Source organism: Rhodospirillales bacterium, assembly GCA_023898805.1.
GTDB lineage: Bacteria > Pseudomonadota > Alphaproteobacteria > Micavibrionales > UBA1664 > UBA6145.
The window spans coordinates 1,537,672-1,595,342 of sequence record CP060260.1 but is presented as its reverse complement, the minus strand read 5'-3'; the positions used below and the strand labels follow the sequence as shown (position 1 = coordinate 1,595,342).

Sequence of the window (57,671 nt, the reverse complement as noted above, 5' to 3'; positions counted from 1 at the left end):
TTTCCCCGTGCGCCCCGGACAGGCATGGGCAGTCCGGCCACCATTTTCGCGCCCGACGATTTCGACGATGCGCAACCCGCCCTGCCCGACCATCTGCGTACGGATTTTCTTTTGCGCATCGCCGCCGAGCACGATGCGCTGATGTTCCACGGGTTCGGCCCCGCCTTTTACGACAAGCCTGACGTGCCCGGATTCGCGTCGCTGGAAGCCGTGCGAATCCTGATGGGCCGTCCAATCGGCCAGTTCCTGCGCGCAGTCTGGACAGACGATCTGGCCGAGGTCATGCGTCTTTCGCGCGGCGACCTGGCCGCGCAGATACGCCTTGCGATGCGCGAGCCGCAGTTCTTTTTCATGCACGGATCGTCGGATGTGTGTTTCGTCGGCCCCGCGCATCTGACGCGCAGCCTGACGATGGCGATGCTGCTTGGCCGCATGGGCGCGCGGTTCGACATGCCGGATTCGGAAGGCCGCCTGCCCCAGCATTACTGGGCGCGCCACGCCCGCGACGCGGCCTTGTTCGCATACGGCGAAATCCATCTGGGCATGGATATGCGACGCGGCGCCATGCACGCACGGATACCGCACGACACGCCGATATGGACGGCGCTGGAGGCGCACAATCCGCATGCCGCCAAGGGCCTTGCCCTGTGCCGGCACGCCGGGGTCAACGAGCCGCGCATGGATGACCCATGCCGCACGCCGCCCCTGATGGTGCTGGCCGCCGGTTTGTCGGAAAGGCTGATCCATGCGGGCCGGGTTCGACGCGGGATTCTGCGCGGGTTGTGGACCGTCTGCGCCTTCGCGCGCGGACCGGAGATCGACTGGGATCAGCGGGATAGCATGCGGCACGCCCTTGCCGATCTTGCGCTTGCGCCAGAAGTCGCGCAATTGCTGGTACACGCGCGGGCGCGACCGTATGCCGGCGAAACCCCCCTTGGTTTCAGGCCGAAACTGGCTTAAAACCGGGCGATGCTTCTTTTCCCCTTATCGAGGTTGTGATCGCCATGTCCCCGGCCAGCGCCAAGAAATCCACCGAAACCCCGTCCATCCGCAACGAAACCGATTCCTTCGGACCGATCGAGGTGCCGGGCGACAGGTACTGGGGCGCACAGACGCAGCGGTCGTTGCAAAATTTCAAGATCGGCGGTGAAACCATGCCCAAGCCGCTGATCCGCGCCTTCGGCATCCTTAAACGCTGCGCCGCGCTGGCCAATGCCGAGCTTGGCGCGCTGGACCCCAAAATCGCGCAGGCCATCGCGCAGGCGGCGGAAGAAGTCATTGACGGCACGCTGGATGGGAATTTCCCGCTGGTCGTCTGGCAGACCGGGTCTGGCACCCAAACCAACATGAACGTCAACGAGGTGATATCAAACCGCGCGATCGAAATGATGGGCGGCGAGATGGGGTCGAAAAAACCCGTCCATCCCAACGACCACGTCAATATGGGCCAGTCGTCGAACGATTCCTTTCCCACCGCCATGCATATCGCGGCGGCGGAACAGGCGCACCACGAACTGGTCCCGGCGCTGGAACACCTGCACGCCGCGCTGGACGCCAAGGCGCGCGATTTCGCGGGCATCGTCAAGATCGGGCGCACGCATCTGCAGGACGCAACGCCTGTAACCTTGGGGCAGGAATTTTCCGGCTATGCCGCGCAGACGGCGTATGCGATCGAGGGGGTCAAGCGCGCCCTGCCCCGCGTGCTGGCGTTGGCGCAGGGCGGCACGGCGGTCGGCACCGGCATCAACTGCAAAAAAGGCTTTGCCGAGCTGTTCGCGAAAAAGGTCGCGGAATCGACCGGCCTGCCCTTCGTCACCGCGCCCAATAAGTTCGAGGCGCTGGCCACGCATGACGCGCTGGTGGAGCTGCATGGCGCGCTTAACGCCATCGCGGCATCGTTGATGAAAATCGCCAACGACATCCGTTTGCTCGGCTCCGGGCCACGTTGCGGCATCGGGGAAATCTCGCTGCCCGAAAACGAACCGGGTTCGTCGATCATGCCGGGCAAGGTCAACCCCACTCAGTCCGAGGCGATGACGCAGGTCTGCGCGCAGGTCATGGGCAACCACGTCACCGTGTCGGTCGGCGGATCGAACGGGCATTTCGAGCTGAACGTGTTCAAGCCGGTCATCATCTACAACGTACTGCAATCGATCCGGCTGATCGCGGATGCCTGTAATTCCTTCACCGACAACTGCGTCGTCGGCATCGCCGCAAACACCCAGCGCATTGACCGACTGTTGCATGAAAGCCTGATGCTGGTGACCGCGCTCAACCCGCATATCGGGTACGACAACGCCGCAAAAATAGCCAAAAAGGCGCATCACGACGGCACCTCGCTGCTGGATGCGGGCAAGGCGCTTGGCCTTCTGGACGAAGAAAAATTCAAGGCGTGGATCAACCCCGCCGAGATGGTCCACCCCAAAGATTGATGAAAAAACGTTCGGTCACCCTGAAAGGCCACCGGACCTCGGTGAGCCTGGAACCCGAATTCTGGGCCGTGCTGGAGGAGCTTGCCGCGCGGCGCGGCCAAAGCCTTCAAAAGCTGGTCGAGGGCGTCGATCAGGTCCGCGGAATCCGGTCCCTCGCCGCCGCTTTGCGCGTGCTGGCATTGGCGGAAAAATAAATCTGCCACGACAATTTCACAACTTCGTCCCGAAAAACGACTGGAAATTTTATGACCCTGATTCATGTCAACGGCGCATGAGAACGCGCGAATATCAAAACATCAAGGTGTGTCATGAATTTCCCAATTACTTCCTCTGAATCCAGCCCAAGCCCTTCCTCCATTGCCAGTGTCTTCACGCTGGTCACACTGGCTGGCTATAAGGCGGCCAAGGCCGATTTTGCCGAGCCGGGCAAACTGCGCCCGTATCTCGCGACGCTAGGCGAGGCCGACACGGATACGCAGCTCGCCGCCATCGACGGCATCTCGACCTTCTGGGACGATACCATTCCTGAATGCATGCCATGTCTGGCCCGCCAGATCGCCGCCGTCGCCTCTCAGCCATGGCTGAGAGAGCGGCAGGCCGCCAAGTTAATGGACGTATCCAAAAAATTCGGGCATTTCGCCCGCGCGCACGAGGATTACACCTCTTTGCGCATAGTGCGCGAGGCGTTCAAGATGCACGGGCAAGACGTACTTGAGTATACGTTCGATCAGGGCATCCAGTCAGCCATCGCGCGCGCGGACGCCCGAGCGCCCAAGCCGGAAAAACTCGTACTCGCCGCGGCCTGATCGCGAAGGCCGTTTAGCGGCCCAGCGAGTTCAATACACCCTCCAGCAATTGCTGCTGGGGGGTTTTCTGTTGTTGCTGCGGCTGTTGTACCGGAGCCGTATCAGGAGACGCGGAATCGGACGGCGGGGTATTGGAAGGTTGGGTATTGGATGACTGGCCACCGCCAAGGAACTGGTTGACGATGCCGCCCACCGGCGAATCCTTGAGCTTGCCGCCCAGCTTGTCGTCGATCAGGTTCTGGACCTTGTTGCCGAGTTTCTTGCGCACAAGGCTGTCGAGCGCGTCGGAGGACACGGATTTCGACGGGCTGTCCAGCGGGCCGGACAGGCGCAGACCGATCACCGGCACATCATTGGGCTGGGTGACCTGCACGTTGCTTTGCAGGTCCATGGTCCAGCGCGCAAAGCTGACCGTGCCGTTGGTGGTCAGAATCGCGTTGGTATTCGTGGTTTCCAGCTTGAAGCCGTTGACGGCCATGTCGCCGTTCGTAATCGGGAATTTGTCGCTGAAATCCTTGAATTTGGTCTGGCCGCCCGAAAAGCCCTGGGTGGCGAAACCCGCCAGCACGCCTTTCCAGCCGCCGTCGAAGGCCTCGACGATATTCGCGGCCAGCTTGTCGATATCCATGCCATAGATGACCAGATTGCTGGCGGCGACATCGACCCCGCCGTTGAGCGAGGAAACCAGAGCCGCCGCGGACACGCCCGCGCCCTTGATCGCGATCGAGGCCGAACCGGTGCCGTCGGCGCGTTTCTGGGTGGACGAGGTCAGCGCCTGCAGGAACGAGCCGATCGCAACGTTTTTAACGTCGGTATCAAGCGCGACGTTGAGCGGCTGGCCGCTGCCCGAACTGGACGCATCGAGCGTGCCGTCCAGCGTACCGCCGAACAGCTTGCCCGAAAGCGGCGACACCTTCATCACACCGTCCTTGAGTGCGAGCGCGGCCTTTGCGTCCGTCAAGGTCCAGTTGCCGTAGATCAGCGTACCGGCGGAAAGTTTAATGTCGGCATTCACCGCTTTCATGAAGCCGGTGTCCAGCGCTTCGCGCGACCACTGGCCGGTGCCGGAATTGGCGGCGGTGGTCGTGGATGCGCCCTGACCCGTGTTCGACGCGGCGGCCTTGCGCGCCGAATCCTTGCCCGAAACACCAACCAGCGCCCCGACGTCGAGGGTCTTGCTGGCCAGATCGGCGGTGATCGACGGGACGCCGCCGCCCAGATCGGCCTTGAGCTTGCCCGACAGGTCGCTGGACCCCAGCGTCGCCTTGAGGTCGGAGAGCGTATAAACCTTGCCGGAAATGCCCAGCGTGGCCGCGATATCGACCGGTTTCGCACCGCCCGCGCCGGAATTACCGAAGCCCGGCGAGAAAACGCGGATCGCCTGAACCATATCCGGATTGCGCAGGCGGATGTTCAACGTGCCGGGCAGTTCGGGCGAGAACGGATCGTCGAGCGTGCCGGAGGCGTTGAGCGTAAAGCCGAGCGCCTGCGCCATCGCGTTGACGGCCATGGATTTGCGGTCGCCCTTGGCCTTGATCGTGCCGTCGAAGGCGCCGATTTTGGTTTTCACATCCAGCGGCTTGCCGGTCACCGCGCCGACAAAGCCTTGAAGATCGCCGGTGCGCAGGCCCGCCTGCATATCGACGCCGGACATCGCCTTGAGGTCGGCAATGGCGCCGGAGGCCGAAAGCGTGCCGCCGTTCATCCCCGCCTCGGCGGTGGTCAGATTCAGACCCTTGCCGTCATAGGCACCGACCGCGCGGACATTGGTCAGCGTCAGGTCGCCACGCACGAGCCGGTCGAGCGCGAGATCGAATTTGAGGCCGAAGGGCAGTTGCGGCGGGTTGAAATCGATATCGATTTTCGCGGGCGTGCCGGACGAGGACGATGCGGCGGTATCCGCCTTGGCATCTTTGGCGTCGGCCGTCTGCGCGGAGGCAGCGGCGGCAGGCGCGGGCAGCGTCCAGACATTGCCCGCCAGCCTGACGTTCAAAAGCGGACGCGCGCCCACGGTATAAGCGATTCCGCCGGTCAGTTTCGGTTCACCCAGCGCGAGGTTGCTGAATGTCACCTGCGCGGTGCGGCCCTCGATACGGATGTCCGCATCCATATCGACACGTTTCGGCATTCCCGGCTGGTCGAAAGTCTTGGCGTCAACAAGGGCGAGCCAACCCGAAAGCACGTCGGGCAGCGAGGCGATCGTGCCGAGCGCCGTGCCGGTGACCACACCCTTACCCGCCGTCGCGGCGGAAAGCGCGAAATTCCCGCCGCCCGGCAGATCGGCCAGCGTGACATGCACATCGCCCTTGCCGTCGCTGGCGGTGGCGTGCGCGTCGAACGCGCCCGTCGCCTTGTCGTGATAGGACAGGCCGCGCGCGCGGATCTGCACGTCGCCCTTAAGCCCCGTGGGCAGCGCGAAATCAGCGGGCAGCAACGTCGCGGCGGATTGCGCCGGGCTTGCTGTTTTCGCCGCCGGTTTTGCATCCTTCGCCTTTTCGTCCTGTGCCTTTCCGGCAGCCTTGTCCTGTTGCGCCTTGACCTTGCCGGCCACGTCCATCCATGCGCCGATATCCAGAAGATCGTTGGTTTCAAGGTTTGCGGATACGGTGGGGGTTTCGGATTTCAACCCTTCGACATCCAGTTTGGCGGCGAATTTGGTCCCGGCAAGGTCCAGCGCGCCATTGGTCAGCACCACGCGGTTTTCCCCTGCGGTCAGCATGCCGGAAAGCGTCGTGCGCCCGCCCAACGAGGGCACAGCGGCGGATACGCCGACATCGTGCAGCAAGCCCGCCAGATCGCCAAAGCTCAACCCCAGTTCGCCCTGCGCCTCTTTCTTGCCGGTGTCGACGACGCCCGACCATTTGACGTCGGCGCGCCCGTCCTTGTCGGAGGCGGTCAACTGCACCGGCAGGGTTTCGCCCGCGCGGTAGCCGCCGGTGCTGACGTTCACGTCGAAGGCGGCGTCATCGTAACCAATCGCGCCGGAAACATCGAACGGGCCGGACAATGTGTCGGCCTTGACGCGCAAATCCTTAATACCCACGGTATGCATCGTGCCCGTCGCGTCGTCGCGTACCGTCACCTGGCCGTCTTCGATGCGCACGGCGTTGACGCTGACATTCTGGCCGCCGGATGCGGAGGAAGTCGACGAGGACGCGGAAGCGTCCGCGCTTTCCTGCGCGGATGCTTGCGATACGGGCGTGTAATTATTGGTGCCGTCCTTATAGGTCACCAGCGTGACCACGGGTTTTTCCAGCGTCACCGATGATACCTCGACCTTGCCGGAAAGCAGCGGGATCAGCGCGATATGTACATCGGCCTGTTCAAGTGCGAGGAACGGGTCGCTATGGCCTGCGACGGGTTTGGTCACCACGACGTCGCCGATGGTGGCGTGCGGCGTGGGCAGAAAACCGATGCGGAACGCGCCATTGATCGCAAGGTCGTAGCCCGTCGCCTCCTTCACCTTCTGACGGGCGATGGACTGGTATTTGCTCCAGTCGACGAAACCCGGAATAACCAGCAGGGCGATGATAACGGCCGCGAACAGGCTGCCGCCGATGACGAGCGCACGTTGTTTTTTCATATTCATTTCTCCGCTTTTCGCCGCGATTATGGCGGCGCAGGCGAGCGGAATCAAGGGCGGGGGTGGATTTGACCGTTCAGGCCATATATTGCCCGCCATTGGCGGAAAGGGTCGCACCAGTGATATAGGCCGCGTGGTCCGAGGCCAAAAACGCCACCAGATCCGCGATTTCCTCGGGCCGTCCCATACGTGCCATCGGAATCGCGCGGATGATGCCATCGAGCACCTCTTTTTTCATCGCGCCGGTCATTTCGGTTTCAATATAGCCGGGGCAGACCGCGTTGACGGTGATGCCCTTGGCCGCGCCTTCCAGCGCCAGCGCCTTGGTAAAGCCGATCATCCCCGCCTTGGCGGCGGCGTAATTGGTCTGGCCCAGTTGCCCTTTCTGACCGTTGATCGAGGAAATGTTGACGATGCGCCCGAAATTACGTTCGCGCATCCCGCCCACCACCGCGTGGCACATGTTGAAGCAGGATGTCAGGTTGGTTTCGATTACGGCGTGCCAGGCATCCTCCTCCATCTTGTGCAGCATGGCATCGCGGGTGATGCCGGCGTTGTTGACCAGAATGCCAACCGGACCGACTTCCTTTTCGATCTGCGCCACGCCCGCGCGGCATTCGCCGAAATGCGAAACGTCGATCTTGTAGACATGCGCGCCGGTTTCGGCGCGGAAGGCGTTGGCCGCATCGACATTGCCGTGATAGATCGCCGCGACGTCGTGTCCCGCCGCGATCAGGGCGCGCGAAATGGCGGCGCCGATGCCGCGGGTGCCGCCGGTGACGATGGCTGTTTGTTTCGTGCTCATTCCACTGTCTTCCATTCCATGGTGTCGTCGCGGGCGACGCACATTGCGACCCCCATGCCACCGCCGATGCACAGCGTGGCCAATCCCTTTTGCGCGTCGCGCCGCGCCATTTCATGCAGCAAGGTCACCAGTATCCGCGCGCCTGACGCGCCGATCGGGTGACCGATGGCGATCGCGCCGCCGTTGACGTTGGTCTTTTCTGGGTCGAGTTTCAGCCCATCCATAACGCAGCACGCCTGCGCGGCGAACGCCTCGTTGCTTTCGACCAGATCAAGGTCCGCGACTGTCCACCCGGCCTTGTCCAACGCCTTTTTGCTGGCCGGGATCGGGCCGGTGCCCATCACCGCGGGATCGACGCCCGCGCTTGCCCAACTGACAATTCTGGCAAAGGGTTTAAGGCCGCGTTTTTCCGCCTCGGACGCGCGCATCAGCACCACCACCGCCGCCCCGTCATTGAGGCCGGAGGCATTGCCCGCGGTCACGCTGCCGCCATCCGGCTTGAAGGCGGGCTTCAGGGTGGAGAGCGCCTGCGCGGTGACGCCGGGGCGGATGAATTCGTCGGAATCGAAGGTGATTTCCTCCTTGCGGCGCTTGAACGTCACCGGGGCGATCTCGGCCTTGAACCTGCCTGACGCGCGCGCGGCCTCGGCCCGTTGCTGCGAGGTGGCGGCCAGCGCGTCCTGACGCGCGCGATCGACCCCGGCCTGCGCCGCCACGTTTTCGGCGGTGATGCCCATGTGATAGTCGTTGAAGGCGTCCCACAACCCGTCCTTGATCATGGTGTCGGTCAGTTTCGCGTCGCCGAATTTGATGCCCGCGCGCATGTGCACGGCGTGGGGGCTTTGGCTCATGCTTTCCTGACCGCCGCAAACCATGATCGCGGCATCGCCCAGCGCAATCGCCTGATAACCGAGCGCGACCGCGCGCAGGCCGGAGCCGCAAATCTGGTTGATCGTATAGGCTGTGCGTTCGGCGGGAATGCCCGCCGCCATCGCCGCCTGCCGCGCCGGTCCCTGCCCGGCGGCAGCGGTAAGAACCTGACCGAGCACGACTTCGTCCACCTCGTCCGGTTTTACACCCGCGTCGGACAGCGCGGCCTTGATAACCGTTGCGCCCAGTTGATGCGCGGGCATATCGGCCAGCGCGCCGTTGAAATTGGCGACGGCGGTGCGTTTCGCGGCGACGATGACGATGGAGTCGCCGGTAACCGGTTTCGGGGCGGGCATGACGGAATGTTCCTGTTTCAATGTTGCGGCCAGCGGGACGGTACAGGCGTCGCGTAGCCCCATCAAGGGGCGAATATTGTGCAGCGCATGGTATTAATGCGCAGCCAGAAACGCAACAACCCGGTCCCAGACCGCAGCAGGCGCGCGGGCGGATGCCATCATGCCGATATGCCCGATTTCAGGCGTATGTTTTTCGGCTGCGACGATTTGCGCATGCAAGGCCAGCGCGGATTGCTGCGGCACCAGCCGGTCCCCACCTGCCGCAACGACCAGTGCAGGGGTGCGGATGGTGGACGGGTCGGCCAGCGCTCTACCGATGGTCCAGACGCCGTTCGCGGGTTGGTTTTCGACATACCATTCCTCCAGCGCCTGCCGCGCCGCAGGAGCGGCCAGATCGACGCCGTCGTTCAGCCAATCTTCGACCGTCACGAAGCGGCGCGCGGCCTCGCTGTCCTTGTCCATTTCGGCATAGGCGCGGAACTTATTGAAGGCGAACAAGGGATCGATCGAAGCGAACAGCGCCTGAATCCAGTCAACCGGCAGGACGCCGGTGGCCGCCATCACGCCTTGCGCCGAAAGCGAAAAGGCCTGCATGCGCAGGGCGCGGAACGGGTCGCCCGCGTGAAAATCCCACGGCGCCGCCAGCGCGGTCAGGCTGCGGACGTTAGCGCGGTCCGCAAGCGCCGCCAGCGCCCCCGCCGCCATGGTGCCGCCCATGCAATAGCCAATCACATGCGGGCGGTTCAGGCGCGCCATGGCGGGATGAAGCCTGCGCAGGATGTAATCGTCGATGGTGAATTGTTTTTCCGCCGCGCCCGGCATGTCCCAATCAAGAATATAGGGCGCATAACCCCGATCGCGCAGGTAGAGTACAAAGGATTGCCGCGCATCAAGATCAAGGATATGAAACCGGTTGATCAGCGAGGGGACCAGCAGCACCGGCGCCGCGCCTTCTTGCGCACCGTTCACGCGCAGCAATCTGCTCGTGCCATCCTGCCAAACCGTTTCGTGCCTTGGCGGCTTTACCGACCGCCCCGCATGACGGTAGGCATCGATGCCCCGTATCATCGCGCCTGCCATATCCGACACCGCCCGCAAAACATTTTCGCGCTTTTCCGGGTCGGCGGCCAACGGCCAAGCAGCGGCGGTCAACATAGCGGCGGTGGTCAATGCGTGCAAGCCAAACGGGTGCGACGGCTGCTCCGATGGTGAACGCTTTGCTGCGTTTGCCGTAATGCGTGCGCGTTTTTTTGCTGCGCGTCCGGGGGCTGGTGTGCGGGACTTTTCTTTCATCGGCTTTTGTGCCTATATAATGGTGTATCCAGAACTTATCAAAGGAGTTTCCCCGCGATGGTCCGTCCGCGCAAAAAGAAGGACGACGTTATCGTCGTCAAGAAATACGCCAATCGCAGGCTTTACGATACCGGGCGTTCGTCCTATGTCACGCTTGACGATTTGTGCGAAATGATCAAGGAAGGCCAGGAATTCGTCGTTCAAGACGCCAAATCGGGCGAAGATCTGACGCAACAGGTCTTGACCCAGATCATCGTCGAGCAGGAGTCGCGCGGACAATCGATGCTGCCGCCCAATTTTCTGCGTACGCTGATCAAATTCTACGGCGACGGAATGCAGGGGCTGGTACCGAATTACCTGGAACAGGCGCTGCAAAATTTCGTGCAGCATCAGGAAACCTTGCGTCAGTCCGTTTCCAAATCGTTCACCGGCATGATGCCCGGCATGTCGATGATGCCCGGATCGCAAGCATTCGAGGAACTGAACCGCAAGAACATCGAAATGTTCTCGCAGACCATGAACATGTTTTCACCCTTCCGCGCCTTCGGGCCACAGGGCGCCCAGCCCGCCGCACCCGGCAAGCCGGCAGGCGCACAGACCGGACCAGCCAAGGCGCCAAGCCGTGAGGATCGCGTGCGTCAGCTCAAGGCCGATATCACCAAAATGCAGGAAGAGTTACGCGGACTTATTCAATAGCATGAACGGCCCCGAACGGGGCCGTTTTCATACCGCCTGCTGGATTCGGCGTTCGTGATTCTTGGGCAGCCATGTCCGTTCGATGGACGGGTAGCCATAGGCGTAACCCTGCAGGTAATCGAGCCCGTTCCGGCGCAACAATTCGCCTTCGGCTTCGGTTTCCACGCCTTCGGCCACGGTTTTCAAATTCATGCCGTCGGCAAGTTCGACCAGCGATTTCACAAACAGGCGATTTTCAACCTGATCGATCTTGCGGATGTATTCCTTGTCGATCTTGACCACGTCTATGGCCAGCATCTTAAGCTGGCGGAACGAGGTTTGCCCCGCGCCAAAATCATCGAGCGCGATACGGCATCCCAGTTCCTTAAGCGTATTTATGATGCGAGCCGCCGATTCAATATCGTCCATCGCCGAGCTTTCGGTGATTTCCACGATCAGGCGTTTGCCGACCTGCGGCTTGCCCGCCAGCAAGCCCACCGCGGCACGCAGCCATGCGGTATCCATCAAGGAAAGATTGGAAACGTTGACCGACAGGTTGATCTGGGGGAAGTGCTCCAGTTCGCGCACCGCCGTATGCAGGCTGTAAATATCCAGCAGGCGCATCATGCCCAGTTCTTCCAGCGAAGGAATGAAACTGTCGGCCGGGACCAGTTTGCCGCTTTCGTCCACCATGCGGATCAGGCATTCATAGAAGCCTATTTTATCGCCCTGCTCCAGATCGATCACGGGCTGGAAGGCCATACGCATGCGCCCTTCCTCCAGCGCGCGGTAGACCGCCTGTCCGCCGGCCAGCAGCTTGCGCGCACGTTCGCGTTTTTCAGCCAGAGGCGAGGATACGACGAAGCAGCCGCGCCCTTTCGCCTTGGCCGTGCCAAGCGCGGCCTCGGCGCGGGCCACAATGTCGGACCCTTTTTCTTCGGTGCTGACCAGCGCGGCGCCGCCGATCGACAGGCCGATCATGACCGGTCCATGCATCGTCAAAACCGGCGTTGAAGTAAAAAGTTGAAGCAAGGCCGCCGCCAGCGCATCGGCCTGGGAATGCGGCATGTCTTCGAACAGCAGGCCGTAAATATCGCCCGCGATGCGGGAAACCTGCGCCCGCCCTTCCAGAAAAACAGAAAGGCGATGTTCGACCTCGACCAGCACCGTGTCGACAAAAGAAGCGCCGTAAGAGGCATTGAGCAGCCCCACGCGATCAAGCCCAAGCGCCATGAAATAGCCGCGGTTGCGTATCGCCGTGCTGCGCCCCAGAAGCAGACGTTCCATCACCTCTGCAATTGCCGCGCGCGACGGCGCGGCAGACGTGAGAGCCGCCGTGGCAAGCATATCCTCGCGTATGATGCCGGACAGGACCGGACTGGTATCGTGTTCGTTCAGCGCAATACGACCTTCAAGGCGCATCGTGCGCTGGGTCCCGTCGCGCAAGCGCAGGCGGAATGGTTCGGAGATACGGCGCGTGCCCGCACCTTCCAGACGCGCGACATGATCCTGCAGCGCGGTCATCAGATTCGGCAGATCTTGTGGATTGATCAGCGCCTTAAATGCATTGGCGGTGTTCGGCACGTCATCCGGCAGCAGACCCAGAACAGGCGCTGGCGAACCGCGCCATGCCAGCGTGCCATTTGAAAAATGCCACGAAAAGCCAACCTGGCCCAAATCGGCCAGCGTGGAATCGAATAATGTGTCTTCGGATGCAAGCACGGTCGTAATCCAGTTTCTTCCATTCCATTGTAGGAAGAGAAGTTTAGGAAAACGTTACCGAAAATTTTAATTAAATTTCCGGGCATTTCGCTCAAAACCCGCGCAATTCTTTATTTTTCCCGTTAATGCGCCGGTTAACAAAACGTCAATTTTACTCTGGAAAGCGTTAAAGCAGCGATTTCATGAACCGCGCGAGGCTGTCACGCGTGGCCATGGCCTGATCGAACTGGGTGATGTCCCCTTCATGCGCGATGGCGTTGAACATGCCGTCCTTATAGAAGAACAGCATCGCCGCACCCGCGCCCGTGCCGTCCGGCATGACGCAGGCTACGTCGGCGACCGCGAAATCCTTTTGCTTTCCGACCTGGGCGGCATCGAAAGACTGGTCGAACGTGCCGGAGCAACGCTGGCGCGTCTTGGACAGATAGGCCGCGACGGCCTGATCGAAGCTCTGTCCGCGCGGCAGTTTCTGCTGCTCAGCCGTGCCAAACACCGTGCCGGTATCCCAGCGGAAAGCACCGAATTGCGGGGTCGAAACCTTGCGCACTTTTTCAAACCCGCCAACCATCGGAATGCCCGCGCGTTGCAGGTAACCCTGAATGTCCACGCCGCTTGGCCCCATGTCCCGCGCCGCATCCGGCGCGACGGATACGGGTTGATACATCGCAGAGGGCGCAGGCGGCGCCGAAACCACAGGTGTCGAAATTTGCGCCGTCTGCGCGTAAACCACAGGCACAGATTTATCACCGGGTTTGGCCACGAATTGCGGTGTGGCCTGATCGGCGGAAACAATAGGCGCCATTTTCGGGGTGGCAATTTTCGCGGGCACCGTCGGCATTGATGCTGTCTGCGCAACCACGGGCTGGGCAATTACGGGCTGGGCAACGGCAGAAGACGGTTGCGGTTGTACCTGCTCCTGCACGCGCATCTGTGCCACCTGTTGCGCACGGGCGCGGCTTTGGGCCAGTTCCTTGGCCAGGCGGACATTTTCAGCTTCTGCCTCGGCAAAACGGGTATTTGCTTTCTGCAAGTCTGCGGACACTTTCTGCTCCGCCAGCGCGTTCGCTTCGCGCGTTTTAAACTCTGCAGCTGCCATCGCATTGTCCACCGCAGCGCGGGTCGGCGCGGCGGTCAGTCGTTTGTTGATTTCCTGCGAAAGCACGCCATTTTGCGCACGCAACGCCGCGATTTCGGATTGCAGGGCGCCCATATCGGCATTGTCCCGGCCGGACGACGCCAGCTGGGATTGCAGGCGTTGGTTTTCCGCAAGAAGGGTCTGAACATCACGGTTGGGCGTCGTATTCGCCGTCGCATTCGTGCGGGCGGCAATGACGTCGTTTTGTGCCGCCGCCAGTTGTTTTTCAAGGCTGGCGATCTTCGCCGCAGCCTGCGGATCGGTTCGGGTATTTCCGTGTCTGTCGACGCCTGACTGTGCCGCCGCGCGACGCGCATCGGCCAACTGCGCCCTGAGCGACTCCAATTCGGCCGTGGCGGCGCCATCAGCCGAACCAGAATTCATATTCGTGCGCGCGGCAATGACGTCGCTTTGCGCGGCGGAAAGTTGTTTTTTCAGGGAATCGCGCTCGGCCTCAATGGAGGCAATGCGTTTTTCAAGATCAGCAGCATTGTCACCGGATGGCGGCGGCGCCTCATGCCCGCTTGCAATCTGTTCATTACGCGCGCGCTCATATTCCAGCTTGCGCACCAGATCGGCGCGTTCGTTTTCAAGTTGCTGGATACGTGCGTTGGCGCCAGCATCAACAGGTTCGCCCTTCGCCTTTTTTCCCTGCTTTTCGTCTTGACGCTCGCGCTGCAACAGGTCGCGGTATTCGTTGCGTTCGGCCAGCGCCGAGGCCAGGTTGGATTTGGTTTCAGCCAGCGCCTCGGCCATCTGGTCGTTGCCGGAGTAAACCACTTGCGCAGCCTCATCACCCGCTGCGGGTGCGGTTTTTTGCATGTCAGCGGCGCTGGCCAGTTTTTGCGCCAGCATTTCGTTATCGGCCTTGAGCGCGGCGAGCTGTTTTTTCAGCGTGTCCGCCATGCCAGTATCGGCGGCAGGTGCGGAGGCAAGGCGTTTTTCCAGTTCAACGTTGTGCTTTTGCAGATCCTGCATCTGGCGCGACATTTCAGCCATACGGTCATCATCGCTGCCGCCCTTGGCCATGATCGCCTCAAGCTTTTCGCGACGGGCGCGTTCGGCATCCAGAACAGTTTGCAGTTCACGGCGATCGGCCTCGGCCTTGCGTCCGATCTCGACGATTTTCTGATTGGTGTCCGCATCGTTCGCGGTTGTGGTCACCGAGGCTTTTTCCGCCGCCTCGCGCTGGGCATTCGCGGTCTGTAGCTGCGTCATCAGGTCACTGTTGCGCGTTTCGAGAACCGAAAGCTGATCCGACATGGTTTTGAGCTTCGCGGAATCGTCCTGCGCCACACGCATTTTTGCGGCATCGGCGCGCGCCGTATCGAGTTTCGTCAACATGTCCGCCTTTTCCGACGAAAGTTGCGAAAGCTGGGTTTCCTTTTGCGCCAGTTCCATACGCGCCTGCCCCAATTCGCGCTCTGCCGCCTCGCGCCGGGCCTGTTCGGCCACGGCCTTTTGCTGCATATCCTGCGCCGCTTGCTGCTGGTCGCGCAGTTTCGCCATGTCGGCGTTCAGGCGCGCGATTTCGTCGGCGTGCTGCTTGGTCAGTGCCGCTTCCTTGGCCTGTTCCGCGTCCGCCATCTTGGCGCGTTCGGATTCCAGCTGCTTTTGCATGTCGGCCATTTTGACTGCCGCATCGGCACTGGAAAGCTGCATTTCCTGCAATGCCTTCTCCGCCGCCTCGCGCCGCGCCTGTTCCATCGAAGCGCGGGCACCCGTATCCTCAAGTTGGGACTTCATGTCCGCGACCTGACCCGCGGTCTGTTGCAGCGATTTATTCTGCTTCTCCAATTCGGAAACGCGCGTGCGCAGACGCTCTTGATCCTCAAGTGACGCTGCCGCTTTTGTCTTTTGATCCTGTAGCAATTTTTCGACTTCAAGCCGTTTCTGCCGTTCGGATTCCAGCGTTTCACGCAGGGTCTTGAGTTCGCTGTTGCTGGCCTCGAGCGCGGTGATGCGTGCGCGCAGTTCGCCGCGCTTTTCAGCATCAGCGGTTTTCTGGCCCAAGCTTGCCTCGAGCGCCGCGCGTTGCTGGCGTTCCGATTCCAGCATGGATTTAAGTGATTTCTGATCTTCCAGCGCCTGTTTGAGGGTCTGTTCGTCCTGCGCTTCCTGTTGCTGGCGGGCGCGCTCGTTTTGAAGATTTTCGACCAGCGCGTTTTTCTCGCTTTCAAGCTTGGCCAGTTTGTCCGTCAGTTCCCTGTTTTCAGCGGTGGCGGGCAGCGCCCCGGTCGCGGCGGCGGAGGTCGTTCCCTGTTGCTTTAGGGCCGCGACGATACCCGCGTTTTCCTGTTTGAGGGCATTCAACTGTGTGCGCAGATCGTTCAGCGCGCCATCATCCGCCGATGCGGTGTTGGCCGGTTGCGGCGCGGTGACCTGCGGCGCGGCGCCGATGCAATTGACCAACTGGCTAGTGCCGTTGCCAAAATCGGGGACCGAAAACGCGTAGCGCGTGTCATCGAGGATGACGCCAAGCTCGCTGGCATTGCTTAGCGCGTTGAAGAATTGTGGGTCCTGGCCGGTGCGCAGAACAAGGGCGTTGGGCGTGGCGGGACGCGTCAGGAATTCGCGCTTGAGGCCGTTGCCCGCCTGCAGACCTATGCGATAAGTCTGGTTGGGATCGAATAAAGGTTGCTGAAAGTCGACCGCGACCGTCCCCTCGCCCGATGTGTTACGCGCGAAGGTGATGACGGTGTTGCCGTCGAAGCGTCGGGCCAGCGTGCAATAGGGCGCACCGCCCGCCGTTGGATCGACGCGGCTGATGGACCATGATGTCACGGGGGTGAAAGTCTGCCCCGTCGCGGCGGCGGCGGCATGAATATGGGCGGCAAGACCAAAGGCGGACACACCGATACCCAGAAGGGCAAGCAGACTGCGGCGGCGAAGCATTTCAAGCACCTCTCGAACGGGAGGGGATGGATCCCGGAAACGCGGCCTTACGAATCGCCGCAAGTGACAGGATACCTGCTTCGCTGGGGGGCTCCTAGCATTTAGTTAACAGAATCTTAACGCCCGATCATTTGCCTTTAACGATGCATTTTGTTATGTAATTTGTATTCTTTATACGACCATGGTCCAGCACATGACTTTTGAAAACCAACTTACGTTGGGTAAACTTTTCCCGGACGGCCCGCAACCGAACGGCTCTGCAGATATTTTTCCGCGTTCGCCTTTTACGTTCGGGCATATTTTCAACGAGAACCCGGGCGGCACGATCATCCCCGTTTCGCAAAACACGGGCGGGCAACCCGTTGCATCGGCAGGCGAAGCCGAAATCCGTTCCCAATTCGAGCGCGCCGTATTGGATGCAAGCGCCATACTGCATATGATTCACGATCAGGAAGCTCGAAACACTCCGCCGGGAAACGCTCCCGAGAATTTGTGGATGTTGAATTTCGGCCAAGACCACATCACCGTTTCGCTGCGGCACAGGCTGGGCGAGGGTAAAAATCCTGATACAAGGCGGTCCATTCTGAGCATGGAATTTCACAAGGCCGGGATCGCGGTTCGTGAAACCAATCATCTGGTTCTAGCAGATGGCAGGAAATTCGCGCTTGGCTACACGGCACGGAATATCGCTGTAACGGAAGGCGCCATGCATATCGAAGACTGGCTTACGGGCATGGCACAGGTGCCAATCGGCGCCCGCCGTCCGCGCTGGGCCTGAATTTGCGTTATTTCCCGGTGCGGATGATCAATGCGGTTTCGCCGGTCGCCGGGTCGCGGTTGAGCTGCGCCGCCGGATAGACGCCCTGCCCCTTGTAACGGGCCAAGGTTTTGGCGACAGCATCTTCGAACGTGCCCTTTTCCTTGACCGCCTGCGGCAGGGGGAACGGTTCCTCGCTTAGATAGACGATTTTAACACCCGCATCGCGCCCCCAGTGTTCAAGCGCGTCACGCAGGCTGGTGCCTTCCAGCGCCTTCCATGTGCCGGTTTTGGGTTTGGCCGCCTTTTTGGTTTTCGGCGCGGGCGCGGTGTCGGGCACCGGCGCCATCTGGCTGAGGGGCGACCAACTCATCGCGCGGGGTTTGTCCTTCATGATTTCGGCAATCGGGCGCGGCTTGAAGACGCGCTTGGGCGGAAATTGCGTCGCGGTTTCACCGGCATCCATGCCCATATCGACTTTCCGCTGCGCGGGCATGGGCGTCATCGCCGGGTCGCCCGCAAGGATCGGAGATTGCTGCACGGTCTTTTTGGGTTGCGCGGGCGCCGAAGGGGCAGGCTGCGGCGTCATCTCCTCGCCCTGATAACGGGCAGTGGGCGCGTTTTTGCCCGTATACAGCGACAGAAGGCTGCGCACCGCATCGTCAAAACGGCCTTCGTATTTCACGTCCCCCGGCAGGCGCAGATCGCCGGCCAGATCGACCTTGACGTTGACGCCCGCCATCAGGCCCCACGTATCGAGCACGTCGGAGAGGCTTTCGCCCTTGGCCCCGGCCCAGACACCAACGGGTGAATCGGGCGATTGCATGCGGTCGACCACGGGCGCGTCGGAGGGCGTTTGCGCGGCAGCCTGATCGGCGGCCTGCACGCCTTCGACATCCGGTTCGTCCGGGCCGGTGCGTTTGCTGATGCGGATGGTTTCGCCCTTGATCGACATTTTCAGGCTGTGCGGCGCCAACGCCTGACGCATCACCGCGACCCAATCGTCGCCCTGCTGCCAGTCGATCGGGGTCATCGGATCGACATTATCAAGCACGAAGCGGTAATCAGACGGCACGAGGTTCGGCATCGCCAGCGCCAAGGGCGTGTCATGCCCGGAGGAGGTGACGCGCATCGCCTCGATCCCCGTGTCCTGCGTGACCCGGCCACGGCTGACGCCCGGGCCGGTGACGACCAGCGGTACCGCCATGTTTCCGCCCATGCAGGCCTGAAGCCGCGCCAACCCGTCGGTGAATCCCGTGGTCGCGAAATAATACGGTTTGTTGTCGATCAGCAGGCGGAAATTGCCCAGTTCGGTCAAACGTTCGACGAAGCGGCGGCCGCCGCCGATATCGGCAAGGTTGATCGCCAGTGTGGAATCGTCGGTCGCGACCGCCTGCACCGCATAGGAATCGGTGCCGACATTGACACCCAGAGTCGATTCCTGCCCCGGCACCAGAGCCTGTTGCTTGATATCGACGGTCATGCCGACGATGCCCTTTTCCCGCGCATGAATGCCCAGAATCATGCCGTTGTCGTATTCGGTGACCATCAGGCACCCAACTTCGTCCGGGTGTTCCTTGGCATCGAAGGCGGAGGGCAGCGACGGGCCGACCAGCCATGCCGAAAGCGGCTTGGAAACCGGATTTTTGCCGACTTGCGTGCTTCCGGTCTGTGTCTGCGTGTGTGCCTGTGTTTGCTGTGCGGCCAAAACGGGACCCGCCAGCAACGAGGCGGCGAGCAACGAAAGCGCGAATCGGGAATCCCTGAACATCGGGCGTCAGTCTAAACACTTGATCTTATGTCGCCAAGAGGCTTTGCACGGCATGCATAGTGCAAAGAGGCTTTGCACGGACATGCACAATGCAAAAAATCGTAAAAAAAGAGGTTATGCGTTCGCGTCCTTGCCGCCGCCAACCCGCGCGGCGAGCGAGGCTTCGAGGAACATGTCGAGATCGCCGTTGAGAACAGCATCGGACTGGTTGGTTTCGACCTCGGTGCGCAGGTCCTTGACCAGTTGATAGGGCGCCAGCACGTAGGAGCGGATCTGGTGGCCCCAGCCGATATCGGTCTTTTCGCCGTGGGCGGCGGCCTTGGCGTCTTCGCGCGCCTGCAATTCGCGTTCGTAAATGCGCGCGCGCAGCATGCCCATCGCCGTCGCGCGGTTCTTGTGCTGGGAACGGTCGGCCTGACAGGCGACGATGATGCCGGTCGGAATGTGGGTGATGCGGATCGCGGAATCCGTCCGGTTGACGTGCTGGCCGCCCGCGCCGGAGGCACGGTAGGTATCGACCTTGAGGTCCTTGTCGAGAATCTCGACATTGATCGTATCGTCGATCACCGGCGACACGCCGATGCTGGCGAAGGACGTATGGCGGCGGGCATTGGAATCGAAGGGCGAAATACGCACCAGACGATGGACGCCGTTTTCGGATTTGAGCCAGCCATAGGCGTTGGGCCCGGTGATTTCGATGGTGGCGGATTTGATCCCCGCCTCCTCGCCGTCGCTTTGATCGAGCAGCGCGACCTTGTATCCATGCTGTTCGGCCCAGCGCGTGTACATGCGCAAAAGCATCGAGGCCCAGTCCTGCGCCTCGGTTCCGCCGGCGCCGGCGTTGACCTCGAGATAGGCGTCGTTGGCGTCGGCCTCGCCGGAAAGCAGGCTTTCGAGTTCGCGTTTGGCGGCTTCTTCCTTCAACGCCTCGATCGCGCGTTCGGATTCGGCGACGATGCCGGAATCGCCCTCGGCCTCGCCCATTTCGATCAAACCCACCGCGTCGTTCAGGCGGTTTTCAATGCCGCGCACACCATCGACGCAGGTTTGCAGGGTCGTGCGCTCGCGCATAATGCCCTGCGCCTTTCCGGCGTCGTTCCAGAGATTGGGGTCCTCGGCGAGGGCGTTCAGTTCCGAGAGGCGTGAAAGCGCGACATCCCAGTCAAAGATGCCTCCTCAGCAGGTCGAGCGACGCCTTGATCGCGTCCACGGCTGCTATGGTTTCCGCTTTCATCCCGCTCCGTCCTTGCTAAATCAGGCCGCCTGGGCCATTGCGGCGGGGGCATTCGCCGCGATATGGGCGATCATCTGATCCGCAGCGGCCATCAACGCATCCGCGTCTTCGTAGGACAGGATCAGCGCGTTGTCGCCCGAAAGCTCGTTCGTCTTCAATATCTCCGCCCCTTCGGCGAACACCGCAAGCGGCTTACCCGTGGTGAAGAAAGCCGAAACGAAGCGACGGGTATGCGGGTTTTTCAGAAGTTTTTGCACGTGGCGCTCGCCACCCGGCAGGATCAGCATGTCATAGTCCGAACCAAGCGAGGTTTCGAGTTTCGCATCGGCAGGGTAGCAATGCCCCCAGGTACCATCCCCCCAGGAATGGATCAGACCGTTTTCCGGGCTGACGACATGGGCGCGCAGTTTGGCGGCGGCCAGGGCGCGCTGGATCGCGGTCATTTCGTGTTCGCTGACGCCGGATGCCGCCAGCAGGGCAATTTGGGGGGTGGGGTTCATGACACCTTCTACGTTGAATTGGTTGGATAAACTTGCGGGCGATACAAAGCGGACTCGTGGCCATCCTGTCAAGGAAAATACGTTAAAAAACCACACGCCGACACCTTATTTTCCGGCACGACCCGACCTTGCACGGCAGCAAGCCGCCATAAAACGCGCTTTTTGCGTCATGGTGATGCGCAGAGCCTTGAAGCCGCTTATATTTTTCGTTGCATGAGGGGCTGGATGCCTCTATAGATACCCATAACTTTTTTCGTCAAACCCAAGGAGTCGAACCCATGTCCTCTATCCGCCGCATTGGCCTTCTGGCCGCGGTTCTCACCCTCAGCGCCTGCTCGATGGCCCAGGGCTACAGTGAAAACAAGGCGCTGAACAAGGCGCAGGCTTCCGGTTCGCCCTTTACCCAGCAGCTGACCGCTGAATACCGCGCGTTCTCGAATTACCTGCTTGGGACGATGAAAGACTATGCCGATGCGCTGCACTTCTCGCGCAAGGGCCTGGCTTCGGCCTCGGGCGAAAACGTGATGCCGGAGCCGGTCAATGACTGGAACCTGCAGGCATCGCAAATTCCGGCCCTTTCCGATGCCCGTGCGCGTCTGGTTTCGGCCTATGACCGCGGTGCCCGCGATATCATTCCGGGCAAGACCGCGATCGCGCAGGCTCGTTACGACTGCTGGATCGAACAGGACGAGGCTTCGGTCAACGACACCGGCAAACACGGCAACCTGAACTGCAAGGATGAGTTCATGGCCGCGATGCAGGAAGTCGAAGCCGCGCTTCCCGCCGCCGCACCGGCCCCCGCCGATACCGGCGTTCCGGCCCCGGTCGGCATGATGGATGGCACCGGCGAGCCGATGGCCCTTAAAGACGCCATGTACCTCGTGTTCTTCGACTGGGACAGCTCGGCCATCGGTCAGGGCGGCGCCTCGGTCCTCGATGCGGTCGTCAAGGAAATCAACAACCGCGGCGTCCAGCAAGTCCACGTCGTCGGCAACACCGACACGTCGGGCTCCAACGCCTATAACGACGCGCTGGCCATGCGCCGCGCCAACGCGGTCAAGAAATACCTGATCGCCCACGGCGTTTCGGCCAACATGATCTCGGTTGCCAGCCGCGGCGAACACGACCTGCTGGTCCAGACGGCCGATGGCGTGCGCGAACCGGCGAACCGCCGCGCGGTCATCACCTTCCAGTAAGGGATCGCTTATGCAATACGAAGGCCGCCCCAACCGGGCGGCCTTTTTTATTCCTTCCGTTTTAATGGACCCCAAGCCTGCCGCGGTGGTCCAAAATTTCCTGATACCGCCTTCTTGAAATCAGTTCATCGTCCCGGTGATGGTCACCGGTTTGGCCTTGGCTGGCGCCATAACGGCGGGCGACGGAAGGGTCACAGCGCCCCCGCTTTCCAGCGGCGCGGGGGTGCCGAAAGTGATGGCGCCAGGGCGAACGACGATTTTCATGTCCTTGTCGAGGGTGCGCTCAATCGCCTTGTCCATATCCCTGGCCATAGATTCGCTCAAGCGGTTGAGGTCGGCATCCCGTTGATCCAACGACACGCTGGCGGGAAGCGTCTTTTTACGCTCCAAGGTGAAGGCGGCCTTCATATCCGGCCGCGTCGGACGCCCGGTCAGGTCGAGGGCGACGCGCATCGTCATCGTGTATTCGGTGGGCGCGCCGAAGCCGAACCCATCGGTCCAACCCGCACTTGTCGGGCTTTGCATGGAGGTCAGCGATGCCTGATTGATCGTGAAGTTCAGCGTCCCCTCGCCGCCCACGGCGTCAAGGCGGCGGCGGGCGTAACGATCCAGCGCGGCGCCGGGATTGACGTTATGAAGTTCCGTCGGACCCGCCTTGCTGGTCACCTGTACCGCGCCGACATTAAGTTCAAGCGGCTTCATGTCGGTAAAGTTCAGATTGATCGGCGAGCCTTTTTCGGCGGGGGCCGCGCAGGCCGCGACCAGCACGCTGGTCGCCAACATCAGGATGGTTTTACGGGACATGATGGCCTCTGGACGAAGTGGCGTTGATTTGAGGCCATTTCAATGCGTTTTCGGCCCCTCGTCAACTGCCACACATGTCAGATCGTCGGCGCGGAAGCGGTAGGTGCGGCAACAAAACTCGCAAGTCATCTCGATCACGCCGTTGGCCGCCGCGTGATCGCGGTCATCAGGCGGCAGGGTCGCCAGCACGTTGCGCACCCGGTCTTCCGAGCAGCGGCATTGCGGCTGGACCGTCTGGGGCGTGAATATGCGCACGCCTTCCTCGTGAAACAGGCGCAGCAGCACGTCGTGCGAATGTAGATCGGGAGTCAGCAATTCGTCCGGCGTCACCGATTGCATCAGCGTGACCGCGCGGTTCCAGTCCTCGTCCCTGTCTTGCGCTTCCTCGGGGCGAAAAGGCAGCACGGATTCATCGGGATTGAACCGGTCGCGGTGGCCGAGCGAGGGATCGGGCATGCGCTGGATCATGATCGCGCCCGCGCGCCAGCCGAAGCCGGGATCGAACCCGGCCACAACCTTAAGCGATGTGCCGATCTGTTCCGACTGGTCGAAATAATGGCGCACGGCGTCGCTGATGCTTTGGCCGCTTAACGAAACGATGCCCTGATAACGTTCGGTGAACGCGCCCTGATCGACGGTGAAGGCCAGATAACCCTTGCCCGTCATGTGGTGCAGGTCGAATCCTTCATAGGGGCCGTTTTCCGGTTTTTGCGCCGCCGCCTCCATCGCGCCAATCAGGTCGGCGGAATAAGAGGCATAACCGCGCATCGCACCCGCGGTGGTGACGTCGGCGACCATCGTGCGTACCGGCCCTTCGGCCGATGTTTGCAGGGTGAACACGCCTTCGTATTTCAACATGCTGGACAAAAGCAGCGAGGTCGCCACGGTTTCAGCCAGAAGATGCGCGACAGAGCGCGGATATTCGTGTGCCGCGAGAATACGGTTGAGCGCGGGACCAAGACGCACGACACGTCCGCGCAGTCCAGAAACCTCAAGCTGAAACGGCTGGACCACGTCGTCATCCGGCGTACGCGGGACGGCATTGTCGGCGTTGTCGTTGGCGATGCGGGTCATGCGCGGATCTTATAGCCCGATTTCAGCAAAAGATAGGCCACAAGCCACAACGCCACGCACAGGGCGGAAAGCATCACCATCCCGATGCCCAGCGGCATATCGGCATGGCCGATGAAACCGGCGCGGAAACCGTCGATCATGTAAAAAAACGGATTGGCATGGGCAAGCGCCATCCAGCCATGCGCAAGACGCGTGGCCGAATAAAATGTCCCCGAAAGCATGGTCAGCGGCATGATGACGAAATTGGTCACCGCGGCCATGTGGTCGAATTTCTCGGCCCAGATGCCGGCCAGTACGCCCAAAAGCGCCATGAACACGGACCCCAGCAGGCCATAGACCACGATCAGAATCGGATTCGCCAGCGGCAAATGCGCGAAAGGCACCATCACCAGCACGCTTGCCAGACCCACGCATATCCCGCGCAATACCCCGCCCGCGACATAGCCCGTCAGCAGCTCACCCGCCGATAACGGCGGCATCAGCACGTCGACGATCGACCCCTGAACCTTGGCGATCATCAACGAGGACGATGTATTGGCGAACGCGTTCTGCGCCATGCCCATCATCAGCAGGCCGGGCAAAAGGAAGGTCAAATATGGTTCGCCTTCCACCACTCCCCTGTTCTGCGTCCCGAAGGCAACGGAAAATACCACGTAATACAGGGCGGTGTTGATGACAGGAGCGATCACGGTCTGCCAGTAGACCTTGGCGAAACGGCGCACCTCCTTCATCGTCATCGTGTACAGGCCGATCCAGTTGACGCCACGAACGATCATAGGGTCCAGTGGCGTGGCAGGAGCGGGAGCGGCGGCAGGCGTGGGTGGCATATGCGCGTTTCCAAGGCTAAAATCGTTTTTCGATGGACCAAGATAAGCCAAAAACCGATCGGGTCAAACGCCGCAAAACCCCGCGCAAGCTTTCCGAAACCTATCTGCGGAACGCGGCGTTGTATTACCTGCAACGACATCCGGCATCGGTCACCCATTTCCTGACCGTGATGGGCCGCAAGATCGACCGGTCGGCGCGCGCCCATCACGGTCAGGACGTGGAGGCGATGCGCGCCTTTTTGCGCGGCACACTGGTCGCGGAGATGGAACGCGCGGGATTTTTAAACGATGCGCAATACGCCGCGGCGCTGGCCGCCAGCTATCGCCGCCGCGGATTGCCCGAACGCAGCGTCGTCATGAAGCTGCGACAAAAGGGCGTGGAGGCGCCGCCCCCGCCCGAAGGACACGACGAAATTGCGGCCGCACATCTTTACGCGCGGCGCAAGCGCCTTGGCCCCTATGCAACGCGGGCGCGCGACCCGCAAAAAGATCTGGCCGCCATGGCGCGGGCCGGGTTTTCCTATGACGTCTGCAAAAACGTGCTGGCAGGCGGACTTGAAGATACGCCGGATGATTTCTGATTATTTGTCCTGCGCCGCAGCGGCGGCAGCGGGGCTTTGCGCGACCGTCGCCTGCGCGACACGGCGGGCGGGGATGACCAATGTCGCCGTGGTGCCGACGCCCTTGCGGCTGAGAAGCTCGAACTTCCCTTCGTGCATCTCGATCAGCGCGTTGACCAGCGTCAGGCCCAGACCGGTGCCGGAATTGCTGCGCGAGAAGGCGCTTTCCACCTGACCGAACGGCGAAAGGGCGGTTTCGATTTCCTTTTCGTCCATGCCGATTCCGGTATCGGTGATCGACACGCGCAGATCGCCCTGCGGCCCCGCCCAGTCCCAATCCAGCGTCACACGGCCTTCGGGCGGCGTGAACTTGATCGCGTTGGAAAGCAGGTTCATGAACATCTGCTTGAAGGCCAGTTCCTCGCCGATCACTTTCGGCATGTCGTCCTTCAGATTGTTTATGATCGTGACGCGCGCGGCCTCGGCCTTGGCGCCCAGCAGACTGATGCAGGTCGCGGCCGTCGCCTCGACGCGGAACAGGGTTTCGTTCAGGTTGCGCTCGCCCGCCTCGATGCGCGAAATGTCCAGAATGTCGTTGATGATGGATAGCAGACGGCGGCCGGAATCGTTGATATCGCCTGCGTAATCGACGTAGGCCGGATTCTGGATCTCGCCCATCGCCTGATTGTGAATGATCTCAGAAAAACCGATGATCGCATTGAGCGGCGTGCGCAGTTCGTGGCTCATGTTGGCAAGGAATTCGGACTTCGCACGGTTGGCAAGGTCGGATTGCAGCTTGGCCTGATGCAAGCCTTTTTCGGCGGTCTTTCGCTGGGTGATGTCTTCGATAGCTCCCTCGTAATACAGGGTCTTGCCCTCGTCGTCGCGCACGATGCGCGCGTTTTCCGAGATCCAGATCACCTCGCCGTCGGCGCGACGGATCGTGGATTCGCAATTGCGGATGACGCCGTAATTCTCAAGATCCTGTTCATAGCGCAGGCGCGCGCGCGGATCAGCGTAAAGTCCCCCGAAATCATCGACCGCACGGATCATATCTGTCGGCGAAGCATAGCCTAGAATGCGTGCCAGCGCCGGGTTGGCCGACAGGATGCGCCCATCCGCCGCGATCTGATAAATGCCGCCCGCCGCGTTTTCGACGATGGTGCGGTATTTCTTTTCCGTTTCGGCCAGGGCGCGTTCGGCGCGGCGACGTTCCTCGACATCCGTGATGGTGCCGACGACGCGGGTCATACGCATATTGTCGGTGCGGACCATTGAAAACGCCAGTTCGACCGCGCGGTATTTTCCATCCGCCGTCTGAAGGCGGGTGATGCCGCGCGCCTCGGCCCCCTGCTTGCGCACGAGGTTGAGGAAGCCGCGGCGCTGGCCTTCCTGATCCGCGGGGTGGATCAAGTCGAATAAATCGCGACCCAACGAATGCGCGATCGCGAATCCAGTGACCTTTTCCCAGGTCGCGTTGACGAACAGCAGATTGCCCGCACCGTCGGTTTCAAAAATAATGTCGGATACGGCGTCGATCACCGCGCGGTATTCACGCTCGGACCTTTGCAGGGTTTCGTATAGGCGGCTTGATTCATCGATCTGGTTCTTGAGTTCCAGGTTCTTGGTGGTCAAGGCGTGGTTCATCGCGCCCAGACGCAGCGACTGGCGATGGTTGTTACGCACATACAACGTGCCGATCATGGTCAACGTCAGACCGAAGAGCAGCAACAGGAACGGCACATGGCTGATAAAGGCCATGCGGGTGTTTTCGCGCAATTCGATCGCAACGTCGAAATTGGTGGCGCCCAGTTTTTCGGTCCAACTTTCGACGCTGACGTGCAGCGGAATGAAGGTTTTTTCCTGTTCCGGGTCGGTTTGATTGCGTCGATCGAGTTGAAGAAGGCGCACACCGGTATTGCCGTCACGGACGATCAGGCGACGGATCGATTCGTCGGAAAGCATCGCCGTGCGCTCAAGCGCAGCACCCAACTGGGTGACACCGGCGACGACGCGCACGGATTTGTCGGCATTGATCACGGCGCGCAATACGATCAACGGGCGGCTACCCAGCCCGTCGATTTTGACGGACGGGTCAAGCGTGCGTTCGCTTTCATCGCCATAGGCCTGCAGCGGCATTTTCGGACCGGCGCGCTCCAGCATCGTCTGGGACGGCGGCACATCCATGTCACCATACACCCGGTGCATGGTCCAACCGCCGCTCTTGTCACGGGCATAGATCGCGATCGCGGAAAATAAGTCGCTGTTCGGGATCAGGGGTTCAAGATCTGCCCTCGCGGTATTGCCCGCCAGATCGTTTGCCTGGATCGCGGCATCAAGCGCGGCTTGCATCGCGGTAAAACCGGATTCCACCGTCTGGCGGATCTGGCCGGTCGTGGCGCGGACATCGTCCGCGCGCATCTGCGCGATAAAGACCGTCAGCGTGATAAAGGCGGTGATGGTCAGGATCAGTCCGTTGAGGAAGATCAGAAGCTGGGTCAGACTGCTGCGGCCGCGCCGAGGCAGTGGCAGCGCGCGCGCAGGCGCCCCTTTGGCGCGGGCACTGGCCGGGCTGGCGCCGGCTTTGCCTTTCATGCGTTTTCTGATCCCAAGCATCGATCCGACTCTGAAAGGCCGGCGTAAACCGGCCTTTTTTAAATCTTTTTATGTGCCCACTGTGCCAGAAGTCGGTTAAGGAAAACCTAAGAAAACCACGCTTGTCCGGCATACATGTTAACTATTTCCTTGCTGGCGTTAACCTTTTGTGATTGGCTTTGGCCATTCTTTGTGTCGTGCAGCAATTTTTACCCGGAGGCCTTTCATGGTCCGTTCCTTTTTCGATCCGTCGATGATCAAACAAATGATGCCCAAACAGGGTTTGAGCGCCGCGCCTGCGTTCGACCTCAAGCAACTCATGGAAACGCAACGCAAAAACGTGCAGGCGATGACCGACGCCATCCAGCTTGGCATGGAGGGGGTGCAACACGCGCTTTCGCGTCAGGCCGAAATGATGGGCCGGATGGTGCAGGACAATTCCACCCTCGCAAGCGCCCTGATGGCCGAAGGCACGCCGGAACAAAAGGTCCAACGCCATGCCGACATGATGCGTAAATCCTATGAGAACACCATCCGCAACGCGCGCGAAGTTTCGGATATCATCGCCAAATCGGGCGAGGAAGCGGCCGAGATCATTAACCGCCGCGTTTCCGCGACGCTGGCCGAATTCAAATCGGCGTTCGATCGCGACACCAGCGCCGCCGACGCCACGGACGAAGCCCCGCGCGCCAGCACGGCCAAGCCGAAAAAGCCCGCCAAGGCCGCACGCCGCAAGGCATGAGCGCGCAGGCGACAATCGACGATTTTCTTAAACTGGACGTTCGTGTCGGCACCGTCACGGACGTCCAGCCTTTTCCGGAGGCACGCAAACCCGCCTTCAAGGTTTGGGTCGATTTCGGGCCTGAAATCGGGATCAAAAAGAGCTCGGTCCAGGTTACGCAGAATTACACGCCGGAAACGCTTGTCGGGCGGCAGGTCGCGGCGGTCGTCAATTTCCCGCCGCGGCAGATCGGCCCATTTCTTTCGGAAATTTTGATTCTGGGCTTTCCTGACGAAAACGGGTTCGTGGTTTTGGTCCAGCCTTCAAAGCCCGTGCCGAATGGCGGACGTTTATATTAGGAAATCGCCAGTTCCATGAATGTCATGTCGAAGGCTTCGTGGTCGGGTCCGTATTCGATACGGTCCGTGCGCGTAATGACAAATCCCATTTTCAGATACAACGCAAAGGCGGCACGGTTGGGCGCGGATACATCCAGATGCACGCGTTTCATACCACGGGCTTTCGCGTGGTCTATCACACGCTCCATCAACATGTGGCCATATCCCCGGCCCTGACAGGCGCTTGCGACCTGAAGGCGTTTGATTTCACCATCCGGTTTGAACGCGACCATGCCCGCCAGTACGTCGTCCACGCGCAAAACGAAAAAGGCGTCATAGATCTTTGGGATGTTCTGGAAGTCGGAATGGAAAGACAGGTTTTTGGCAAACCCGTCGTTTTCCGCGATGGTTTTCAGGTGCAGCGCCCAGACTTCCGGGTAATCCGCGTCGATATATGGTTCGATCGTCATACTCATAACGGCAGATGGATGATGACGCGCAGGCCGCCCGTGGGCGCGCGGTCAAGCTGGATGCGGCCGCCATGGCCGAGGATGATGTCCTGCGCGATCGCCATGCCAAGGCCGAGGCCGCCGGTTTTTTGGCTACGCGAAGATTCGATGCGGTAAAACGGCTTGAAGACATCGTCATAGCGTTCGGGCGGAATGCCGGGGCCATCGTCGTCGATGACAAGCCGGACCCAGCCCGAATCCTCGTCTGCGCCAAGGGTCATATGTGCCGCATGGGCGTATTTACGCGCGTTATCGACGATGTTGGCAAGCGCGCGTTCAAGGGCACCCGCACGGATTTCAAGAGTGAGAACCTGCGGCGCGTCAAGCGTCGCGGCGAATCCCTGACGCCTGGCGTTGGCGCAGATGCGTTCAAGCAGCGGCACCAAATCGGCGGGGCGCGCGTCCTCGTCCCCCTCGCCGCGCATAAAGGCAAGATAGCCTTCGACCATCGCCTCCATATCCTGAATATCGGCGCGCAGCGCATCGCTGTCGGGCGAAGGCGGCATCATTTCCAGTTGCAGTTTCATGCGCGTCAATGGCGTGCGCAAATCGTGGCTGACCCCGGCCAGCATCGCCGTGCGCTGCTGGACCGCGCGGGTGATGCGGTCCTTCATGCTGAAAAACGCCTCGGTCGCGCGGCGTACCTCGCGCGCGCCGGAGGGGCGGAAGGACTGGACGTGCGCGCCCTTGCCGAAACGTTCGGCGGCGATCGCAAGCCTGCGGATCGGGCGGATCTGGTTACGCATGAAGACGATCGCAATCATGAAAAAGATCAGCGCCAGACCATTGAGCCAGAGCACGAAAATGTAACCCGACGAGTCGTACATGCGCCGTTGCGGCATCGAAACGTGCAGCAGCCCATCCTTCAGCTGCACCACCACGTCGATGTTTTTATGATCCATATCGACATCGACCGAAAACGGCCTGCGCACCTGCGCCGCCAGCGCGCGGGCCAACGTGTCGCCCAGCCCCGGCCCCGTGCCCGCGTCGGTCAAAAGGTTCGGGTCTTTTTCCCCACGCGCGAAGGTCACCAGTTCGTCAAGGTGTTTTGCCATCAGGCCCTTGAGGATTTCGATCGTGCCGTGGTCGCGGGGGCTGCCCTCGATCTGGTCGCTGACCGCCGCGATCTCGCCTGCCACGGCATAGGCCAGACGCTCGGTCATGCGCGTCCAGTGCCGGTCAAAAAAGATATAGGTCGAAAGCGCCTGCGCGATCAAAACCGGGAGCAGGATGATCAGCACCGTGCGGCCGAACAGGCCGCGCGGCATCACGTCGCGCAGACGGCGGATGCGTCTCATGCCGCGCCCCCTTCCGCCGCGGTTTCGGTTTCTGGCCGGGCGCGCAGCAGATACCCCTGCCCGCGCACGGTCTGGACCATCATCGGCAGTTTCGGGTCATCCCCCAGCTTGCGGCGCAGGCGCGTCACCTGTACGTCGATGGTGCGGTCGTTGCCGCTTAATCCCAGCGAGGCGGCCAGTGCCTCGCGCCGCACCGGTAGGCCAGGTTTTTCAGCCAGAACGGCCAGAAGCGCGACCTCGTTATTGGTCAGCGCCACCGCCTGACCGTCGGCATCGTACAGGCAGCGCGCGCCTGCATCGAAAACCCACGGTCCCACCGCCAGACGCGCAGAGGCAGGCGGCTTTTCGGGCGGCGCGGCGCGGCGCATGATCGCGGCGATGCGCAACAGCAATTCGCGCGGTTCAAACGGTTTGGGCAGGTAATCGTCGGCCCCGGCCTCAAGCCCCGCGATGCGGTCGCCGGTTTCGCCCATGGCTGTAAGCATCAAGACCGGCAATTCGCGGGTCTTGCGGATGTGGCGGGCAAGATCGAGGCCGCTTTCACCCGGCATCATGACGTCGAGGATGGCAAGGTCGAAGCGTAGCATTCCCAGCAAGCTACGCGCCGCAGCGGCATCCGCGGCGGCCGACACCCGATACCCCTGCTGTCCCAGATAGCGGGCCAGAAGATGGCGGATGCGGTCGTCGTCGTCGACCACCAGGATATGCGCTTTTGCCAGAGCGCCCATGCTGCAATGCCTCTTGTGTTTGTTTCCCTGTCAGGCAATGGATATTAGCCCCGATCATCGGGCGAAACAAAGAGGTGTTTGCCATGACTGTCATTCCTTTCGATCAACGCGACGGCTTTATCTGGGTCGACGGCCAGATGGTGCCGTGGAAGGAGGCCAAGATCCATTTCCTGACCCACGCCCTGCATTACGGGTCGTGCGTGTTCGAGGGAATCCGCGCCTATAACGGCAAGCCCTTCAAACTGACCGAGCACAACCAGCGCCTGCACCGTTCGGCCCAGATACTGGATATGGATATCCCTTTCGACGTCGCAACGCTGGACCGGGCCTGCCGCGACGTGCTGGCCAGCAACGGCATGACCGACGCCTATCTGCGTCCGGCAGCGTGGCGCGGGGCCGAGATGATGGGCATCGCCGGCACCGGCACCCGCGTTCATGTCGCCATCGCGTGCTGGAAATGGGGTAAATATTATTCGCCGGAGCTGCTGGAAAAAGGCGTGTCCCTGCACCAATCGAAATGGGCCAAACCCGCCCACAACACCGCGCCGACGGAATCGAAGGCGGCGGGCCTGTACATGATCGGCACGCTGGCACGGCATGAGGCCGAGGCCGCCGGGTTCAACGACGCGTTGATGCTCGACTGGCGCGGACTGGTCGCCGAATCCTCCGGCGCCAACCTGTTCATCGTCAAGGACGGCGTTCTTAAAACCCCGGTGCCGGATTGCTTTCTTAACGGCATCACGCGCCAGACAGTGATGCAGATTGCCAGAGATGCCGGGATCAGGGTTGAAGAAACGCGCATCACGCTTGACGATCTGTGGGCCGCGGACGAGGTGTTTTTGACCGGCACCGCCGCTGAAATCACACCAGTCGGGCGCATCGATTCCCACCAATTCACGGTGGGTCCAGTGACCCGGCAGCTACATAAATCATACGAAGAAGCCGTTTACGCCTGATCGATAAAATACCGGATAGTTTTCAGGGGTCTTTAAACCTTATTCGCTAGGATTCTCTCTATCATCTTTTGACGGGAGAGGGTTTCCATGACCAATGCAGCGCTTTTGTGTGAAAAAGTCCGCGACATTTACGCCGATCCGGCCTGGCTTGAGTCGCGCATGGAGCGCATCGCCGACGAAGCCGCCCTGCGTATCGAATCCCGCGCCGACATGGCAGGGGTCGCGCGACCTTTGTCCGCCATTACGATCGGTCGCGACCATGTGTTTCCGGGGCCTATCCTTCTCGACCTCAAGACCGGGTCGTATTTCACTTACTCACTTTCTCTACCCGCCGGGGATGAGGATGCGCGCAGCCGCAACCTCAAGGGATCGGAGCTTCTGGTCGGCACCTATGTCACAAGAGGCGAGCACCAGAACGGCGCCGTGATCGCCAACGCGCAAGGGTTCAACGGCTATGAAATCGGCATCGCCCGCAAGGCGCTGGGCGAAGACCGCGTCGACGAGATCATTCAGGCGATCGAGCGCGGGACGTATTTTTCGCCAGATATGCTTTCGCGCCTGTTTTCGGATCTTGCCGGGAAATCGGCGCTGATCGCCGCCGTGCGGCATTAGGTCTAATCGCTCACACACGCCGCTTGGCTTCGCTCGCATAAGCTCGCGCGGCGGCCTTGCCGCCGTTTCTGGTCGCTCACACGCCGCTTGGCTTCGCTCGCATAAGCTCCGCGCGGCGGCCTTGCCGCCGTATAGCGCGCTATGCCATTGAAATAAAAAAATGAAAGCACGTCCGGTCCACAGCAAAATCTGGAGCTATTTTCTGGTCATGGCCTTCCGGAAAAATTGACCTGCGCCCAGTTTTTACGCATTATGTTAAAAAGGAATTTTCATGACCCAGATTTATATTTCATTTTTTGGCGACGGTTTGAAAAACGGCGCGCTTGGTTCGACGGGATATTATCTGGACATCGAGCAGGGCACGCTACAGCCCGGCCAAATGGCATATGACTGGCTGGTCAAGAATGGCGGCGGAAACATTCAAGGCGCCCCCCGGGTTCATGACGGACTGCGATCCTTCGCCATCCAACAGCGCGACAAAAGCATATTTGCATCAAGTTTCTTTTTTCCGCTTTCAGCCCGCGGCGATACGCGTCAAGGCCCGCCCACGCACCTTTCGGTGACCCTGCCCGCCGGCATGACCACGGATGGCGCCAGCCTTGCAAGGTTGATCGATTCCATGGCCGTTTCGTTTGAAGCAAAATTCATTCAAAATGGCGGCTTACGATTACCGCCGGAAGGCATGGATCAAGCCTGCGCGGATATCATTCTTTCCCATCGGGATACGATCCAGGGGATGCCGCTTTATCCGCCTACATCGGGCAGACTGGATACCAGTATGCCCGCACCACATAATTTCAGCAATTTGCGCGTGCTGGATTTTCCTGCGAAAGGATTCAACCCCGCGACTTATAAATCTGAACTGGTGACGGTCGCGGGTGAAATATTCAATGAATTCATGCAAGCCGAACCGATCAAAGATTCAATCGTTCTTTTTTGTCCCCCGGACATGCGAACCGCCCAAGCCAATGCCATCAGAATCTCGTTTCCGGATAACCCGTGCGCCGCAGCCTTTTCCGATGCCGGCAGTGCCGCCACGCCCGCCGCTGCCGATGCACGTATCGCCAAGCTTCAGGGGGATGTGGTCGCCGCGCTAACGAAACTTTATAGAATTGCGAATGGAACGACGCCCGAAGCACAAGCTGCGGCGGCCGCCATCACCGCCATCATGCCCAGTGTGCGTTCGCGTCTGGGGGAGGCACCCCCTGCATCAAAGCCCACCGTTTGATCAGACGTTAAACCGGAACAGCATGACGTCGCCGTCGTGGACGACGTAGTCCTTGCCTTCCTGACGCATTTTTCCGGATTCCTTCGCGCCCGTTTCGCCCTTGCAGGCGACGTAGTCGGCGAAGGCAATGACCTCGGCCTTGATGAATCCGCGTTCGAAATCGGAATGGATCACGCCCGCGGCCTCCGGCGCCTTCGCGCCGACGCGCACGGTCCAGGCCCGGGCCTCTTTCGGGCCCACGGTGAAATAGGTCTGAAGCCCCAGCATTGCATGCCCCGCGCGGATGATTTTGTCCAAGCCCGCCTCGGCCAGGCCCATACTGTCCAGAAATTCTTTCTTTTCCGCCGGGTCTGTCATCTGGGCGATTTCGGATTCGATCTGGGCGCAGATCACGACCGCCTTCGTGCCTTCGGCCTGTGCGCGCGCCTCGACCTTCCGGGTCCATTCGTTGCCCGTGGCAGCGTCGGATTCCTTGACGTTGCACACGTATAATTGCGGCTTGGCCGTGATCAGGTGCAGTTGGCGCAGCAACGGTTTTTGCGTGTCGTCCAGTTTGACCGTCCGGGCGGGGCGCCCTTCCTCCAGCGCCTTTTTCACCGGCTCCATCACCGCCATCATGTCGGCGGCGGCGCGGTCGCCACCCTTTGCCTTTTTAGCCGTGTTGCCGATCTGTTTTTCGATGCTTTCCAAATCGGCCAGCATCAATTCGGTTTCAATGGTGTCGGCATCGCGGATCGGATCGGTCGAACCTTCGACATGGACGATGTCCGCGTCCTCGAAACAGCGCAGGACGTGCAGGATCGCATCGGTTTCACGGATATTGGCAAGAAACTGATTACCCAGCCCCTGCCCCTGACTCGCGCCTTTCACCAGCCCCGCGATGTCGACGAATTCAAGCTGGCTTGGCACGGTCTTCTGGCTGCCGCCAAGCCCGGCAAGCATATCAAGCCGCGTGTCCGGAACCGCGACACGGCCGACATTGGGTTCGATGGTGCAGAACGGGAAATTCGCGGCCTGCGCCGCGGCAGTTGCGGTCAGCGCGTTGAACAGGGTGGATTTGCCGACATTGGGCAGGCCGACGATGCCACAGTTAAAGCCCATTTCAGGCCCCTTTCGTTTCTTCGGATATCTTGGTCATGAAATCATTTTCGCGCCCGGCGAGCAGCAGGTCGAAATGCCGCGCAACGCCTGCGACCAACAGATCGACACCGTGACGTTCGGCGGCGGAAAAATCGGAGAGCACATGACCCGACACCCGCGCCTTTTCGCCGGGATGACCGATGCCGATGCGCACGCGATGGTAATTTTTATCGCCGAAATCGGCGTCTATGGATTTTAGCCCGTTATGCCCCGCCGCCCCGCCGCCTGTTTTGGTGCGTACGCGGCCCAACGGCAGATCGAGTTCGTCGTGCAGCACGACGATGCGGGAAGCCGGAATCTTGTAAAACCGAGCGGTCTGCGCCACGGCTTGCCCCGAACAGTTCATATAAGTCTGGGGCTTGAGCAGCAGGGCACGGTTGCCCATGATTTCGCCTTCCGCGAGTTCAGCGGAAAATTTTGCACGCCATGGCGCAAATTCGTAATCACGCGCCAGACGGTCGGCGACCATGAATCCGATATTGTGGCGGTTGTCGGCATATTCGCGACCCGGATTGCCCAACCCCACGATCAGCCATAAAAGCGATGCGCCGCCCTGTTTTGTGGAGCGGGATGGTTCACTCCCCAGGGCGGCGCGCAATTTTTTAAACATGGAATCCTTCCAGACGGGAAGCGATTACTTTTTCTCGTCCTTCTTGGCGTCCTTGGCTTCGTCCGGAGCGACATTGGTCGCCGGGACCTCACCCGCCGTCGGCGCCTCGGCCGCGATCACTTCCTCGACACGCGGCGCGGAAATGGTGGCGACGGTGAACGAAGCGGCGTCGTTGACGCCGGGCTTCGCGCCCTGCGGCAGTTTGATGTCCGCCAGTTTGAAGGAATGGCCCACGGGCTCGTCGCCGATATCGATGGTGATGGATTCCGGGATCGCGTTGGCCGGGCACATCAACGGGATTTCGTGGTTGACCACGGTCAGGGTCGCGCCGGCCTTGATGGCGGCGTTTTCGGCCTGGCCTTCGAAGTGGACTGGCACGTCCACGCTGATGACCGTGCGTTCGGTCACGCGCAGAAAATCGGCGTGGATGATACGGTCGGAAACCGGGTCGCGTTGCAGGTCGCGCGCGATGACCAGATGCTTTTCGCCGGCGACGGACAGGTCGCACAGCACGGTGAACAGGTGACCCCTGTGATATTCATAGGTCAGCGGTTTTTCATCCATGCTGATCAGCACGGGTTCCTTGTTGCCGCCATAGATGACGGCGGGAATGCGGTTCGTACGGCGAACAGCGCGGGCGGTCCCCTTGCCTGACCCCTCGCGTTTGTCGGCCGTCATTTGGATATGCGAATTCGCCATTTGACGTTCCTTTATGCGTAATATGGTTGACCGGACCTCCAGGGGTGTCCGGTGTGATGGGGTGGGTTTTACCCGCAAAATGCCCCTGTTTTCAAGGATTTCCTGCTACCGCGCACGAAAAAACGCCGCACCCCGGCAAGGTTGCGCCCATTTTAGCCACAAACCCGTGCATCACTGCCATTTGCCGCGCAGGCGACAGGTACGAAAATTACTGGACAAATCCAAAGTCTTTGTTTATTTTATGTAAAATTTTTGGATGATTATGGCTTATATCACTACCACGCGACCACCGTTGGAACGCCTGCTGGCCCGGATTCTGGATTCGACCATCGGCGTGCCGCTGCGCTTTTTCGGACGTGGCGTCATGGCGGCCGGGACGCAGGTATCCGTTCCGGCGCGCATCGCCCGCGCGCTGCGCGGCAAGGCTGCATCCCCTGACTTTAGCGCGACCCTTATGTCCGTGCCCGGCGCGCTTTGGCTTGAATCAGGCCATGGCAACCTGCTGCGCGCGCTGGACGATCGGCTGGCCGAACATGACATCGATGCGCAGATTGACATCAACCGCGCCGCGTTGCACCGCTATCTGACACAAAACGATCTGTGGTCCGTCGTTTTGCCCAAGGCCAAACCGGACGCGCGCAATGACGAACTGGCACAACGGTTGTTCGCAGGATATCGCGGCCTGTTGCGCGCTGGCGACGGTACAAATTTACGCGAACGCACCCGCGCCGATTACACATTGTTCATGCGCGGAAAAAACCTGTCTTTCGAGCGCGGTTACGCGCTGGCGATCGAACGTCTGATACAGGCGGCGCATCACGATATGTCGCTTTACGCGGGTTGGCCGGTCGCGCGGATCGGCACGTTCTGCGCGCCGCTGATCGGCGACCTGCGTATGACTTCGCGGCTGGAGCGCCGCGAACTGCGCTATATCCACCCCGGGCTTCTGGCGCGCCATGTCGCGCAGGAAATGCGCAAAAGCGCCATGCCATCGTCCCTGCCGCAACGCCTGTTGGCGGCACTGCCGCCGCGCCGCGAATATGGCACGGTCGTCCTGGGCATATTCGACGGCACGACCAGAGCACTTGCCGCAGGCGCGAAGCTGGCGAAACCGTCGCAAACCGATTCTTCCCACGATGTAGCAGGAAAGGCCAGAGCCGCGCTTTTGAACCTGATGCAGGCACCGAACCCATGGGGCGCGTTGGGGGCGGCGATCGCGAAGGGCAACGAACCGCTGGCCCGCATGATCGGCAGCACGGACGCGGCGAATACCGCGCAGGCGCTTTCCCCGGCGGCACAAACGGCATTCCTTAACGGCGTGCAGGCGCGGCTTACGAAAGCCATCGCCGGATCCCCGGACAAGGCCACCCAGACAGCGATCGTCCGCCGGGGGCTGGAAGCGCTTGGCCCGGCCATTACATTTCGCGATGCCGCCAGCGGAAATACGATCAATCTGGATGCCGTCGCGGCGCGCAAAGACGAAGAAAAACTCGACACATGCGCGATACGCGCGGTTTTGTTCAGCAAACTGCCGCTGCGTTCGCTGGTGACCGATACGTTCAACGCGCTGGCCGTCGCGCCCGCACTTGAAACCACAGAAAACACCGCACATGCGCATGCGCACATGATGGCCGCGCATATCGCGGATTATTGCGAAGCGCACAGGACGATGATGTGCGCACAGATGATTTCGGATTTTACGCTGAACGCCGGAAATGGAAATTCCCATGACGCTCAGGCCCTGCTTGCGATCTATGCCGGACTGGCGGCAGGCAAAGCCGACGGCGCGGCGCTGGAATTCGGTGCCTTGCGCCCGGACATGGCGCGCGAGCTTAAATCGCTGTTGAGCGACGACGATCCATGGGCGGCACTGGGCCGCCGGATGGTTACCCTGCAAGGCGATGCACGCGATAAACACCCGTTGTCCGCGCTGCTGCGTCCGGAACTGGCCGGCGCTACCGCAGGATTCCTTCCTGCGCATGCGCGCAATGCGCTGTATGGCGGGATGCTGGAGGGGATGCGCACAGTGCTGCGTGCCAAAAAACGCAATGCCACCGCGCATGTTGGCGCGTGCCTGAAGGCGATCGAGGGACATGCCGCGATGTACGACACGCGTGACGGCAAGCTGGTTACCGGCACCTTCGGCGATGTGGTCGCGCAAACCGAAACGCAATCGGCGCAACGCCTTGCAGCAGGACGCAGCGCGAGCGCCGCCAAACGCCGCGACATCGGACGCGCGTTAAGCGAAGGACGGGCAGAAGTCGTCCTGTTGGCGGCATAACCGGTCGCGGTAATTTAAATTTTCTATTTAAAAAGGTCGGAGATCGACTTTTCGTCGGCGATGCGGCGGATCGCTTCGCCGATCAGGCTGGCAACCGAAACCTGTTCGATGCAATCGGCGATGCGTACGCTTTCCGTCGCGGAGATGGTATCGGCAATCACCAGTTTTTTGATCGGACTGGCCGATATGCGGGCGACCGCACCACCGGAAAGAACGCCGTGGACGACATAGGCGTAAATATCGTTGGCGCCGCGCGCCTTCAACGCCACGGCGGCGTTGCACAGCGTACCCGCGGAATCGACGATGTCATCGACTAGAATGCAGTTCTTGCCCTCGACCTCTCCGATCACGTTCATCACTTCGGAAACACCGGCCTGCGGGCGGCGCTTGTCAATGATCGCAAGGTCGCAGCCGAGTTTTTTCGCGAAGGCGCGCGCGCGCACCACGCCACCCACGTCGGGCGAGACGATAACCAGCCCGTCGGCGCTGGGGGCGCATTTTTCCATCTTGGGCAGGAAAACCGGCGAGATAATCAGATTATCGAGCGGGATGTCGAAAAAGCCCTGAATCTGGCCAGCATGAAGCTCCATGGTCAGGACACGGTCGGCCCCGGCCTCGGTAATCAGGTTGGCGACCAGTTTCGCCGAAATCGGTGTGCGCGGGCCGGTCTTGCGGTCCTGACGGGCATAGCCGAAATACGGCAGAACGGCGGTGATGCGGCGGGCCGAACCGCGGCGGCACGCGTCGATCGTGACCAACAACTCCATCAGATTGTCGTTGGCAGGATAGGAGGTCGACTGAATGACAAACACATCCTCGCCACGGATGTTTTCCTGCAATTCGACGAACACTTCCATATCTGAAAACCGCCGGATGCTTGCCTGCGAAAGCGGGCAACCGAGATATCTGGAGATATCCTCGCCCAAAGGCCGGTTGGAATTACAGCAGATCAGCTTCATGCGGGGGCATCATAACCGCGCAGGCGGTCAAATCAAGCTTGTTTCAGTGCGATCACCGAAAGTTGCAGGCCGCGATCCTTCTCTTGGCGCAAGGTGGAGCGGCGGTGGGAGAAATACATGTCTTCCGCGGCAAGCGTATCGTGTCCGATCCATTCGATGTGGCCTATGCGCGCGCGGCGCAAGCGAAAGGCGCAGTAGCCGGGCAGGTCGAACATCACATGACCGGGCTTTCCGGATGCGTGGAAATAATCCGCCGAGGCCGGGTCCTCGGCCAGAAAGGCATCCTGCTCGCCCGCGCCGAGTTCATAGCTTTCGGGGCCGATGCACGGGCCGATGACGGCCCTGATGTCCGCGCGGTCCGCACCCAGATCCTGCATCGCCACAATGGTCGATTCCAGCACGCCCTTGAGCGCACCCACCCGGCCCGCATGGGCAGCGCCGATCACACCGGGGGCGGCAAACAGCACCGGGGCGCAATCCGCACTCAGAGCCCCCAGCCCTACACCCGGCGTGGCGGTGACCATGGCATCGCCCTCCGGCCGGTCGTCGAGCGCCCAGCGTCCGCCGTTCACAGTCCAGCAGCGGTTACCGTGCACCTGTTTGAGAGAATAAAGCCGGTCGGGTTCCAGCCCCATCGCGCGGGCGATCAGGGCGCGGTTGTCACTAATGTTGACCGGGTTGTCGCCCTGCGTCCAGCCGGCGTTCAGGCTTTCAAAACCATCGCGGCTGACCCCGCCGCGGCGACCGAAGAATCCATGCACGACGCCAAGCCCGTTGAACAGCCCGGATACGGCGCAGGGCGGAGAATCCGGATGTTCGTCAATCCGCCGTGTAAGCATCGCTTCTGCGGTTGAGCGGCAGGTAAACCATACCGTCTTCGGTAAACGGCCGGTAAAGGCCGAAAGGTTGCGGGGTGAAGGCGGGCGGGAAACGCACGTCCGCGAAGATGTTGCGCATCACCGGTTGCCAGCGGCCCCACGCGCTGGCCAGCGTTTCGCAGGTCATGACGATGGGCGTGCCGTGGAACTGCGTCGCCATCATGCGCGCGGTCATCGGATAGGCGCCGCCGGCCCAATTCTTGACGAAGCTGATATCGGCCAGCACCGCCGCGCCAGAACCCAGCGCGTTGTTCGGATTCATGGCCAGAACGCGCACCGCGCTTGCGTCTGGACGATCATACATTTCCTGACGGATGCGGGCGGCATTGAAAACGGATGCGCTGACCGCCGACTGGGCATAGGCGGGCGCGTCCATGAAACGCCCGTCATGGCTGGCATACAGGCGGCAGGACGCATGGTCCATGCCCTGCGGCGCCAGCACGAACAGGCGCATATTGTCGTCCAGTTGCGCCTGACGCATCCAGTCGTCGGGATAGGTTACCTTGATGCCGTAGACCGGGTCCTGCCAGACATAGGCCTGTGCCCGCGCGGCGCGCGCAGGCAGGATGAAGGTCAAGGCCGTCAAGGCCGAAAGAAGAATCAGGGTCCGGTGTTTCATATTGTTATGTTTATAGCGCAACGGGAAAAAGCGCAATTTCCTTCCCTGATTCTAAATAGTATCGGGCGATCGGGCAAGCTTACGCGCGCCAGAAGCCCATGACACGGAAAGCCTCGTCCAGGATCGGCGCGGCGATGGCGTCTGCCCTTTCGGCCCCGTTTTTCAAAATCCGGTCGATTTCCGCCGGGTCGGCCAAAAGCCCGTTCATCCGCGTCGCGACCGGCGCGAGGGCCGCGACCGCGACATCGGCGAAGGATTCCTTGAACGGCGCGAAGCCGCCGCCGCCGAAACGGTCCATCACCGCCTGACGGGTTTCACCGGACAGGGCGGTATACAGGGTGATCAGGTTTTGCACCTCGGGCCTGTCCTTTTCCTCGCCCGGATTTGCGGGAAACGGCAGGGCGTCGCTTTTGGCCTTGCGGATTTTCTTCGCAATCGCGTCGGCGTCATCGGTCAGGTTGATGCGGCTGTTGTCCGAGGGGTCGGATTTGGACATTTTCTTTGTCCCGTCGGTCAGCGACATGACACGGGTCGCGTCCTTGACCAGCACGGTCTTCGGCTCCGGGAAAAACTCGGTCTTATAGCGGTGGTTGAAGGTACGGGCGATCTCGCGCGTCAGTTCCAGATGCTGGGACTGGTCGTCGCCCACGGGCACATGGGTCGCGCGATAGGCCAGAATATCCGCCGCCATCAGTACCGGATAGGCGTAAAGGCCCAGCCCGACCTTTTCCCGGTTGTCACCGCCCTTGTCCTTAAACTGGGTCATGCGGTCGAGCTTGCCGACCTGGGTCATGGTCGAAAGCAGCCAGTTGAGCTGGGCGTGCGCGCTGACCGCGCTTTGCGGAAAAAGGATCGATTTTTTTGTATCAATCCCGGCCGCGATGTAGGCGGCGGCGATTTCGCGCGTGGCCTGGGCCAGCGCGGCGGGGTCGTAAGGCATGGTCACGGCATGCAGATCGACCACGCAGTAAATACATTCAATGTCTTCGTTCTGGAGCTTCACCCAGTTTTTGAGCGCGCCCAGATAATTGCCCAGGTGCAGCTTGTTGGTGGGCTGCATGCCCGAAAAAATACGGTCTTTCATTGCCTATACAGTCTGTTGCGGTTATTTGCGGAAATAGGATTTGAGATCGGCCACGGTCATCGCGCGGCTTAAAAAGATCACCGCCAGATAGACGATGCCGCCACCGCCCACGAGGCCCGCGAGGGCAAGGGCGCGGGCAAGGCCATCCGAATCGAAATCGTCGTGCAGGACATGGCCCAAGACAAACACAGCCAGCGCCATCAGTAAAGAGGCCACGACCACGCGCGGCGCGACATGGCGGAAACGCGCATCGAAATGTAAATGGCGGCGTTTGTCGAGAACGCGCCAGATCAGCACGATTTGGACCCACCCCGCCAGACCGGTGGCGGTCGCAATGCCCGCCACCCCCATATCGAAGGCAAAGATCAGGATCAGCGCCAGCACGATGTTAAAACCTACCGAGATCGCGGCGACGATCACGGGCGTGCGCGTATCCTGCCGGGCGTAACAGGCGGTCGCCAGCACCTTGCCCATCACATAGGCGGGCAGGCCGAGCGAATAGCCCATCAACACGCGCGCGGTGGCGGCGGCATCGCCTGCGGTAAACGCGCCCTGCCGGAACAGCGAGAAGATAATCGGATGCGCCGCGACGCCGAGCGCGAGGGCGGCGGGCAAAGCCAGCAGCAGACAGATTTCAAGCCCGCGATTGAACAGGCGCTGGGTTTCGTCGTGGTTTTCGGCAGCGACCGCGCGCGAAAGCATGGGCAAAAGCGCGGTGCCGACCGCGATACCGACGGTGCCGAGCGGAAGCTGATTCAAACGGTCCGCGTAATACAGATGGCTGATCGCACCGGCGGGCAGGAAAGAGCCGATGACGACGTCGGCGAATAAATTGATCTGCACCACGCCCGCGCCGATCACGCCGGGCAGCATCAGTTTGAACAGGCGGCGGATATGCGCATCCAGCACCGGTTTTTTGGGCACGAGGACCAGGCCCATGCGCCGTGCGCGCGACCATACCCATGCCAGTTGAATGACGCCCGCGATCAGCACGCCCCACGACAAAGCGTGCCCGGCACTTGGAAACGTCCACGGCGAAACCATCAACGCCGCGATCAGCGTCAGATTGAAAAAGATCGGCGCGGCGGCGAAAGGCGCGAAACGGTCATAGGCATTCAGTACCCCGCCGACCAGCGCGGTCAACGACATGAACAGAAGATAGGGAAAGGTAATGCGCGAAAACATCACCGCAAGGTCGTAGCGTGTCGTGCCTTCGCCGAAGCCGGGGGCAAGCAGCCACATGATCAGCGGCATCGCGACGATGCAGATCAGGGTGAAGGGCAGCAGAATCGCGACCATCACGCCCATCGCGTTGCGGGCGAAATCGGCAGCCGCCTTTTCGCCCTCTTTTTGGGTGACGTGGCTGTAAAGCGGGACGAAGGAAACGGAAAACGCGCCCTCGGCCGTCACGCGGCGGAAAAAATTGGGCAGTTTGAGCGCAACGAAAAACGCGTCCGCCACCGGCCCCGCGCCAAGGATGCGCGCGGTCAGCAGGTCGCGCGCGAAGCCCGCCACGCGGCTGACCAGAGTCAATGCCCCGACGGTGAACATGGCCTTGATCAAACGCATGTGAAAAACTCCAAAACGCCTCTCGATTCGTTGCGAATTTGGTGCCAGAGTGACGTCCAAGCATCATGAGCATTCATAGCACCACGTCAACGGCACCCTATCAGTTTTCGCAGGAAAATCCGGAAAGCGGATGGTTTGGCGTCAAACGCGTCAGGCCAACCGAGAAAACCGGTCTGGTTCTGGACGTCTTTCATTCCGTCGCCCGCAAATACGACATCATGAACGACCTGATGTCGGGCGGGGTTCACCGTTTGTGGAAGGACCGGCTGATCCGGATGATCCGTCCACGCCGCGAATGGAGGTTCCTTGACGTCGCTGGGGGCACGGGCGATATCGCCTTCCGCCTGCACGACGCCACCGAGGGCGAGGCGCCGATCACGGTGTGCGACATCAATTCCTCGATGCTTAAGGTGGGGGAGGCGCGCGCGCTCGATCGCGGCATCCTGCACAATCTCGACTGGGTGGAAGGAAACGCCGAAAAGCTGCCCTTTCCCGACAACAGCTTCGACGTCTATACCGTCGCTTTCGGCTTGCGCAACGTCACGCATATCGACACCGCCCTGAAAGAGGCGTGCCGCGTTCTTAAACCCGGCGGGCGCTTTTTCTGCCTTGAATTCAGCCATGTCGACAACCCGGCGATCAACCGGATGTACGGGCTGTACTCGGAAAAGGTCATTCCGCGTCTGGGCAAGATGGTCGCGAACGATTCCGATTCCTACCAATACCTGATCGAATCGATCCGCAAATTCCCGCGCCGGGGCGATCTGGCGCGCCGCCTTAAACTCGCGGGTTTCCGCGGGGCGCGGGTGACGCCGCTGTCCTTCGGTCTGGTCGCGGTGCATGAGGCACGAAAATAAATACGGATCAATCCGTTGCAGGAAATAGTTGCATAATCGGCTGCATCGGCTTAAACCTGAACTTATAGAAAATACCAAGAAAGGCCCTGTCCCATGATCCGATCTTCCCTGCTTGTCGGCGCGGCATTGATCGCGCTTGTTCCTGTCGCCTTCGCAGATGACGCCGTATCGGTGACGCGGACCAGCGCCGCGGCTTCCGAACACACGGCTGCCGAGGCGGCGACCACCGCCGCCCTTGCCGGATCGACCGCGACCCCTGTGCCGATGAATGGGCAACCAGCAGGCGAGCAATCGGCCTTCGCACAGGCGTTGCATTCGATCCGTAGCTGGTTCGGCGCCGATACGGCGCAACAATCCGCGTCCGGCAAACCCGCCGACACGACGACGGCAATGAGCAGCGATTCGCTTCAGGTTCCACCGCCGGTCGACGGCACAAGCCCCGCCGCGATCGAACCGGCCGCCGGTTTCGACGAGGATACGCTGCAGGCCCCGCCGCCCTATTACGGTCCGACATCGGACGCGACACCGCGCGCCAGTTCGTTCGACAGTTCCCCCTCGGTCGCTGCGTTCGGCGATGCCGCATCGCCGGAGGGCATGGCAGGCATGGCCCCGGCCGCGGGAACCGACACCCCCATCGACGTCAGTAAGATCAATTGCGATTCGATCATGAAGGGCGCCGCCAACGCCGCTGCCAACACCATGGGCGACGAAGGCCCGACGGCCGAGATGATCGACGCCTGCACCAAGGCCGAAGCCGCCAAAGCCGCCGCAAGTTCCGGGACGACGCCCGCGACCGCCAACGAAGCCAGCGAGGGCAGCGCCACCGCATCAGGCACCGGCAGCGTCACACCAGAAATGCTGCCGGATTCCACGATCATTCCGGCCCAGCCGATGGAACCGGCGCAGCCCGCGCTGGACGCCGGACCCGCGGCGATGCCGCCCGCCGCACCGCTGCCGAGCACACAGCCCGCGGCGGGTGCCGGAGAGCCGACACAATAATTCCCTCGCGTATTTCTTTGTTCTGGCCGGTTTTGCGGCTTTCGCCGCGCGCGTGTTCCGGTCTATATCTTGTGCTATGTCCGAAACGCGCAGCATCCTTTTAATCGTTTCCGGCGGCATCGCCGCCTATAAAGCGCTTGAGCTGATCCGCCTGATCCGCCAGCGCGGCATGCGCGTGCGCTGCATCCTGACGCGGGGCGGGGCACATTTCGTTACCGCGCTTTCGCTTGGCGCGCTGTCGGGCGAGAAGGTTTACGAGGATCTGTGGTCCCTGACCGACGAGGCGGAAATGGGGCATATCCGACTGGCGCGCGATTGCGACCTTGTGGCCGTGGTCCCGGCCAGCGCCGACATGCTGGCCAAAATGGCGGGCGGCCATGCCGACGATCTTGCCACCACCGTGCTTTTGGCCACGGACAAGCCCGTTTTGGCCGCGCCCGCGATGAACCCCGCGATGTGGGTGCATCCGGCGGTGCAGGCGAATGTCGAAACATTGCGTAAACGCGGCATATATCTTTGTGGACCTGATGACGGCGCGGCCGCGTGCGGCGAAACCGGGACAGGACGGATGAGCGAACCCGAAACATTGCTGGAGGCTATTGATGACATTTTCGCCCGAACTGCCTGACCTGAAAGGCATCCATGCGATCGTGACGTCGGGGCCAACGCGCGAGCATATCGACCCGGTGCGCTATATCTCCAACGAATCCTCCGGCAAGCAGGGGCATGCCATCGCCGAGGCGTTCGCCCGCGCGGGCGCGCGGGTGACGTTGATCACCGGTCCGGTCGCGATCCCCGACCCCGTGCACGGCAACATCACCGTGGTGCGCGTGATCAGCGCGCGCGACATGCTGGCGGCGGCCGAATCCGCCCTGCCCGCCGACATCGCCGTGTGCGCCGCGGCGGTCGCGGATTTTCGCCCCAGCGATATCGTCGATCATAAAATCAAGAAGCGCGCGGGCGACAATACGATGACCATCACCCTGGTCGAAAACCCGGATATCCTTAAAACGCTGGGCCACCATGCCACGCAACGCCCCGCGATCGTCGCCGGTTTCGCCGCGGAAACCGAAAACGTCATCGCCTATGCGCAAGGCAAGCTTGAAAAAAAACGCGCCGATGTGATTTTTGCGAACTCGGTCGCGGGCGGCGCAGTGTTCGGACAGGACGATACGCACCTGACCATGGTGACCGCCACGAAAAACGAAGACTGGGGCGTGCTGGACAAGCAACAGGCCGCGATGGAAATCGTCGCCACGCTCGCACGTCTGCTTAAACCAAAAGTCGCCTGAAAGAGGAGATAGAGATGACCTGCACCATTCCCGTCACCCGCCTGACCCATGCCGCCGATCTGGCCCTGCCGGCTTATGCCACCGAACAGGCGGCGGGCATGGACCTTGTCGCAGCGATCGACGCACCAATGACCCTTGCACCGGGCGCGCGGGCACTGGTGCCCACCGGCATCTGCATCGCGTTGCCGGCGGGGTTCGAGGCGCAGGTGCGCCCGCGTTCCGGCCTGGCCGCGAAAAACGGCGTGACGGTCCTTAACGCGCCGGGGACAATCGATGCCGATTACCGGGGCGAGATCAAGGCCATCTTGATCAATCTGGGCGACCAGCCCTTTACCATCGAACGCGGGATGCGCGTCGCGCAAATGGTCATCGCGCGTTACGAACAGGTGCAGTGGGACGCGGTCGAGAGCCTTGAGAACACCGCGCGCGGCGCGGGCGGGTTTGGCAGCACCGGCACGAAAGCGGCTTAAAACCGCGTAGATACGGGTGACAGGCGGGGATGGATTTCCTATAAAAAGACATGACCCGCAAAGCGCAACAGAATACGGACACGGCATCGCCCGATACGTCTACCGATACGGTCGTCGATACATCCGGCATGACGCCGATGATGGCGCAGTATATGTCGGTCAAGGCCGCGCATCCGGGTTGCCTGTTGTTTTACCGTATGGGCGATTTTTACGAGCTGTTTTTCGAGGACGCGGAAATCGCCTCCAAAACGCTGGACATCGCACTGACCAAGCGCGGCAAGCATCAGGGCGCGGATATTCCGATGTGCGGCGTGCCGGTGCACAGCCATGAATCCTATCTTTCGCGACTGATCCGCGCGGGGCACCGCGTTGCGATCTGCGAACAGACGGAAACCCCGGAACAGGCCAAGGCGCGCGGCGGGTACAAGGCGCTGGTCGCGCGCGACGTGATCCGCATCATCACCCCCGGCACGCTGACCGAGGAGGCATTGCTCGATTCCCGCGCGGCGAATTATCTGGCCTGTGTGGCGGGAACGCCGCCTTTGCTTGGCCTTGCGTGGATCGACATGTCGACCGGCGCGTTCCATACGCAGGCGCTGGACCCTGCCGCCCTGCCCGCCGCCTTGGAGCGTCTGGGCGCGCGCGAGGTTCTGGTGTCCGAGCGCCTTGCCCAGCACGCGGCGCTTTCGGACACGCTGGCCGAAGCGGGCGCGGCGTTGAGCGTCCAGCCCGCATCGCTGTTCGACGCGGGCAATGCCGAGGCGCGGCTTAAATCCATGTTCCTGGTCGGCACGCTGGATGCGTTCGGCGCGTTCACCGTGGGCGAAATTACCGCGGCAGGCAGTCTTGTCGATTATATCTTCCGTACGCAAAAGGGCGCAGCGCCGCGCCTGAACGCGCCCGCGCGCGTGCCTATGGATTCTGTGGTCGAAATCGACGCCGCGACGCGGCGCAATCTGGAACTCACGCGTACGCTTGCAGGAGAGCGCGCGGGCAGTTTGCTGGCATGCGTCGACATGACGTTGACCGGCCCCGGCGCGCGATTGCTGGCCGAACGCATTGCCGCGCCTTCGCGCGATGTCGCGGAAATCAATACCCGCCTTGACCAGATCGCCGCGCTTTTGTCGGATACGCGCACGCGCGAGGATCTGCGCGCGCATCTGCGCGCGATGCCGGACATCGAACGCGCGCTTTCCCGCCTTGCGCTGTCGCGCGGCACGCCGCGCGACCTTGCGATGATCCGCGACGGCGTCGCCGCCGCCGCATCGGTGCGCGCCTGTTTGATCGAGCGCGCGTCCGACAGCACGCTGGACGGGTTGTCCGACATGCTGGCGGCGGATAGCGGCATCCACGCGCTACACGACACGCTTGCGCGCGCACTGGACGACGATTTGCCGTTCACCGCGCGTGAAGGCGGATTCATCCGGCGCGGACATCATCAGGGGCTTGATTCCCTGCGTACGCTGCGCGACGATTCCAAAAAGACCATCGCCGCGCTTCAGGCCGATTACGCGCAACGCACCGGCATATCGGCGCTGAAGGTCACGTATAACAACATGCTGGGCTATTTCATCGAAGTTCCGGCACGGCACGCCGACGCGCTGATGGTGCATGGGCGGCCCGCCAACGACACGGCATCGGACAATCCGTTCGTCCACCGCCAGACACTGGCGAACGCGGTGCGGTTTTCGACGCCGGAACTTTCGGAGTTGGAATCAAAAATCCTGTCCGCCGCCGACAAATCGATCGCGCTGGAGCTTGAGATTTTCGAGGAATTGCGCGGCATGGCGATGGCGGCGGGCGAAACGCTGGCGCGGTTCGCGCACGGGCTTGCGCGCATCGACGTCGCGGCGGGATTTGCGGCGCTGGCGGCGGCGCGCAACTACACACGGCCACAAGTGGATGAAAGCACCGCGTTCCAGATCACGCGCGGGCGGCATCCGGTCGTCGAGCGGGCAGTGGCCGAACAGGCGCCGGGCGATACCGCCTTCGTGCCCAATGACTGCGATCTTTCGCCGGATACGCGGCTGTGGCTGCTGACGGGGCCGAACATGGCCGGGAAATCAACCTTTCTGCGCCAGAACGCGTTGATCGCCATTCTGGCGCAGGCGGGGTCGTTCGTGCCCGCCGCCGCCGCGCATATCGGCGCGGTGGACCGTATCTTTTCGCGCGTGGGCGCGTCCGACGACCTTGCGCGCGGGCGGTCCACCTTCATGGTGGAGATGGTGGAGGCGGCGGCGATTTTAAATCAGGCCACCGCGCGCTCGCTGGTCATCCTTGACGAAATCGGGCGCGGGACCGCGACGTTCGACGGGCTTTCCATTGCCTGGGCATGTCTTGAATACCTGCACGACATTAGCGCGTGCCGCGGCCTGTTCGCGACGCATTACCACGAATTGACCGCGTTGACGCAGCGGCTTTCCCATTTGTCGTGCCATGCGATGAGAGTGCGCGAATGGAAAGGCGATATCGTCTTTTTGCACGAGGTCGTGCCGGGTGCGGCAGACGAATCCTACGGCATCCACGTCGCGCGGCTTGCCGGTCTGCCCGCCCCGGTGATCGCACGGGCGCAGGACATACTCGACCAACTGCAGAAAAGCGAACAATCGGGCAAGCTGGCTGCATTGATCGATAATTTACCGCTGTTCCAGAACGTGGTGGAGAAATCCACCCCCACCATTACGCCGGAGCTGCGCAACTTTATCGAAAGCGTGGATCCCGACGCGCTTTCCCCGCGCGAGGCACTGGAGGCACTTTACGCCCTACGCACGCTTTACGGCAAAGGGCAGGCATAATTTGTCTTCCGGCCGCCCCTCTGGTACAAGCAGCGCGATGAACGCCAAGCCAAAAGCCAAGACAAAAAAGCCCGAAAAAGGCAAAAAGACGCAAAGCGTAAAGACCTTGACCAAGGCCGCGCCCAAGATCGGCGTGGTGTCGCTTGGCTGTCCCAAGGCTTTGGTCGATTCCGAACGCATCATCACCAAATTGCGCGCGGAGGGGTATGCGCTTTCCGCCAGTTACGAAGGCGCGGACGCAGTCATCGTCAATACCTGCGGGTTTCTTGAAAGCGCGCAAAAAGAGTCGCTGGACGCCATCGGCGAAGCGATCGCCGCCAACGGCAAGGTCATCGTCACCGGCTGCATGGGCGCCGAACCTGAAAAAATCCGCGCCATGCACCCCAAGGTGCATGCGATTACCGGCCCGCATCAATATGAAAGCGTGGTCGCGGCGGTGCATGAGGTGGCCGCACCGGTGCACGAGCCGTTCCTTGATCTCGTGCCGCCCGCCGGGTTGAAGCTGACGCCACGGCATTATGCGTATCTGAAAATCTCGGAAGGCTGCAACAACCGCTGCACGTTCTGCATCATTCCGCATCTGCGTGGCGATCTTGTTTCCCGCCCCGCCGCGCATGTGATGATCGAGGCCGAAAACCTGGCCAAAGCGGGGGTAAAAGAACTGCTGGTCATCTCGCAAGATACGTCCGCTTATGGCATCGATATCGATTATGCCGAAAGCGCATGGAAGGGCCAGAAAATCCGCGCGAAATTCGTCGATCTGGCCACCGCGCTGGGCACGCTTGGCGTATGGGTGCGGCTGCATTACGTGTATCCGTATCCGCATGTCGACGCGGTGATCGATCTGATGGCCGAGGGCAAGATCCTTCCTTATCTCGACATTCCGTTTCAACACGCGGCGCCGAATGTGCTTAAAAACATGAAGCGCCCGGCAATGCAGGCGAAGACGCTTGAGCGTATCAAGGCGTGGCGCAAGACCTGCCCCGATTTGACCATTCGTTCGTCGTTCATCGTGGGCTTCCCCGGCGAGACGGAGGAGGACTTCCAGTTCCTGCTCGACTGGATTCAAGAGGGGCAGCTTGACCGCGTCGGCTGCTTCAAATACGAGCCAGTAGAGGGCGCGGTTTCGGAAACGCTGAACCTGCCCGAGGTGCCGCAGGCGGTCAAGGACGAACGCTGGGCGCGACTGATGGCCGTGCAGCAGAAAATTTCCACCGCGCGGCTGGCCGCCAAGATCGGGCGGACATTGCCGTGCATCATCGACGATGTCGACGGCGAAGGCGGCGCGAACGCCCGCAGCCCAGGCGACGCACCGGAAATCGACGGCGCGGTTTATCTGCGCGACGTGCCGCGCGGCGTAAAGGCGGGCGACATCGTACCGGTGCTGATCGAGGATGCCGATGAATACGATTTGTACGGGGTGATTGCGGATTGAAGGGGACAATCGCGCATGGGTTTGCGTTTAGCGTTTCTTTTTGTTGCGTTTTTTGTGGCCGCGTGCACGACGGTCACCGACCCGCCGCGCGCATCGTATAGCAGTCTAAAGGCCGAAACGCGGCAGGAGCGCGGCGACATTCTGGTCCGCACCGTCGCGGCGCAGCGGCGGCTGCTTGAGATCGGCGCACCGCTTTTGACCGCCAACGCTTCGCTTTGCCCAAGGCGGCGCAGCGTTCCAGGTTTCGAGGTCGTAAGCGATTTCGACATGCCGCGCGCGTTGCAGGACGTGGCGATGGCGCGTGTGCATCTTAACCGCGACGCACGGGTGCTTGCGGTTTTCGCCGGCGGACCGGCGGACCGCGTGGGCGTGCGGACGGGCGACGTACTGGCCGCCATCGACGGCCGCCCGGTGCGCAACGCCGCCGAAGTTCGGGCGCGGCTGCGCCGCAAGCACGACGCAAGGACGATGGGTTTCGGGTTTCTGCGCGACGGCGTCGCATACGACGCACGTATTTCCTTTATCCCGACTTGCGCCTACCGGCTTGTATATGTCGCGGGTGCGCGCGAGATCAACGCCTATACTGATGGCGAGCGGATTTTCGTGACGCAGGGCATGATGGATTTCGCCAACGACCGCGAACTTGCCGCCGTCATCGGGCACGAATTGGCGCATATCGTCATGCAGCACATCCCGAAACAGACCCTCAACCGCGCGGGGATCGAGATCATCGGCGGCGCGGTTACGGGGCTTTTGGGCGTGCTGGACTGGAACGGCACGGTGGCGGCCATGCTTGACGCCTATACCCAGGCCTATTCGGAAAGTTTCGAGATCGAGGCCGATTACGTGGGCGCCTATCTGCTGGCGCGCGCGGGCGGCGACACGGGTGCGATCGCCCCGTTCTGGCGACGCATGGCGGCGGAAAACGGGCTTGATTCCGTATCGCTGCCCGTGGGTGAATTGCGCACCCATCCCGATACGCCAAAACGTTTCGTGGTCATGACGCGCACGGACGCGGAAATCCGCGATAAGATGCGGCATGGCGTGCCGTTGATGCCGGAACTCATGCACGGCTTCGCCTATGGCAAACCGTTCTGGCCGTGGGAAAGCGATGCCGATGCGGACGAGGAGCCGGATGATTCCGACCTCAATCACTGATCCGGCGCCGGTCCTTCCGGACCTCCTTGCTTCTGGACTTGACGTCGTGTTCTGCGGCACCGCGCCCGGCCATATCTCGGCGGCGCGGCGGGCGTATTACGCGCATCCGCAAAACAAATTCTGGCGCATCCTGTACGAGGCCGGTTTTACGCCGGAATTGCTTGCGCCCGCCGATTACGCACGGCTGATTACATTCGGCATCGGCCTGACCGACATTGCCAAGTTCGACCACGGCATGGATTACGAACTTGCGCGCGGCGCGCTGGGAGCGGCGGCGATCGACGATTTGCGCGCGCGCATCGCGCGTTACCGCCCGCGCATTCTGGCGTTCACCAGCAAGACCGGCGGGACCGCCTTCCTGAAAGGTTCAAGACCCTATGGGGTGCAGCCGGAAACCTTGGGCGAAACCCGCATATGGGTCCTACCCTCGCCCTCGCCCGCCGCCATACGCTTTTGGGACGCAGGGCCGTGGCGCGATCTTGGACGAATGATCAAAAAGCGGAGCGGTTAACGGAAAGTCATATCCCCAGCCGAAAAGATTTCGGTTTTGTCCGGATAGACATATGTCCCCGTTTGAGGATCGCGATAGTATCCACCGATCATCAAAACATTGCCGTTTTGCATTTTTACCGCCGAATGCAGCACGCGAGGAAAATGCATGGGCGGCAAGGCTTCGGTTTTACCTGTCTTGGGGTCATAAAGTTCGGCGGCAGACTCGAACACCGCGTTGCCGGCATCATCCCGTCCCATGCCGCCGGTCACCAGCACCTTACCGGAATCCAGCAGGGTTGCCGTATGGCCATAGCGCGCGGTCAGCAATTCGCCGCCAGGTGTAAATTTGCGCGTTTCCGGATCGTAAACTTCTATCGTTTTCAGCGGCATGTCATCCTTAACACCGCCGATCACAAGTACTTTCCCGTTCTTCAAAAGCGTCGCCGTATCCTGTTTGCGCGCCGTTGCAAGGCGCCCCACGGCTTGCAGCGTATTGGTTTCTGGATCCATTACATAGGCGGCATCGAGATATTGCAGTTTTCCATCCTCGGTGGCGATCCCGCCCACAACCAAAACAGTGCCGTCGTTCAGGCGCGTCGCCGTTCCCATGGAGCGCCCGATCGGAAAATCAGGCCCGCGGGTATTTTTCATGGCAACAGGGTCAAAATATTCGCTGGTTTTGATGTAGCCATTTTCGTTGCTGTCCCCGCCCAGCATAAAAATCCGACCATCGCGCAGCATGGCAAAACGTTCGTTATCGCGCGCCTCGGTCAATCGGGGCGCTGCGACGGCTTGGTGCTGCTCCAGATCGAAAATCCAAGCCTCGTCTAGAAATTTCTTGTCGCGATTAAAGCCGCCGGCGACATAGATGCGCCCATCCTTCAATTCCTGCGCAGCGTGCACGAAGACAGGTGTCGGCAAATGGCCAACCAGCGACCAGATGTTGGTTTTCGGATCGTATACCTGAACAGTATCGTCGCCGCCATTGCCACGATCGCCACCCGTTACCAGTACCCGACCATCTGACAGAAGCATTGAAATATGCTGGGATGTTCCCGCGATCATGGTTCCCGGCCTAGAGTCGGCGCTTTGGCTGAAAGCTGTTGCAGCCAAGACAACCGTCAAAGCCGTTAGGATGAAAAATCTTGAGGTCCATTTCGTACGGCCGGTCACTGTATTTTCCTTATTCTCTATTCGTTGCTTTTTGTGCGCACGCGGCTTTCCCGCATGCCATTCGGGGATTATATATGCGCTCCGCCAGTATCAAAACACATCTATCGTGCTGATTCTATTATTTTTGTGCGAAACAGACATGCCGTAATTGACGTTAAAACGCTTTCCCGGTAGTCCTATGCCTTCCGAGATGGAGGGGTGGCAGAGTGGTTGAATGCACCGGTCTCGAAAGCTGATTTCCATATATATTTAACTAAAAAATACAAACAAAACCAACAAGTTAAATATCTTAACTTTTACATATTATACTTACACATGTCTTACACAGTTTCAAATTGTGGAGGTATGTGATGAACATCCAGACGCATTCTTTCATGGACGGTCGTGTCCATGTCTATAAACGCGACAACAGCCGCTATTGGCAGTGCTCCACATACATGAACGGACGCAATCACCGTGTCTCAACGCGGGAGGAGAGTCTTGCGCTGGCAAAGGATGTCGCCACGCAATGGTACATGAGCATGTATGTGGATGCTCGAAGCCAACGGATAGATGATCGCCTCGCCCTTCTCATGCGTAAATCAAACAGATATGCGCCGCATGACCATGCGGCTCCAATGGCTTCAGCCAAACCCAAAAAAGAAACTGGCCCCACGTTCCGTGAAGCTGCCGAAAAATTCATGGGTGAATATCGGGTTATCACCCAAGGCCAACGCAACGAAGCGTGGGCCAAGGATCACGAAAGACGCATCAAAACACACCTGATGTCTTTCTTTGGCGATATGCCTGTATCAACCATCAACGCGGGGCTGGTGCAGGAATACCGCGTGAAACGCCAAACGGATGGCTATAAGGGCCGCAAGCCATCCCGCAGCACTTTGCACCACGAAACCGTTACCCTTCGGCTTGTTCTTAAAACGGCGCATCGATATGGCTGGATACCGCAAGTACCAGACATAGCCGCGCCTTATAAAACTTCAGGCAAGGTAAAGCACCGCGCTTGGTTTTCACCTGAAGAATACAAAGCTCTTTATAACGCCACACGCGAGCGAGCCAAGAACCCGCCCCGTGAAAGAGATCGTAGCGTATGGGAAGACTTCCATGACTACGTTCTCTTCATGGCCAATACAGGGCTGCGGCCTGACGAGGCCGCACGGCTTGAATACAGGGATGTCACGGTCGTGACAGACCAAGACTCAGGCGAACGCCTTTTAGAAATCGAAGTGCGCGGCAAACGCGGCGTTGGATACTGCAAAAGCATGACAGGTGCTATCCTGCCCTTCCAGCGGATGCAGAAACGCCACGGCGGACAACCGACCCAGCGGATTTTCGGCAAGACCCGCCCTGTCCTTATGAACCAAGTGCTGAGCGATTTGAACCTGAAGAACGACCGTGACGGAAATGTGCGTACGGCTTACAGCCTTCGCCATACCTATATCTGCCTGCGCCTCATGGAGGGGGCGGATATCTATCAAATCGCCAAAAACTGCCGTACCAGTGTTGAGATGATCGAGAAATTCTATGCCGCCCATCTTAAAAACACCCTCGATGCCTCGGCCATTAACGTCCGAAAACCTAAGAAAAGGCTTGAAAAACAAGAATAAACTTAAGGTGAAAACACCTTGAAATAAGACTTTTTCCCGATTATAAGTAGCGCCTCAAAAGCGTTCTGCGGACAGGTGGCCGAGTGGTTGAAGGCACCGCTCTCGAAAAGCGGCAAGGGTTCGCGCCCTTCGTGAGTTCGAATCTCACCCTGTCCGCCAGCGTTTGAAAAACCGTTTTCCTCTTTTTTTTCATAGTGTTCTGTCTTAGTGTTTCAATCAGCTAGTGATTGAAACAGGGTAACATGAAGAAGGCATCGTCATCGAGTGGGACTATACAGACGATAAATCGGATATGCTTGTGAAGGGAAAAGAAAGATGGATGCGCTATATTAGAAACAGTAAGGAGCCTCGTCGACCAGTGCGCGGAACTGAATTTATAGGCATTTCTCGAATCGTTCCTGCTTTTGAGAAAAAAGGCTACGGAAAACTCTTCTCTAACAAAAAGAAATACATTGAATCTACGCGCGACACCAAGGTTTGCGAATATCTAACTCGAATAGTTTCAAAGAAGTATAGCAGCGTCGCCTCATATACTCATAAAAACTCCCTTGAGGACAGCGGGCGTCCCCCGGCCAGCGCGGCCAAGCGTTGCTAAATATTGGACGGAAAGCAACGGTTAATAGCGCTCGTATTACTGAAGTAAAATCAGACGATAAAATCAAAGCAGCTTCAGATGAAGCAGTTGAGTTCTTTCGCAAGAAAAGGGAAGCATATGATCCTCGTACAGGACTCAATCTTTATGAGGATGAACGCTTAATAAGGGCACGCGAGTCAATGATTCTCGCTGTGCAAGTCTTTAACAGTCCTAATCTACATTTCAAAACAGAAGTTTTTTCAGTCCTGGCAAACATTGCTTGGACGTATCTTCTGCATGAGTATTACGATCGCAAGGGTGTTGCAGTTGTTGGCAAAGATGGCCGTTCTTTATTGCTTAGCCAAATGATCGAAAGACATGATTGCCCTTTAAGCAAGGGAATGATTAATAATCTAAAAGACCTAATTGATATTAGAAACGATGTAGAACATAAGCTCCTGATGAGGGCAGATAAGAAATTCTTCCCTAAGTTTCAGGCTTGCTGTCTGAATTTTGATAAGGCTCTATGTGAAATTTTTGATGCGCGACTATCACTGCAGCATGAGCTATCTCTGGCGCTCCAGTTTGCAAAATTAGACTTTGAACAAATTACCACTCTGCAGAAATACGATGTTCCAGATCATATTTCTGCATTGGATGCACGACTGGATGCTCGGCTTTCAGATGAAGAACGAGCTGATAT

The 57,671-nt window shown here is 60.5% G+C and carries 49 protein-coding genes, 1 tRNA gene and 1 pseudogene (2 of these 51 only partly in view); 26 read left to right on the top strand and 25 right to left on the bottom strand.

The features are described 5' to 3' along the window. The 4 genes from H6866_07825 to H6866_07810 form a co-directional block, all read left to right on the top strand. Positions 1–960, top strand: partial view of a hypothetical protein gene (locus H6866_07825; protein USO07324.1) — the 3' portion only. 30 nt of this gene lie to the left of the window's left edge; 960 of the gene's 990 nt are visible here — the last part of the coding sequence; its start codon lies off the left edge, out of view; it ends in the stop codon at positions 958–960. A 44-nt stretch (positions 961–1,004) separates the two neighbouring features. Then, the gene (gene fumC / locus H6866_07820) at positions 1,005–2,432 is read left to right on the top strand and encodes a class II fumarate hydratase (protein USO07323.1); all 1,428 of its coding nucleotides are present in this window, start codon (positions 1,005–1,007) and stop codon (positions 2,430–2,432) included. After that, positions 2,432–2,626, top strand: a complete 195-nt coding sequence (locus tag H6866_07815) for a ribbon-helix-helix domain-containing protein (GenBank protein ID USO07322.1) — start codon at positions 2,432–2,434, stop codon at positions 2,624–2,626. The genes fumC and H6866_07815 overlap by 1 nt, the downstream gene beginning before the upstream one ends. Before the next feature lie 114 nt (positions 2,627–2,740). Continuing rightward, positions 2,741–3,238: a hypothetical protein gene (locus H6866_07810; protein ID USO07321.1), complete on the top strand. Its 498-nt coding sequence runs from the start codon at positions 2,741–2,743 to the stop codon at positions 3,236–3,238. A 13-nt stretch (positions 3,239–3,251) separates the two neighbouring features. Here the strand turns inward: H6866_07810 and H6866_07805 are convergent, their stop codons facing one another. The 4 genes from H6866_07805 to H6866_07790 form a co-directional block, all read right to left on the bottom strand. Beyond that, positions 3,252–6,821, bottom strand: coding sequence for an AsmA family protein (locus H6866_07805; protein USO07320.1), 3,570 nt, complete (start codon positions 6,819–6,821; stop codon positions 3,252–3,254). Positions 6,822–6,897: 76 nt separating this feature from the next. Continuing rightward, positions 6,898–7,626: an acetoacetyl-CoA reductase gene (gene phbB, locus H6866_07800; protein USO07319.1), complete on the bottom strand. Its 729-nt coding sequence runs from the start codon at positions 7,624–7,626 to the stop codon at positions 6,898–6,900. Continuing rightward, on the bottom strand, positions 7,623–8,852 hold the full coding sequence (locus H6866_07795) for an acetyl-CoA C-acetyltransferase (GenBank protein USO08626.1): 1,230 nt from the start codon (positions 8,850–8,852) through the stop codon (positions 7,623–7,625). The genes phbB and H6866_07795 overlap by 4 nt, the downstream gene beginning before the upstream one ends. 93 nt (positions 8,853–8,945) lie before the next feature. Further along, complete coding sequence (locus tag H6866_07790) at positions 8,946–10,145, bottom strand: alpha/beta fold hydrolase (protein ID USO07318.1); 1,200 nt, start codon at positions 10,143–10,145, stop codon at positions 8,946–8,948. A gap of 57 nt (positions 10,146–10,202) precedes the next feature. Here H6866_07790 and phaR point away from each other — a divergent pair, with 57 nt between their 5' ends. Beyond that, complete coding sequence (gene phaR, locus H6866_07785; GenBank protein ID USO07317.1) at positions 10,203–10,841, top strand: polyhydroxyalkanoate synthesis repressor PhaR; 639 nt, start codon at positions 10,203–10,205, stop codon at positions 10,839–10,841. Between the two features lie 27 nt (positions 10,842–10,868). Here the strand turns inward: phaR and H6866_07780 are convergent, their stop codons facing one another. Together H6866_07780 and H6866_07775 are read right to left on the bottom strand one after the other, a co-directional pair. Then, positions 10,869–12,542 (bottom strand): EAL domain-containing protein, encoded by a 1,674-nt coding sequence (locus H6866_07780; protein USO07316.1) that lies wholly within the window; start codon positions 12,540–12,542, stop codon positions 10,869–10,871. 166 nt (positions 12,543–12,708) lie between these two features. Continuing rightward, positions 12,709–16,572 carry a hypothetical protein gene (locus H6866_07775; GenBank protein USO07315.1) on the bottom strand — a complete coding sequence of 1,288 codons (3,864 nt, stop codon included), beginning with the start codon at positions 16,570–16,572 and terminating at the stop codon, positions 12,709–12,711. Between the two features lie 193 nt (positions 16,573–16,765). Between H6866_07775 and H6866_07770 the strand changes: the two genes are divergently transcribed. Further along, entirely contained in the window at positions 16,766–17,350 is a 585-nt protein-coding gene (locus H6866_07770) for a hypothetical protein (protein USO07314.1), read from the top strand. Positions 17,351–17,357: 7 nt separating this feature from the next. Here H6866_07770 and H6866_07765 read toward each other — a convergent pair whose 3' ends face one another. The 3 genes from H6866_07765 to H6866_07755 form a co-directional block, all read right to left on the bottom strand. After that, positions 17,358–19,100 (bottom strand): TcpQ domain-containing protein, encoded by a 1,743-nt coding sequence (locus tag H6866_07765; GenBank protein USO07313.1) that lies wholly within the window; start codon positions 19,098–19,100, stop codon positions 17,358–17,360. Between the two features lie 114 nt (positions 19,101–19,214). Beyond that, positions 19,215–20,334, bottom strand: a protein-coding gene (gene prfB, locus H6866_07760; GenBank protein ID USO07312.1) for a peptide chain release factor 2 whose coding sequence is annotated in 2 segments (ribosomal slippage) — positions 19,215–20,264 and positions 20,266–20,334 — 1,119 coding nt in all. Because the reading frame shifts where the segments join, the coding sequence is not laid out codon by codon here. Positions 20,335–20,354: 20 nt separating this feature from the next. Continuing rightward, positions 20,355–20,834 carry a DJ-1/PfpI family protein gene (locus tag H6866_07755; GenBank protein ID USO07311.1) on the bottom strand — a complete coding sequence of 160 codons (480 nt, stop codon included), beginning with the start codon at positions 20,832–20,834 and terminating at the stop codon, positions 20,355–20,357. Here H6866_07755 and H6866_07750 point away from each other — a divergent pair. Further along, positions 20,833–21,051, top strand: coding sequence for a hypothetical protein (locus tag H6866_07750; GenBank protein ID USO07310.1), 219 nt, complete (start codon positions 20,833–20,835; stop codon positions 21,049–21,051). The genes H6866_07755 and H6866_07750 overlap by 2 nt on opposite strands. Positions 21,052–21,112: 61 nt before the next feature. After that, on the top strand, positions 21,113–22,030 hold the full coding sequence (locus tag H6866_07745; protein USO07309.1) for an OmpA family protein: 918 nt from the start codon (positions 21,113–21,115) through the stop codon (positions 22,028–22,030). Positions 22,031–22,150: 120 nt separating this feature from the next. Here the strand turns inward: H6866_07745 and H6866_07740 are convergent, their stop codons facing one another. From H6866_07740 to H6866_07730, 3 genes are read right to left on the bottom strand one after another with little or no spacing between them, the layout of a single operon-like run. Then, a complete protein-coding gene (locus H6866_07740) occupies positions 22,151–22,834 on the bottom strand; it encodes a hypothetical protein (protein USO07308.1) in 684 nt (227 codons plus the stop codon). Between the two features lie 39 nt (positions 22,835–22,873). Then, positions 22,874–23,908: an Hsp33 family molecular chaperone HslO gene (locus H6866_07735; protein USO07307.1), complete on the bottom strand. Its 1,035-nt coding sequence runs from the start codon at positions 23,906–23,908 to the stop codon at positions 22,874–22,876. Next, positions 23,905–24,735 (bottom strand): ABC transporter permease, encoded by an 831-nt coding sequence (locus H6866_07730; GenBank protein ID USO07306.1) that lies wholly within the window; start codon positions 24,733–24,735, stop codon positions 23,905–23,907. The genes H6866_07735 and H6866_07730 overlap by 4 nt, the downstream gene beginning before the upstream one ends. A gap of 32 nt (positions 24,736–24,767) precedes the next feature. On the opposite strand from H6866_07730, the gene H6866_07725 reads away from it, so the two are divergent. Beyond that, the gene (locus H6866_07725; GenBank protein ID USO07305.1) at positions 24,768–25,316 is read left to right on the top strand and encodes a RecX family transcriptional regulator; all 549 of its coding nucleotides are present in this window, start codon (positions 24,768–24,770) and stop codon (positions 25,314–25,316) included. Here H6866_07725 and H6866_07720 read toward each other — a convergent pair whose 3' ends face one another. Further along, positions 25,317–27,890, bottom strand: a complete 2,574-nt coding sequence (locus tag H6866_07720) for a PAS domain S-box protein (GenBank protein ID USO07304.1) — start codon at positions 27,888–27,890, stop codon at positions 25,317–25,319. A gap of 226 nt (positions 27,891–28,116) precedes the next feature. Between H6866_07720 and H6866_07715 the strand changes: the two genes are divergently transcribed. Together H6866_07715 and H6866_07710 are read left to right on the top strand one after the other, a co-directional pair. Then, positions 28,117–28,632 (top strand): phasin family protein, encoded by a 516-nt coding sequence (locus tag H6866_07715; GenBank protein USO07303.1) that lies wholly within the window; start codon positions 28,117–28,119, stop codon positions 28,630–28,632. Next, positions 28,629–28,970, top strand: a complete 342-nt coding sequence (locus H6866_07710) for a tRNA-binding protein (GenBank protein USO07302.1) — start codon at positions 28,629–28,631, stop codon at positions 28,968–28,970. Before H6866_07715 ends, H6866_07710 begins: the two co-directional genes overlap by 4 nt. Here the strand turns inward: H6866_07710 and H6866_07705 are convergent. Genes H6866_07705 through H6866_07695 form a run of 3 tightly spaced genes read right to left on the bottom strand, consistent with a single transcriptional unit; the run spans position 28,967 to position 31,484 of the window. After that, on the bottom strand, positions 28,967–29,425 hold the full coding sequence (locus H6866_07705) for a GNAT family N-acetyltransferase (GenBank protein ID USO07301.1): 459 nt from the start codon (positions 29,423–29,425) through the stop codon (positions 28,967–28,969). The two genes, H6866_07710 and H6866_07705, sit on opposite strands and share 4 nt — an antisense overlap. Continuing rightward, a complete protein-coding gene (locus tag H6866_07700) occupies positions 29,422–30,756 on the bottom strand; it encodes an ATP-binding protein (protein USO07300.1) in 1,335 nt (444 codons plus the stop codon). The genes H6866_07705 and H6866_07700 overlap by 4 nt, the downstream gene beginning before the upstream one ends. Further along, complete coding sequence (locus H6866_07695) at positions 30,753–31,484, bottom strand: response regulator transcription factor (protein USO07299.1); 732 nt, start codon at positions 31,482–31,484, stop codon at positions 30,753–30,755. The genes H6866_07700 and H6866_07695 overlap by 4 nt, the downstream gene beginning before the upstream one ends. 83 nt (positions 31,485–31,567) lie before the next feature. Between H6866_07695 and H6866_07690 the strand changes: the two genes are divergently transcribed. From H6866_07690 to H6866_07680, 3 genes are all read left to right on the top strand, one after another. Beyond that, entirely contained in the window at positions 31,568–32,440 is an 873-nt protein-coding gene (locus H6866_07690; protein USO07298.1) for a branched-chain amino acid aminotransferase, read from the top strand. Between the two features lie 87 nt (positions 32,441–32,527). Next, positions 32,528–33,052, top strand: coding sequence for a hypothetical protein (locus H6866_07685; protein USO07297.1), 525 nt, complete (start codon positions 32,528–32,530; stop codon positions 33,050–33,052). Positions 33,053–33,359: 307 nt separating this feature from the next. Continuing rightward, the gene (locus H6866_07680) at positions 33,360–34,280 is read left to right on the top strand and encodes a hypothetical protein (GenBank protein ID USO07296.1); all 921 of its coding nucleotides are present in this window, start codon (positions 33,360–33,362) and stop codon (positions 34,278–34,280) included. Here the strand turns inward: H6866_07680 and ychF are convergent, their stop codons facing one another. The 3 genes from ychF to H6866_07665 are packed head-to-tail and all read right to left on the bottom strand — an operon-like array spanning position 34,281 to position 36,708. After that, the gene (gene ychF, locus H6866_07675; GenBank protein USO07295.1) at positions 34,281–35,381 is read right to left on the bottom strand and encodes a redox-regulated ATPase YchF; all 1,101 of its coding nucleotides are present in this window, start codon (positions 35,379–35,381) and stop codon (positions 34,281–34,283) included. A 1-nt stretch (position 35,382) separates the two neighbouring features. Next, positions 35,383–36,030, bottom strand: coding sequence for an aminoacyl-tRNA hydrolase (locus H6866_07670; GenBank protein ID USO07294.1), 648 nt, complete (start codon positions 36,028–36,030; stop codon positions 35,383–35,385). A gap of 24 nt (positions 36,031–36,054) precedes the next feature. Further along, entirely contained in the window at positions 36,055–36,708 is a 654-nt protein-coding gene (locus tag H6866_07665) for a 50S ribosomal protein L25/general stress protein Ctc (GenBank protein ID USO08625.1), read from the bottom strand. Positions 36,709–36,991: 283 nt separating this feature from the next. Here H6866_07665 and H6866_07660 point away from each other — a divergent pair, with 283 nt between their 5' ends. Continuing rightward, on the top strand, positions 36,992–39,010 hold the full coding sequence (locus H6866_07660; GenBank protein ID USO07293.1) for a hypothetical protein: 2,019 nt from the start codon (positions 36,992–36,994) through the stop codon (positions 39,008–39,010). Between the two features lie 23 nt (positions 39,011–39,033). Here H6866_07660 and H6866_07655 read toward each other — a convergent pair whose 3' ends face one another. From H6866_07655 to murJ, 5 genes are all read right to left on the bottom strand, one after another. Next, a complete protein-coding gene (locus tag H6866_07655; GenBank protein ID USO07292.1) occupies positions 39,034–39,969 on the bottom strand; it encodes a ribose-phosphate pyrophosphokinase in 936 nt (311 codons plus the stop codon). Between the two features lie 32 nt (positions 39,970–40,001). Then, positions 40,002–40,808, bottom strand: a complete 807-nt coding sequence (locus H6866_07650; GenBank protein USO07291.1) for a laccase domain-containing protein — start codon at positions 40,806–40,808, stop codon at positions 40,002–40,004. Continuing rightward, positions 40,789–41,466 (bottom strand): hypothetical protein, encoded by a 678-nt coding sequence (locus tag H6866_07645; GenBank protein ID USO07290.1) that lies wholly within the window; start codon positions 41,464–41,466, stop codon positions 40,789–40,791. Before H6866_07645 ends, H6866_07650 begins: the two co-directional genes overlap by 20 nt. Before the next feature lie 79 nt (positions 41,467–41,545). Continuing rightward, positions 41,546–42,550 (bottom strand): tryptophan--tRNA ligase, encoded by a 1,005-nt coding sequence (gene trpS, locus H6866_07640; protein ID USO07289.1) that lies wholly within the window; start codon positions 42,548–42,550, stop codon positions 41,546–41,548. A gap of 21 nt (positions 42,551–42,571) precedes the next feature. Beyond that, the gene (gene murJ, locus H6866_07635) at positions 42,572–44,119 is read right to left on the bottom strand and encodes a murein biosynthesis integral membrane protein MurJ (protein ID USO07288.1); all 1,548 of its coding nucleotides are present in this window, start codon (positions 44,117–44,119) and stop codon (positions 42,572–42,574) included. Between the two features lie 65 nt (positions 44,120–44,184). Between murJ and ubiE the strand changes: the two genes are divergently transcribed. From ubiE to H6866_07595, 8 genes and pseudogenes are all read left to right on the top strand, one after another. Then, positions 44,185–44,976 (top strand): bifunctional demethylmenaquinone methyltransferase/2-methoxy-6-polyprenyl-1,4-benzoquinol methylase UbiE, encoded by a 792-nt coding sequence (gene ubiE / locus H6866_07630; protein ID USO07287.1) that lies wholly within the window; start codon positions 44,185–44,187, stop codon positions 44,974–44,976. Between the two features lie 93 nt (positions 44,977–45,069). Continuing rightward, positions 45,070–45,975, top strand: coding sequence for a hypothetical protein (locus H6866_07625; GenBank protein USO07286.1), 906 nt, complete (start codon positions 45,070–45,072; stop codon positions 45,973–45,975). A 76-nt stretch (positions 45,976–46,051) separates the two neighbouring features. After that, positions 46,052–47,267: pseudogene (coaBC, locus tag H6866_07620) on the top strand (bifunctional phosphopantothenoylcysteine decarboxylase/phosphopantothenate--cysteine ligase CoaBC). Positions 47,268–47,281: 14 nt separating this feature from the next. Then, a complete protein-coding gene (gene dut / locus H6866_07615; GenBank protein ID USO07285.1) occupies positions 47,282–47,737 on the top strand; it encodes a dUTP diphosphatase in 456 nt (151 codons plus the stop codon). A 50-nt stretch (positions 47,738–47,787) separates the two neighbouring features. Beyond that, positions 47,788–50,532, top strand: coding sequence for a DNA mismatch repair protein MutS (gene mutS, locus H6866_07610; protein USO07284.1), 2,745 nt, complete (start codon positions 47,788–47,790; stop codon positions 50,530–50,532). Between the two features lie 37 nt (positions 50,533–50,569). Continuing rightward, positions 50,570–51,967: a 30S ribosomal protein S12 methylthiotransferase RimO gene (gene rimO, locus H6866_07605; protein ID USO07283.1), complete on the top strand. Its 1,398-nt coding sequence runs from the start codon at positions 50,570–50,572 to the stop codon at positions 51,965–51,967. A gap of 15 nt (positions 51,968–51,982) precedes the next feature. Then, positions 51,983–53,125: a M48 family metalloprotease gene (locus H6866_07600; protein USO07282.1), complete on the top strand. Its 1,143-nt coding sequence runs from the start codon at positions 51,983–51,985 to the stop codon at positions 53,123–53,125. Continuing rightward, positions 53,103–53,636, top strand: coding sequence for a mismatch-specific DNA-glycosylase (locus H6866_07595; protein USO07281.1), 534 nt, complete (start codon positions 53,103–53,105; stop codon positions 53,634–53,636). Before H6866_07600 ends, H6866_07595 begins: the two co-directional genes overlap by 23 nt. On the opposite strand, the gene H6866_07590 is transcribed toward H6866_07595, so the two are convergent. Next, entirely contained in the window at positions 53,633–54,790 is a 1,158-nt protein-coding gene (locus tag H6866_07590; GenBank protein USO07280.1) for a hypothetical protein, read from the bottom strand. The genes H6866_07595 and H6866_07590 overlap by 4 nt on opposite strands. 350 nt (positions 54,791–55,140) lie before the next feature. Here H6866_07590 and H6866_07585 point away from each other — a divergent pair, with 350 nt between their 5' ends. The 3 genes from H6866_07585 to H6866_07575 all read left to right on the top strand — a co-directional run. Continuing rightward, positions 55,141–56,394 carry a site-specific integrase gene (locus H6866_07585; protein ID USO07279.1) on the top strand — a complete coding sequence of 418 codons (1,254 nt, stop codon included), beginning with the start codon at positions 55,141–55,143 and terminating at the stop codon, positions 56,392–56,394. A 69-nt stretch (positions 56,395–56,463) separates the two neighbouring features. Then, positions 56,464–56,553: transfer RNA gene (locus H6866_07580), tRNA-Ser, on the top strand. A gap of 615 nt (positions 56,554–57,168) precedes the next feature. Beyond that, positions 57,169–57,671, top strand: the 5' portion of a protein-coding gene (locus H6866_07575; protein USO08624.1) for a DUF3644 domain-containing protein. The gene runs 418 nt beyond the window's last position; only the first 503 of its 921 coding nucleotides appear in the window; it begins with the start codon at positions 57,169–57,171; its stop codon lies off the right edge, out of view.

Bases quoted from the DNA above. Each gene is read 5' to 3' on its own strand.
- fumC (USO07323.1), top strand. From the start codon at position 1,005: ATGTCCCCGGCCAGCGCCAAGAAATCCACCGAAACCCCGTCCATCCGC.
- H6866_07815 (USO07322.1), top strand. From the start codon at position 2,432: ATGAAAAAACGTTCGGTCACCCTGAAAGGCCACCGGACCTCGGTGAGC.
- H6866_07810 (USO07321.1), top strand. From the start codon at position 2,741: ATGAATTTCCCAATTACTTCCTCTGAATCCAGCCCAAGCCCTTCCTCC.
- H6866_07805 (USO07320.1), bottom strand. From the start codon at position 6,821: ATGAAAAAACAACGTGCGCTCGTCATCGGCGGCAGCCTGTTCGCGGCC.
- phbB (USO07319.1), bottom strand. From the start codon at position 7,626: ATGAGCACGAAACAAACAGCCATCGTCACCGGCGGCACCCGCGGCATC.
- H6866_07795 (USO08626.1), bottom strand. From the start codon at position 8,852: ATGCCCGCCCCGAAACCGGTTACCGGCGACTCCATCGTCATCGTCGCC.
- H6866_07790 (USO07318.1), bottom strand. From the start codon at position 10,145: ATGAAAGAAAAGTCCCGCACACCAGCCCCCGGACGCGCAGCAAAAAAA.
- phaR (USO07317.1), top strand. From the start codon at position 10,203: ATGGTCCGTCCGCGCAAAAAGAAGGACGACGTTATCGTCGTCAAGAAA.
- H6866_07775 (USO07315.1), bottom strand. From the start codon at position 16,572: ATGCTTCGCCGCCGCAGTCTGCTTGCCCTTCTGGGTATCGGTGTGTCC.
- H6866_07770 (USO07314.1), top strand. From the start codon at position 16,766: ATGACTTTTGAAAACCAACTTACGTTGGGTAAACTTTTCCCGGACGGC.
- H6866_07765 (USO07313.1), bottom strand. From the start codon at position 19,100: ATGTTCAGGGATTCCCGATTCGCGCTTTCGTTGCTCGCCGCCTCGTTG.
- H6866_07750 (USO07310.1), top strand. From the start codon at position 20,833: ATGACACCTTCTACGTTGAATTGGTTGGATAAACTTGCGGGCGATACA.
- H6866_07755 (USO07311.1), bottom strand. From the start codon at position 20,834: ATGAACCCCACCCCCCAAATTGCCCTGCTGGCGGCATCCGGCGTCAGC.
- H6866_07745 (USO07309.1), top strand. From the start codon at position 21,113: ATGTCCTCTATCCGCCGCATTGGCCTTCTGGCCGCGGTTCTCACCCTC.
- H6866_07740 (USO07308.1), bottom strand. From the start codon at position 22,834: ATGTCCCGTAAAACCATCCTGATGTTGGCGACCAGCGTGCTGGTCGCG.
- H6866_07735 (USO07307.1), bottom strand. From the start codon at position 23,908: ATGACCCGCATCGCCAACGACAACGCCGACAATGCCGTCCCGCGTACG.
- H6866_07730 (USO07306.1), bottom strand. From the start codon at position 24,735: ATGCCACCCACGCCTGCCGCCGCTCCCGCTCCTGCCACGCCACTGGAC.
- H6866_07725 (USO07305.1), top strand. From the start codon at position 24,768: ATGGACCAAGATAAGCCAAAAACCGATCGGGTCAAACGCCGCAAAACC.
- H6866_07720 (USO07304.1), bottom strand. From the start codon at position 27,890: ATGAAAGGCAAAGCCGGCGCCAGCCCGGCCAGTGCCCGCGCCAAAGGG.
- H6866_07715 (USO07303.1), top strand. From the start codon at position 28,117: ATGGTCCGTTCCTTTTTCGATCCGTCGATGATCAAACAAATGATGCCC.
- H6866_07710 (USO07302.1), top strand. From the start codon at position 28,629: ATGAGCGCGCAGGCGACAATCGACGATTTTCTTAAACTGGACGTTCGT.
- H6866_07705 (USO07301.1), bottom strand. From the start codon at position 29,425: ATGAGTATGACGATCGAACCATATATCGACGCGGATTACCCGGAAGTC.
- H6866_07700 (USO07300.1), bottom strand. From the start codon at position 30,756: ATGAGACGCATCCGCCGTCTGCGCGACGTGATGCCGCGCGGCCTGTTC.
- H6866_07695 (USO07299.1), bottom strand. From the start codon at position 31,484: ATGGGCGCTCTGGCAAAAGCGCATATCCTGGTGGTCGACGACGACGAC.
- H6866_07690 (USO07298.1), top strand. From the start codon at position 31,568: ATGACTGTCATTCCTTTCGATCAACGCGACGGCTTTATCTGGGTCGAC.
- H6866_07685 (USO07297.1), top strand. From the start codon at position 32,528: ATGACCAATGCAGCGCTTTTGTGTGAAAAAGTCCGCGACATTTACGCC.
- ychF (USO07295.1), bottom strand. From the start codon at position 35,381: ATGGGCTTTAACTGTGGCATCGTCGGCCTGCCCAATGTCGGCAAATCC.
- H6866_07670 (USO07294.1), bottom strand. From the start codon at position 36,030: ATGTTTAAAAAATTGCGCGCCGCCCTGGGGAGTGAACCATCCCGCTCC.
- H6866_07665 (USO08625.1), bottom strand. From the start codon at position 36,708: ATGACGGCCGACAAACGCGAGGGGTCAGGCAAGGGGACCGCCCGCGCT.
- H6866_07660 (USO07293.1), top strand. From the start codon at position 36,992: ATGGCTTATATCACTACCACGCGACCACCGTTGGAACGCCTGCTGGCC.
- H6866_07655 (USO07292.1), bottom strand. From the start codon at position 39,969: ATGAAGCTGATCTGCTGTAATTCCAACCGGCCTTTGGGCGAGGATATC.
- H6866_07650 (USO07291.1), bottom strand. From the start codon at position 40,808: ATGCTTACACGGCGGATTGACGAACATCCGGATTCTCCGCCCTGCGCC.
- H6866_07645 (USO07290.1), bottom strand. From the start codon at position 41,466: ATGAAACACCGGACCCTGATTCTTCTTTCGGCCTTGACGGCCTTGACC.
- trpS (USO07289.1), bottom strand. From the start codon at position 42,550: ATGAAAGACCGTATTTTTTCGGGCATGCAGCCCACCAACAAGCTGCAC.
- murJ (USO07288.1), bottom strand. From the start codon at position 44,119: ATGCGTTTGATCAAGGCCATGTTCACCGTCGGGGCATTGACTCTGGTC.
- ubiE (USO07287.1), top strand. From the start codon at position 44,185: ATGAGCATTCATAGCACCACGTCAACGGCACCCTATCAGTTTTCGCAG.
- H6866_07625 (USO07286.1), top strand. From the start codon at position 45,070: ATGATCCGATCTTCCCTGCTTGTCGGCGCGGCATTGATCGCGCTTGTT.
- dut (USO07285.1), top strand. From the start codon at position 47,282: ATGACCTGCACCATTCCCGTCACCCGCCTGACCCATGCCGCCGATCTG.
- mutS (USO07284.1), top strand. From the start codon at position 47,788: ATGACCCGCAAAGCGCAACAGAATACGGACACGGCATCGCCCGATACG.
- rimO (USO07283.1), top strand. From the start codon at position 50,570: ATGAACGCCAAGCCAAAAGCCAAGACAAAAAAGCCCGAAAAAGGCAAA.
- H6866_07600 (USO07282.1), top strand. From the start codon at position 51,983: ATGGGTTTGCGTTTAGCGTTTCTTTTTGTTGCGTTTTTTGTGGCCGCG.
- H6866_07595 (USO07281.1), top strand. From the start codon at position 53,103: ATGATTCCGACCTCAATCACTGATCCGGCGCCGGTCCTTCCGGACCTC.
- H6866_07585 (USO07279.1), top strand. From the start codon at position 55,141: ATGAACATCCAGACGCATTCTTTCATGGACGGTCGTGTCCATGTCTAT.